The organism is Paenibacillus vietnamensis, assembly GCF_020169515.1.
Classification (GTDB): Bacteria; Bacillota; Bacilli; order Paenibacillales; family Paenibacillaceae; genus Pristimantibacillus; species Pristimantibacillus vietnamensis.
In genome coordinates this window covers 1-57,671 of record NZ_JAHMHW010000010.1, presented here as the reverse complement: position 1 = coordinate 57,671, position 57,671 = coordinate 1, and the positions used below count along the sequence as shown (strand labels likewise).

Annotated in this window: 43 protein-coding genes and 1 pseudogene (1 of these 44 running past the window's edge); 39 read left to right on the top strand and 5 right to left on the bottom strand. The window is 49.7% G+C overall.

Annotation, left to right across the window (positions count from 1 at the left end; genetic code table 11):
- Positions 1–2,299, bottom strand: the 5' portion of a protein-coding gene (locus KP806_RS18285; protein ID WP_224725170.1) for a glycerophosphodiester phosphodiesterase family protein. 1,874 nt of this gene lie to the left of the window's left edge; only the first 2,299 of its 4,173 coding nucleotides appear in the window; the start codon lies at positions 2,297–2,299; the stop codon falls past the left edge of the window.
- 271 nt (positions 2,300–2,570) lie between these two features.
- Positions 2,571–3,116, bottom strand: a complete 546-nt coding sequence (locus KP806_RS18280; RefSeq protein ID WP_224725253.1) for a TetR/AcrR family transcriptional regulator — start codon at positions 3,114–3,116, stop codon at positions 2,571–2,573.
- Between the two features lie 185 nt (positions 3,117–3,301).
- On the opposite strand from KP806_RS18280, the gene KP806_RS18275 reads away from it, so the two are divergent.
- The 22 genes from KP806_RS18275 to KP806_RS18170 all read left to right on the top strand — a co-directional run bounded on the left by KP806_RS18275 (position 3,302) and on the right by KP806_RS18170 (position 36,476).
- A complete protein-coding gene (locus KP806_RS18275) occupies positions 3,302–4,357 on the top strand; it encodes an NAD(P)-dependent alcohol dehydrogenase (RefSeq protein ID WP_224725169.1) in 1,056 nt (351 codons plus the stop codon).
- Positions 4,358–4,376: 19 nt separating this feature from the next.
- Positions 4,377–5,558 carry an MFS transporter gene (locus KP806_RS18270; protein WP_224725168.1) on the top strand — a complete coding sequence of 394 codons (1,182 nt, stop codon included), beginning with the start codon at positions 4,377–4,379 and terminating at the stop codon, positions 5,556–5,558.
- A gap of 188 nt (positions 5,559–5,746) precedes the next feature.
- Positions 5,747–6,139 (top strand): (R)-mandelonitrile lyase, encoded by a 393-nt coding sequence (locus KP806_RS18265; protein WP_224725167.1) that lies wholly within the window; start codon positions 5,747–5,749, stop codon positions 6,137–6,139.
- Positions 6,140–6,326: 187 nt separating this feature from the next.
- The gene (locus tag KP806_RS18260) at positions 6,327–7,058 is read left to right on the top strand and encodes a GDSL-type esterase/lipase family protein (protein WP_224725166.1); all 732 of its coding nucleotides are present in this window, start codon (positions 6,327–6,329) and stop codon (positions 7,056–7,058) included.
- Positions 7,059–7,386: 328 nt separating this feature from the next.
- Positions 7,387–7,848: a MarR family winged helix-turn-helix transcriptional regulator gene (locus tag KP806_RS18255; RefSeq protein ID WP_224725165.1), complete on the top strand. Its 462-nt coding sequence runs from the start codon at positions 7,387–7,389 to the stop codon at positions 7,846–7,848.
- Between the two features lie 50 nt (positions 7,849–7,898).
- Positions 7,899–9,098 (top strand): ArsA family ATPase, encoded by a 1,200-nt coding sequence (locus KP806_RS18250; protein ID WP_224725164.1) that lies wholly within the window; start codon positions 7,899–7,901, stop codon positions 9,096–9,098.
- Position 9,099: 1 nt separating this feature from the next.
- Complete coding sequence (locus KP806_RS18245; protein ID WP_224725163.1) at positions 9,100–9,351, top strand: hypothetical protein; 252 nt, start codon at positions 9,100–9,102, stop codon at positions 9,349–9,351.
- Positions 9,352–9,371: 20 nt separating this feature from the next.
- Positions 9,372–9,749, top strand: a complete 378-nt coding sequence (locus KP806_RS18240) for a DUF6463 family protein (RefSeq protein WP_224725162.1) — start codon at positions 9,372–9,374, stop codon at positions 9,747–9,749.
- Between the two features lie 156 nt (positions 9,750–9,905).
- The gene (locus KP806_RS18235; protein WP_224725252.1) at positions 9,906–10,271 is read left to right on the top strand and encodes a DUF2500 domain-containing protein; all 366 of its coding nucleotides are present in this window, start codon (positions 9,906–9,908) and stop codon (positions 10,269–10,271) included.
- 400 nt (positions 10,272–10,671) lie between these two features.
- Positions 10,672–11,928 carry an ACP S-malonyltransferase gene (gene fabD, locus KP806_RS18230; RefSeq protein ID WP_224725161.1) on the top strand — a complete coding sequence of 419 codons (1,257 nt, stop codon included), beginning with the start codon at positions 10,672–10,674 and terminating at the stop codon, positions 11,926–11,928.
- Positions 11,913–15,323 carry a type I polyketide synthase gene (locus tag KP806_RS18225; protein WP_224725160.1) on the top strand — a complete coding sequence of 1,137 codons (3,411 nt, stop codon included), beginning with the start codon at positions 11,913–11,915 and terminating at the stop codon, positions 15,321–15,323. Before fabD ends, KP806_RS18225 begins: the two co-directional genes overlap by 16 nt.
- 32 nt (positions 15,324–15,355) lie before the next feature.
- Positions 15,356–16,714 carry an FAD-binding oxidoreductase gene (locus KP806_RS18220; protein WP_224725159.1) on the top strand — a complete coding sequence of 453 codons (1,359 nt, stop codon included), beginning with the start codon at positions 15,356–15,358 and terminating at the stop codon, positions 16,712–16,714.
- A gap of 36 nt (positions 16,715–16,750) precedes the next feature.
- Positions 16,751–17,875: a 4-hydroxyphenylpyruvate dioxygenase gene (gene hppD / locus KP806_RS18215; protein ID WP_224725158.1), complete on the top strand. Its 1,125-nt coding sequence runs from the start codon at positions 16,751–16,753 to the stop codon at positions 17,873–17,875.
- Between the two features lie 18 nt (positions 17,876–17,893).
- Positions 17,894–19,075: an aminotransferase-like domain-containing protein gene (locus KP806_RS18210; RefSeq protein ID WP_224725157.1), complete on the top strand. Its 1,182-nt coding sequence runs from the start codon at positions 17,894–17,896 to the stop codon at positions 19,073–19,075.
- Between the two features lie 6 nt (positions 19,076–19,081).
- Positions 19,082–19,810: a thioesterase II family protein gene (locus KP806_RS18205; protein ID WP_224725156.1), complete on the top strand. Its 729-nt coding sequence runs from the start codon at positions 19,082–19,084 to the stop codon at positions 19,808–19,810.
- Complete coding sequence (locus KP806_RS18200) at positions 19,804–22,203, top strand: non-ribosomal peptide synthetase (RefSeq protein WP_224725155.1); 2,400 nt, start codon at positions 19,804–19,806, stop codon at positions 22,201–22,203. Before KP806_RS18205 ends, KP806_RS18200 begins: the two co-directional genes overlap by 7 nt.
- A 14-nt stretch (positions 22,204–22,217) precedes the next feature.
- A complete protein-coding gene (locus KP806_RS18195; RefSeq protein ID WP_224725154.1) occupies positions 22,218–32,303 on the top strand; it encodes a non-ribosomal peptide synthetase in 10,086 nt (3,361 codons plus the stop codon).
- 118 nt (positions 32,304–32,421) lie between these two features.
- The gene (locus KP806_RS18190) at positions 32,422–33,738 is read left to right on the top strand and encodes an MFS transporter (protein WP_224725153.1); all 1,317 of its coding nucleotides are present in this window, start codon (positions 32,422–32,424) and stop codon (positions 33,736–33,738) included.
- On the top strand, positions 33,735–34,490 hold the full coding sequence (locus KP806_RS18185) for a 4'-phosphopantetheinyl transferase family protein (protein WP_224725152.1): 756 nt from the start codon (positions 33,735–33,737) through the stop codon (positions 34,488–34,490). The genes KP806_RS18190 and KP806_RS18185 overlap by 4 nt, the downstream gene beginning before the upstream one ends.
- A gap of 256 nt (positions 34,491–34,746) precedes the next feature.
- Positions 34,747–35,199: a MarR family winged helix-turn-helix transcriptional regulator gene (locus KP806_RS18180; RefSeq protein WP_224725151.1), complete on the top strand. Its 453-nt coding sequence runs from the start codon at positions 34,747–34,749 to the stop codon at positions 35,197–35,199.
- Between the two features lie 23 nt (positions 35,200–35,222).
- Entirely contained in the window at positions 35,223–35,765 is a 543-nt protein-coding gene (locus KP806_RS18175) for a GNAT family N-acetyltransferase (protein WP_224725150.1), read from the top strand.
- Between the two features lie 3 nt (positions 35,766–35,768).
- A complete protein-coding gene (locus KP806_RS18170) occupies positions 35,769–36,476 on the top strand; it encodes a DNA alkylation repair protein (RefSeq protein ID WP_224725149.1) in 708 nt (235 codons plus the stop codon).
- A 348-nt stretch (positions 36,477–36,824) separates the two neighbouring features.
- Here the strand turns inward: KP806_RS18170 and KP806_RS18160 are convergent, their stop codons facing one another.
- Together KP806_RS18160 and KP806_RS18155 are read right to left on the bottom strand one after the other, a co-directional pair.
- The gene (locus KP806_RS18160) at positions 36,825–37,478 is read right to left on the bottom strand and encodes a TetR/AcrR family transcriptional regulator (protein ID WP_224725148.1); all 654 of its coding nucleotides are present in this window, start codon (positions 37,476–37,478) and stop codon (positions 36,825–36,827) included.
- Between the two features lie 110 nt (positions 37,479–37,588).
- A pseudogene (locus tag KP806_RS18155) lies at positions 37,589–38,286 on the bottom strand (IS1/IS1595 family N-terminal zinc-binding domain-containing protein); the annotation flags it as partial.
- Positions 38,287–38,424: 138 nt separating this feature from the next.
- Here KP806_RS18155 and argC point away from each other — a divergent pair.
- Both argC and KP806_RS18145 read left to right on the top strand, forming a co-directional pair.
- Entirely contained in the window at positions 38,425–39,378 is a 954-nt protein-coding gene (argC, locus tag KP806_RS18150; protein WP_224725147.1) for an N-acetyl-gamma-glutamyl-phosphate reductase, read from the top strand.
- 83 nt (positions 39,379–39,461) lie between these two features.
- Positions 39,462–40,697: an MFS transporter gene (locus KP806_RS18145; protein WP_224725146.1), complete on the top strand. Its 1,236-nt coding sequence runs from the start codon at positions 39,462–39,464 to the stop codon at positions 40,695–40,697.
- A gap of 60 nt (positions 40,698–40,757) precedes the next feature.
- Here the strand turns inward: KP806_RS18145 and KP806_RS18140 are convergent, their stop codons facing one another.
- Entirely contained in the window at positions 40,758–41,129 is a 372-nt protein-coding gene (locus tag KP806_RS18140; RefSeq protein WP_224725145.1) for an iron chaperone, read from the bottom strand.
- A 161-nt stretch (positions 41,130–41,290) separates the two neighbouring features.
- Between KP806_RS18140 and KP806_RS18135 the strand changes: the two genes are divergently transcribed.
- From KP806_RS18135 to KP806_RS18065, 15 genes are all read left to right on the top strand, one after another.
- Positions 41,291–41,767, top strand: coding sequence for an SRPBCC family protein (locus KP806_RS18135; protein WP_224725144.1), 477 nt, complete (start codon positions 41,291–41,293; stop codon positions 41,765–41,767).
- Between the two features lie 201 nt (positions 41,768–41,968).
- Positions 41,969–42,823 (top strand): HAD-IIA family hydrolase, encoded by an 855-nt coding sequence (locus tag KP806_RS18130; protein ID WP_318153687.1) that lies wholly within the window; start codon positions 41,969–41,971, stop codon positions 42,821–42,823.
- On the top strand, positions 42,820–44,028 hold the full coding sequence (locus KP806_RS18125) for a sn-glycerol-1-phosphate dehydrogenase (RefSeq protein WP_224725143.1): 1,209 nt from the start codon (positions 42,820–42,822) through the stop codon (positions 44,026–44,028). Before KP806_RS18130 ends, KP806_RS18125 begins: the two co-directional genes overlap by 4 nt.
- 50 nt (positions 44,029–44,078) lie before the next feature.
- Positions 44,079–44,840 carry a DeoR/GlpR family DNA-binding transcription regulator gene (locus KP806_RS18120; protein ID WP_224725142.1) on the top strand — a complete coding sequence of 254 codons (762 nt, stop codon included), beginning with the start codon at positions 44,079–44,081 and terminating at the stop codon, positions 44,838–44,840.
- 35 nt (positions 44,841–44,875) lie between these two features.
- Positions 44,876–45,928: an ABC transporter ATP-binding protein gene (locus tag KP806_RS18115; protein WP_224725141.1), complete on the top strand. Its 1,053-nt coding sequence runs from the start codon at positions 44,876–44,878 to the stop codon at positions 45,926–45,928.
- Positions 45,921–46,799: a carbohydrate ABC transporter permease gene (locus KP806_RS18110; protein WP_224725140.1), complete on the top strand. Its 879-nt coding sequence runs from the start codon at positions 45,921–45,923 to the stop codon at positions 46,797–46,799. The genes KP806_RS18115 and KP806_RS18110 overlap by 8 nt, the downstream gene beginning before the upstream one ends.
- A gap of 10 nt (positions 46,800–46,809) precedes the next feature.
- Positions 46,810–47,640 (top strand): carbohydrate ABC transporter permease, encoded by an 831-nt coding sequence (locus KP806_RS18105; RefSeq protein WP_224725139.1) that lies wholly within the window; start codon positions 46,810–46,812, stop codon positions 47,638–47,640.
- An 80-nt stretch (positions 47,641–47,720) separates the two neighbouring features.
- A complete protein-coding gene (locus KP806_RS18100) occupies positions 47,721–49,040 on the top strand; it encodes an ABC transporter substrate-binding protein (RefSeq protein WP_224725138.1) in 1,320 nt (439 codons plus the stop codon).
- A 113-nt stretch (positions 49,041–49,153) separates the two neighbouring features.
- Entirely contained in the window at positions 49,154–49,912 is a 759-nt protein-coding gene (locus KP806_RS18095) for a glycerophosphodiester phosphodiesterase family protein (RefSeq protein WP_224725137.1), read from the top strand.
- Between the two features lie 416 nt (positions 49,913–50,328).
- Positions 50,329–51,357, top strand: coding sequence for a LacI family DNA-binding transcriptional regulator (locus KP806_RS18090; protein WP_224725136.1), 1,029 nt, complete (start codon positions 50,329–50,331; stop codon positions 51,355–51,357).
- Between the two features lie 282 nt (positions 51,358–51,639).
- On the top strand, positions 51,640–52,965 hold the full coding sequence (locus KP806_RS18085) for an ABC transporter substrate-binding protein (RefSeq protein ID WP_224725135.1): 1,326 nt from the start codon (positions 51,640–51,642) through the stop codon (positions 52,963–52,965).
- 68 nt (positions 52,966–53,033) lie between these two features.
- Positions 53,034–53,948, top strand: coding sequence for a carbohydrate ABC transporter permease (locus KP806_RS18080; protein ID WP_224725134.1), 915 nt, complete (start codon positions 53,034–53,036; stop codon positions 53,946–53,948).
- A 13-nt stretch (positions 53,949–53,961) separates the two neighbouring features.
- Positions 53,962–54,789, top strand: a complete 828-nt coding sequence (locus KP806_RS18075; protein ID WP_224725133.1) for a carbohydrate ABC transporter permease — start codon at positions 53,962–53,964, stop codon at positions 54,787–54,789.
- Between the two features lie 48 nt (positions 54,790–54,837).
- Positions 54,838–56,331 (top strand): arabinosylfuranosidase ArfA, encoded by a 1,494-nt coding sequence (gene arfA, locus KP806_RS18070; protein ID WP_224725132.1) that lies wholly within the window; start codon positions 54,838–54,840, stop codon positions 56,329–56,331.
- A 16-nt stretch (positions 56,332–56,347) separates the two neighbouring features.
- Positions 56,348–57,292: a glycoside hydrolase family 43 protein gene (locus KP806_RS18065; RefSeq protein ID WP_224725131.1), complete on the top strand. Its 945-nt coding sequence runs from the start codon at positions 56,348–56,350 to the stop codon at positions 57,290–57,292.
- Positions 57,293–57,671 lie beyond the last annotated feature (379 nt).

Here is a 57,671-nt window from a genome sequence, read left to right as displayed (position 1 = left end):
TGTAATGGTACATCTTGTCCGGGGCGATGGATTCCGTGAAGGCGCCTTTGTCCGCGACATTCCAGGCGTTCGCCGGCGTTCTCTCCGCGAACTCCACGCCGTTCACTGCGGTCGCGTTCTGCCTTACCGCCATCTGGTAGTAAGGATAGTTACTGTTCTGAATCCGGTACATGATGGAATGCCATCTGGCCGTGTCGTTCGCAGCCAAATGCGTCATGTCCGCTTCAATGGTATAGTTGCCGAACAGGCCTAAATAGTCGGGCAGCAGCACTCGGGACGGATTGTCCGGCGACGTGCGGGCGTCCAGAATGAACGAGCCGGCCGTCACCGACGCAAGCGCGGCGCTTGTTCCTTCAATCCGTTTCCAATCTTGGGGCATGGAGCCTTCCGCGAGCTGATCGAAGTTTTCTTCGTACAGCACATAGTCCGTATCTGCCGGATTTTTGGCTGCGACAAGGAGCTTCACCGATGCGGATCCTCCTTGCGCCGTCACCCAGTGAACGCCTTTATCAAGCACTTTCACCTTGCCGTTCTCGACGGTTACGGACGGGCTTTCCGACGTCCATTGCAGCGCGTCACCTTTTACCGTCCCGCTTGTCAGATCGTTAAACTCCGCTTGGAACGTGAAGCCGGCCGGATCGATTTCCTTGCCGGCGTCAGCCAGCAAATATCCTTCCGTATGCTTCAGAGAGACGATTTGCGCTCCGGTCGTTGACGGCGTTACGGCAATCTGCCGCTGTGCTTCGGCATTCCCGTACAAGGCTGTAATGACCGCTTGTCCGGCTTTTACGGGATAAAGCTTGTTGTTTACAATTTTGGCGATGCTCTCGTCCGAAGAATAAAGCTTCACTTGATCGGCAGAGACAGGCTCGCTGATCCCGTCAGAATATTGAGCGGTATAAGCAATCTCGGCCGGACCGGTCAACGCTTCAAGCGACTCCGGTACAGCGGCTTCCAGGCTGAGCGCATGGATGCGGGTTACTTTCAAGTTATCGAACCGGACTTTGCTCTGATCGGCTTGGAAGCCAACCTTGCCCCGTTCAAGAAGATCGGCGTACAGCGTTTTGTCCGTCAGCAGGGTGTAGGAGGCTTCGTCCGCAGCCTTGATGTACTCCTTCACATTGCGGCCGAACACGCGGACCTTCAATGAATAAGCTTTGTTCAAGTCGAGCGGCTTGCCCCACGTTCCGCTTACAGGGACAGACCAGCTGTTATCAGGCTTCCGGTAAGCTATTTCATAGGCTCCGTTTTGTCTGACAGCCATCTGATTATACGGCTGCTTGCCGCTGGACGCGCCGCGGAACATAAGGGCGGCCCATCTGCCGGAGTTCAGAACGGCTTCGAACGTAACGTCAGCTTCGATCGTGTAATTATCCCATTGGACAGGAGCGGAAATGCGGGCCTGCTTGCCTGCCGCGTTGCCGTCGAACAATAAGCTGCCGCTGCCGTCTTCGGCTTTGGACACCGTGATAGGGGAGCTTCCCGCATTCACGTCGGAAATCCAATTGGCCGGTATTTCTCCGCTCTGGTAACCGTCAAAATTGTCCTCGAGCAGCACGTCGGATATTTGTCCGGAGACCGGACCGCTGTCCTCCAGGATCAGGGAACCGTATCCGGTTGTATCGTTCCAGAAGGAAGTGGAATTGTGAGCGCTCCACATCTGAGTTGGACCCGGCACGGCAGGGTCATCCCTGTCCGTAACGCCGATCTCGAAGCCCAGCTGCTTGGCGGTAACCGGATCGAAATTCAGCATATCCCAAGGCACGGCGATTTCGCCTGACCAGCCTGCATCCGTTTTCTGAATGGCCCGTAATATTTTCTTCTCATCCTTATTGGCATGGTTCGGCGCGGCTCCGAAGTTGAAGGACGGCGTCGTCGTATCCGGCTGGAACCCGATGCCGATCTGCATATCGCTATCGGCGAACGGAGCGGACTGATGGCCGGTCGGATCGAAGAAAATGCCGATGTTGTCCTGCTCGAACCAATATCCGGTTCCATTATGAACGAGCTTGTCGTCTGCCGCGTTCACGGCAATGTATAAGTAAGTGTTATCCCATAGCAAGCCGAATTTGGCTTCGTCCGGGTTACCATCACCTAGCTTGACCGTCATAGGCTCTTGCACGGACCAGATGGACTCATTCGTCGTACCGTCGATCACCGGAGGCGTTACTGTTTTTTGCACGGTCATCGATTTGGCGCTTGATTCCTCCGCATTTACCGTTTTTCCCTGAACGTTGAACATTCCGCCCAGCATGGCTAATGCCAGCATCCAGCACGTCACTTTCCTTGTTGCTTTCATCCTCAATTCACCCTCTTGGCACAATTTATAAAAGCTCGACTTGGCCATGATAACAATCGACATGGTGAACAATGTCAAATGCACGTATAGAAATGGTGAAAAGAGGGTAATATGTCCTGCTTTTCGGAAAAAGGGGAGAAAGGTCCTGGTAGAGGCGAGAGTGTGTGCTACGAAAGTAGTTGTTTGCTTTTATTTACTAAATAAAAAAACAAGGAACCGTTTGCCCTGGGGGCGGCTGTTCCTTGTTTCCTGAAACGAAGATAATGCAGCACTATAGACTTCTCTCTAATAAGGCCCCAACTTGTTTAGCCATGACTTGCGGCGGATCCGGCATTCCATTTTTAATCCACCATTCAATTACTCCTACATAAGCGGTACCGGCATATTGCAGCATAACCTCTTCATTAAAATCCGCATTTCTTCCGCTTTCTCTGTCAATCTCGCCTTTGAATCCTTCCATAACATAATCAAGAAGCCGATTTCTAAAAGAGGGAGCTCCTTTACTGGCTAACATAGTCGAAAAGAATAAATAGTTTTTCTCAAAATACTCGAAAAAAGGGACAAGCCCATTGCTCCAATCCAGCTTACATGCCCATTCATCCATCTCGCCTAGTTCATTCATATGGGATTCGATCAGTTTATCCAACAAATCGTATTTGTCCTGATAATGGAGATAGATCGTTCCGCGGTTCAGGTTTGCCTTATCCGCAATATCCTGAATGGTAATCTCATCGAAGCTTTTTTCGCTCATCAGTTCAATAACGGCTTTTTTCAAGGCTTCTTGTGTTTTAAGAATCCTCCGATCCACTTTTGCCATTAAATTATTCACCCGGCTTTTTGAGTTAATTGACAGTTTTGATTCCTTTGTTGATATATCAACATTTCGCGCACTTTTAACCATTGATTGTCTTCCTCTAAATAATATAATAATGAACATAAGTTGATTAAGCAATGTATTTTGTTTATTCGCTTCCAGTTGAGTTTAATAGAGGAGGACTTTATATGATTCAATCCCATGCACGTGCTGTATTCAATCCGGAAGGCCCGTTCAAATCGACCACGATCGAACGCAGGGACCTTCAGCCGTATGATGTGCTCATCGAAATTAAATATGCGGGTATTTGCCACTCTGATATTCATACCGCTCGCGGTGATTGGGGCCCGGTCCAATATCCTCTCGTTCCAGGGCACGAGATTGCGGGAATCGTCACCCAGGTCGGTCCGGAAGTTACCAAGTATTCCGTCGGCGACCGCGTAGGAGTAGGCTGCATGGTTGACTCCTGCAGAGAGTGCGTAAACTGCCATAAGGGAGAAGAACAGTATTGCCTGAATGGAATGACCGGTACTTATGGGGCTACCGACAGGTACGGGCAGTATACACAGGGCGGCTATTCCACCCATATCGTCGTCACTGAGGACTTTGTAGTTAAAATTCCGGACGGTTTGGAGCTTGATGTCGCCGCTCCGCTCTTGTGCGCCGGCATTACAACGTATTCGCCGCTTCGCCATTGGGGAGCAGGTCCCGGCAAGAAGGTAGCCGTTGTCGGACTTGGCGGACTTGGACACATGGCTGTTAAGCTCGCTCATGCGATGGGGGCGGAGGTTACGGTTTTATCCCAATCCTTGAAGAAGAAAGAAGACGGTTTACAGCTTGGCGCGGACCATTATTATGCAACGAACGATCCTGAGACATTTGAGAAACTGGCCGGTTCGTTCGACCTCATCGTGAATACAGTGAGCGCGGAAATCGATATTAACGCCTACCTTTCGCTGCTGGCACTGGACGGTACATTGGTTAACGTCGGTGCGCCGGCGGAACCGCTGCCGGTTCAAGTATTCTCGCTTATTCCTCATCGCCGGTCGTTTGCAGGCTCGATGATCGGAGGCATTCGCGAAACGCAGGAAATGCTTAACTTTTGCGCGGAACACGGCATCGCTCCCGAGATCGAGGTGATCTCCGCCAGCCGGATCGATGAGGCTTGGGATCGCGTACTGGCCTCGGACGTCCGGTATCGATTTGTGATTGACATAAGCACGATGGAGAGCCTCTTTGCTTAATGGAATGAAGGTGGGTATGATGGAGAAACAAAAGAAATTACTGATTTTTATATTAACCATCGGTATTTTCGGTATCTTGAATACCGAAATGGGGGTTATCGGGTTATTGCCGTCCATTGCCGATCACTTTAATGTCAGCATTTCAACAGCAGGATTGACGGTAAGTCTTTTTGCCATTGCGATTGCAATATCCGGTCCTACGATGCCGTTATTGTTTTCGGGTATAGATCGCAAGAAGGTTATGTTACTGGTATTAGGTGTTTTCGTGTTGGGGAATATTGTATCCATATTTATAACTAATTTTACCATTTTATTAACGGTTCGTATCCTTCTAGGTCTGTTTCATCCCATTTATTGTTCCATGGCATTTACAGCAGCTGCTTCCTCGGTAAGTAAAGAAGAAGCTCCAAAAGCCGTTTCTAAAGTATTTATTGGAGTATCTGCCGGGATCGTCGCCGGTGTGCCGATTGCCAGTTTTATTGATAGTGCCGTTTCGTATGAGATGGCGATGGTATTTTTTGCTATTGTGAACGGTCTTGTATTCATTGGCACATTGATTTTTGTACCCTCTATGCCTGTTGAAGAAAGACTTTCGTATGGCACGCAGCTTGCCGTATTAAAAAAATCGGTTACGTGGCTTTCCATCGTGACTGTCATTTTATTAAACTCAGCTGTATTTGGAGTTTATAGTTATTTTGCCGACTTTCTGAAAACAGTAACGAATATGTCTCCGAATGCCATAAGTTTAACGTTATTCATCTTCGGCGGAGCCAATATGATTGGGAACATAGTCGCGGGAAAATTACTTACCCATAATGCCGTCAAGTCAGTCGTATTTTTTCCTTTGTCATTGGTTGTTGTTTACATCATTTTATTCTTCACAGGACAGTTTCCCGTACCCATGGCAATAATTACTTTCATTTGGGGAATATTAGCTGGAGGAATCATGGCAAATATCAATCAATATTTGATTGCGTCTGCAGCTCCCGAAGCGCCTGATTTTGCCAATGGATTATTTATTTCATCCTGTAATGTAGGAACAACATTGGGCGCGGCGGCAGGCGGGTTATTTATATCCCAAATGGGTACACCATACGTTTTGTTAGTGGGAGTTCTGTCATTAGGATTAAGTTTTATAACTATTTTATTAAGAAACTACATGCCTCAATGGACACTATACAGGTCAAACGGAGGGGTTTAATTGGACAGACCCTATATGATTTGTCACATGCTGACGTCCTTGGATGGAAAAATTGTTGGGGAATTCTTAGACGAGGATCGGGCAGCATATTTTACAAACCAGTACGAGAAAATTCACGATTCTTACGGATGCCAAGCATGGGCTTATACGGCTGCAAATTCCTGATCTCAAATGGAGGTGTTTGGAAAATGGAAATCAAAAGAATCGGATCACAGCCTTCCGGCAAAGGGCCGTCTGATTATTTTACCGGTACGGTTCGTATTGACCCCTTGTTCGAGGCATCCGATCCCGCACGTGTCGTTGGAGCCAGCGTTACGTTCGAGCCGGGTGCAAGGACGGCATGGCATACTCATCCGCTAGGACAAACTCTGATTATAACAGCAGGCAGCGGACGGGTTCAGCGCTGGGGAGGCCAGATGGAGGAAGTTCATCCCGGGGACGTAATCTGGTTTCCTCCAGGGGAGAAACACTGGCATGGAGCCTCTCCGACCACAGCTATGACGCACATTGCCATTCAAGAACGAAAAGACGGCAAGACGGTCGATTGGATGGAAAAGGTTAGTGACGATCAGTACCAGTAAGAGAGATTAGCTAAACATTTCAATAAACAACAATGAAGGGCTGCCGAAATTCGGCAGCCTTTCACACATTAAGCCAGCATTTCCGATGAACACTTCTAGATGGCTTGGAGGGGATAACAAATAGTCTAGAGGAGTTTATTTCTACATAATGTAGAAAAACAGAAATCATAAGGGAGGCATGCCGGTAATGAGAGTACCCATCGTTAAACCCGGTACCTTTTCGTTTGTTGCCGCGGCTGATCGTCTGCGGTCCGCCTACGACGGCTATAATGAGCAGCTGCTCTCCCATCATATCGCCGTTGATTTTGATTTTATCGGCGAATCCATCACGCAGTATTGGGATTTACAAGTTTATTTCCGGTCAGCGGGCAAATATATTATCAACCGCGGGATTTCCGGAGACGTAACGTATACGATGTTAAGGCGGTTTCCGGCAGATGTCATTCAGTTAAAGCCGAAATACGTTCATATTCTAGGAGGGACAAACAATACATGGAGACTGGAAGCCGTTGAAGTGAGCCAGAGAAGAACCCCTGAGCAAATTTATTATGAAATTGTAAATGACACGACGATGATGGTACGGATGGCCAAAAATAACGGTATCATGCCGATCGTCGGTTCGAATCTTCCTACGGGCGGAAATATCCCATGCTTTCATTTTGAGCCTATCATCCATTGCCCCAATTGCAGTACCGAGCTTCGCAACGAATTACTCGCTGCATCGAACCAGGCCCTCAAACAAATGGCGGAATACGAAAAGGCGATTTACATCGATTACCACACCCATTTAGTGGGCCCTGACGGAAAAACCTTGCGGCCCGATCTGGCGGATGATTCCCTGCACCCTAATGTACTTGGCTATAACATCATGGCAGACGTATTGCGAAACACTTTATCGGTATATGGGATTGTCATTTAATGTTTACAAGTTGGAAGATAAAGAAATCAGATATCTTGGTTTGATCGAGGGTTAACTAGAGAGCACATAATAAAAGGAGAATCCGTATGAAAGTCAAATTGCTTGAGTTGCTGGTATGTCTTGTGTTAGGGTTTTTTACTGGAATACTGATGAGCGGTAAAGGGCACCATTTACATGAAAGTGGTGTTCACATTCTGCTTGGCTGCATTCTTTGGATCTTAATATTTACTTATCTTAAAAAGGAATAACGATTGGTTGCATATATTACCATTTCGTGGTAATATTCATACGAATACTACGATATCGTAATAACAGAGGAGCGTCATCCATGCAGCAGTGGTTTGAGTTATTTTTCAAAAATGGTTTGCGTCCGCTGAGCATGCTGCCGGAAGCCTTGCATATCGAACCGCAGTTAACCGGCTCCGATCTCTCGACGCTGCTGCTGCTGCATTTCCACAAACGGCTGACCATGAGCGAGATGGCCGAATATTTGGGTGCTCCGCTCAGCACGGCTACCAGCATTGCTAAACGTCTTGTCCGCAAAGGGTATATTTACCGCGAGAAGTCTACCCACGATCAACGCATTATCATTAACCGGTTGACGGAGGAAGGGGAGTCAGTAGCCCAGGAGGCGGCTGGAACGATGCAGACGATGTTCGAGCGTGTCGAGAACGCCTTATCGCCCGAGGAGCTTCAGCAATTCATCCGATTGTCTTTAAAGGTCGCGTCAGCGCTTCAGCAGAAACCGGCTTCTTCCAAACCGGCCGGCCGAACGATCGAGATCGAATGATAATAAACCCGCATCAAATACTACGATATCGTACTAATGGAGGTGCTTTTATGCGTATATTGATTTATACCGGTAAAGGCGGCGTCGGTAAAACGAGCGTTGCAGCGGCAACCGCCTACCGGCTGGCTGCGGAAGGAAAACGAACGCTTGTCGTCAGCACGGATGCGGCGCACAGCCTGTCGGATTCACTCCATTTGCCCCTTGATTTTGAGCCTGTGCAAATCGATGACCGGCTGTGGGCGCAAGAAATCGACAGCCTCAAGGAAACGGAGAGACACTGGGGGAGCGTCATGAGCTGGTTTTCCGGCTTTATGCAGTGGGCGAAGCTTGACGATATCGGCTCGGAGGAGATGATGATTTTTCCGGGGTTCGAGGAAATGTTCAGCCTGTTGCGGCTTAAAGAACATGCTGCCGGAGGCCGGTACGACGCGATTGTCGTGGATTGTGCACCTACAGGTGAAACGCTGCGGCTCCTCAGTTACCCGCATCTGTTGAAGTGGTGGGTGCGGCATATGTTTCCGTACGAACGCAAGCTGGTGAAGCTGGCTCGTCCGATTGTGAAGGCGACGAAGGGACTCGAGCTTCCGAACGACGAAGTGATGGATAGCTTGGCTCAAGTCGTAGCCGAGCTCGAGCAGCTTCAAACGGTTATCATGGATCCGGCCGTCACCAGCGTCCGACTGGTTGTCAATCCGGAGAAGATGGTCATCGCCGAAGCGCGCAGAGCGTTCACGAATTTGAATATGTACGGATTCCATACGGATGCGGTTATCTTGAACAGGGTGCTGCCGGACAAAGCATCCGAGGGGTACTGGGCGGATTGGCGGCAAATTCACCGGAGATACGAAGAGGAGATTTCCGAATGTTTTTCGCCGCTTCCGATACTAAAAGTTCCGCTAATGAACAAGGAAGTGTTCGGGAAGGAGATGCTTTTGAAAATGGCTTCCGCCGCATTCGCCGAGCGGGACTGCGGTTCGGTTCTTTATGAGGGGAAAGCCGAAGAAATCCGCCGCACCGAACAAGGATATGAGCTGAGAATTGCGGTCCCGTTCACCGACAAAGATCAAATCCGGCTCAGGCAAAACGGCGACGAGCTTACGCTTCAAGTCGGAAGTTATAAACGGTTATTAACGCTTCCCCGGGTACTGATGAATCGGAATGTTGAATCCGCCCGGCTGGAAGAGGGATGCCTGTCGGTCCGTTTTGGCGAACGTACGGGGGAACAAATTGAAAAAGAAGGGAAGGTGTAAAATGAGCAAACGTGTCTCTTTAGCATCCGATCTGGAGAAGCTCTTGCAGCATGCGGATGGCATCCGTACGATTCTGTTCGAAAGGTTAATCCCGCCCGAGGCTGCCGCTCATTTCCGCATGGCGGAGAAGGAGGTCCTCCTCGGCTTGCAGTCCCATCTTGAAGCTGCGGTAAAGCGACTTGATGAAAAGGAGCGGCAGCCGCACTCCAGGGAAACACAAGGAAAATCCGTCGATATTACCATCGACGAATAATTAGGGGGAGGAGAAGCTCAATGCATTCGCAAAAACACAGCGGGTGGATGCTGGAATGGACTTCCTATATCCATATTGCAATCGGGATCCTTGTTTTCTGGCAGCCGCTTGCTGACATCTTCAAGAACGGGGGATGGAATGCGGTCGCGTTTCATTACGATCGTGCTGCCGTTTTCTGGTTTATCTTCTTCGGTATCCTCATGTGGGTGCTCGGCAGGCTCATGCGGTGGCTCATCGCAGACAAAAAGCTCGTCCTACCGAAGGCTCTCGGTTGGCATCTCACGATTGTCGCGACGGCAGGAGCGTTTTGCTTGCCCGTATCCGGCTTTTGGCTCGTCATCCTGCAGGGTATTTACCTGATCCGGGGAGCCTCAAACAGAACGAACCCAAGGACATGAACCTAATTCCTTTTGAATGAACTGGAAATGAAGTGCAACCTTCCAAATACCGGAAACGTTAAGATTAAGTAACATATAGATAAAAAGGTAATTAAGATGGGGGGAGAACGTCTTATGTTTTACTTTGGATCGCCCATGGGCGGTGGCTTTGACATGATGTTTACCATTGTTCCTATTTTGGTAGTGATCGTATTCATAATCGTCATTGTCGGCATCATCACAAACAGCGCACGTTATTTTAAAAATGCAAGGTCGCCGCGCGAATCCGTGTTTGCCAGGGTGGTCGCCAAGCGGATGGAGGTTCGCAACCATTCGAGCCATCACAGCAACGGCAATGGAGGGGTTCACCCCGTGAACTCTTCCAGGACGTATTACTATATCACTCTGGAGTCTGACAACAACGAGCGGAAAGAATACCTCGATGTGAAGAACTTGTACGGTCTTGTTGTTGAAGGAGACGAGGGATATGCAGCCATTCAAGGGGATTGGATCGTCGCGTTTGAGCGAGAAGTAGCTCGATAAGCAGAAAGCATTTGTAAAAAGGTTCCATGGGAAAACATACCCGGGACTAAGGGAATTCCTCAACGATAATGGCTGGAACGGGGCGGCAATTACTATTTAAATAGTCCGCAAGATGCCTTCTTCTCTTCGGAACTTAGTGTTATTATTTGGATGCACATACTTGAGACCACATTTTTGTAAGAATTTCGTAGATGATGATCGAGCCAATCATAGCCCTCAACTTGCAAACAAGGTGGGGGCTGTTTTACGCCTATGATGCGGCGCTAAGCGGCAGAGTGTGCCCGAAAAAGTCAGAAAATTTTGTGATTTAAACGTCGTTTGAGCTTCATTCAATAACTTTGAGGGGGTGGTTCTCCGCAGAAATCGCACTTAAAAAAATGAATGTAAGGAGGACGCGTTATTGATTGCTCTTTTATTTCCGGGTCAAGGTTCCCAATACATAGGGATGGGGAAGAGTCTTGCCGACAAATTTCCTATAGCTAAAAGAACCTTTGAAGAGGCGGATGACGTACTGAAGATCCGTCTGTCTTCATTATGTTTTGAAGGCGAGCTGTTCCAATTAACAAGAACGGAGTATACGCAGCCTGCCGTATTGACAGCAAGTGTAGCCGCATATCGTGTCTATATGGATGAGATAGGGCTTAAACCGGACTTTGCTGCCGGGCATAGCTTGGGGGAATTTTCCGCATTAACCTGCAGCGGAGCGGTTTCGTTCGCTGATACTCTGCAAATTGTGCGTCATCGCGGTCAATTGATGCAAGAAGCGGTTACGAATGGTTTGGGCGTCATGACAGCAATCGGTCAAGCGGATCGTAAGCGAGTCGAGGAGTTATGTGCGCAAATCTCAACAAAGGAGAAGCCGGTTGTCATTGGCTGTTACAATGCTCCGGAACAGCTCGTGTTATCCGGGCATCAAGAGGCCGTTAACGAGGTCGCTTCTGAACTGTTAAAGATTGAGGGAGTAACGGTGAATCCCTTGAATGTGAGCTCGTCTTTCCATAGTCCAATGATGGAGCCTGCTGCCGGCCAGTTTAAAGAAATACTTGCCCAATATCGCTTCGGTTCAGGAGACTACCCTGTGATCTCTAATGTGACTGCGCTTCCACATGAACCGGAGCATCTGATAGATCTGTTGACCCGGCAAATGACTGAACCGGTCCGATGGCAGGAGTCGGTTGAGTATTTACGGCTTCAACATGTGAAGACGGCCATTGAACTAGGGCCTAAGCAAGTGCTGCAAAGCTTAATGAAAAAAAATGCAAGTTCCATCCTGACCGTGTCTTTAGGAGAGACGGAGGATCTTCCAAAGGTAAAGGGAGCGTTCAACCGTGAGGATACCGAGCCTTCTTTCATCGGGAAGTGCTTGGCGATCGCAGCAGCGACAAAAAATCGCAATTGGGATAACGAGGCTTATGTACAAGGTGTAATTGAACCTTATCAAAAGGTGAAGCAGCTCTCCATGCAATTGGATCAAACCAAGCAAGAGCCTACCAGAGAGCAGATGGCAGAAGCGCTATTGATGCTGCGTTCCGTCTTTGAAACCAAAAAAGTGCCGCACAGCGAGCAACAAAAACGGCTGAAGCCATTACTCCGTATGCCTGTCGTCAATGAGTTTGCGCGAATCGAACGGGGGGAATTCACATGGCCAAGCTTTTAAATTTTGATCTAAAAAGCAGTAAAAACAAAACGGAAGCTTCCGGAGCGATCATTCATGAAGTATCGACAAAAGAAATAGCGATCATTGGGATGGCCATGCATTATCCTAAAGCGGCGGACCGGCATGAATTTTGGAGTAATTTGATTCATGAAATAGACTGCTCGGGTGAATTTCCGGAAGAGCGCAGAAGAAACATCGAAGCCTACCTGCGCTTTAAACACGCTAATGATAAGATCAAGTATTTTCGAGGATGTTATCTGGAAGAAATCGATGAATTCGATTTTTCCTTTTTTGGGATCACACCGAAAGAAGCCGAGCTGATGGATCCTAACCAGCGCTTGTTCCTGCAGACGGTTTGGCAGGCGATAGAAGACGCCGGTTATGGCGGTAAAAAGCTGGCCGGATCAAATACTGGCGTGTTTGTGAGCAGTGAAGGCGCCAAGCCGTTAAGCTACCAGACGATCGTCCAGGATGTAGAACCGGAATCGACTTATCTGGCTTACCCGGGGAATTCGGGGCCAATGACGGCAAGCCGCATTTCTTATTTATTAGATTTGCATGGTCCTACGATGCTGATTGATACGTCTTGTTCCTCTTCCCTTAGTGCGATCAATGTTGCGGTTCAAATGCTGCGCAACGGCCAGATGGATCAGGCGATTGTAGGCGCGATTAAGCTCAATTTGCTTCCGGCGGATATCGGATCGCGCGTGGGCATGGAATCATCCGATGGCCGGACGCGAACCTTTGCGGATAACTCGGAGGGAACCACACTCGGCGAAGGCTCTGCCGCTTTGATCTTAAAGCCGTTAAGTAAAGCGATGCGCGATCATGATCATATTTATGCGGTAATTAAAGGCAGCGCATCCAATAACGATGGACGTGCGATCAGCATAACCGCTCCTAATCCGATCACGCAGGAAGCCGTTATTGTAGATGCGTGGAAAGATGCCGGTATTAATCCGGAACACCTCTCTTATATTGAAGCGCATGGGACGGCAACCCAGTTGGGAGACCGGATTGAGATTTCGGCCATTACGAATGCCTTTCGGCGGTACACGGATAAGAAACAATTTTGTGCAATCGGATCAGTCAAAACAAACTATGCCCATACGTATTCGTTGTCCGGCATTACAGGGGTCATTAAAGCGGCGTTAAGCTTACAGCATAAGAAGATTCCCGCCAGCTTGCACTTCCATAAACCTAATCCAAATATTTCGTTTGAAGAATCGCCTGTTTATATCAATGATCAATTGACGGATTGGGAAACGGATGGAATGCCTCGTCTTTGCGGAGTTAGTTCTTTCGGGATGAGCGGAACGAACTGTCACCTTGTGCTGGAAGAGGCTCCACCCAAGAGGGAGGTCGCCGAACGGCAAGGCCCTCGTTTGTTTATGCTCTCTGCCAAGACCGAAACGGCATTACGCGAGCTGCTGACCGGCTATGTGCGTGATCTGACCCGGAAACAGAGTGAACAGGCAAGTCTAAGGGATATTTGTTATACGGCGAGTACGGGAAGAGACCATTATCCGTATCGTATAGCTATGGTTGTCAATGATGTAAGGGACCTTCAAGGCAAGCTTTTGAAATTAGCGAAGAATGGCTGGGAAGAAACGGAGAAAAATGTTTTTTACCGGCATACAACCGAATCTTTTGAAAGCGAACAAGCGAGCCGCTATGTGGAACAAGCTCTTGAAACCGGCAGCGGACAAGAGAGCTTGCTTCTAAGGCTGGCGGACTTCTATGTAAAAGGAGCCTCTATCGATTGGGACAAGCTGTACAGGAAGGAATCCGCATACAAGGTGTCGCTTCCGGCTTATCCCTTTGATCGCGTTCCATGCTGGATTGATATTCCTGATCTGTCGGAAGCCCCATCCAAAACCGTCGAGCTGTCGGGTAGAGAAGATAACAACTACAGCAAAAAAGAGCAGGATGTCGCAGTTGTCTGGCAAAAGATTCTGGGATTAAAAGTGGTGAATATCCATGAAGATTTTTTTGATCTGGGAGGAGACTCCTTTATTGCGATTCAATTTGTGTCGAAGCTCCATGAAAAATATCAAGTGGCTCTAAACGATCTGTTCACCTGCCGGACGATCTATCAGCTTGCTAAACACATCAAAGAGCAATCAGACAGCCCTGAAGTGAAGCTGGAGAAATTAAAGAAGAGCTCACAGCCGCCATCTGCGGTTTCTAAAGAAATGCAGCCATTTATTCAAGAAGAAACCAATAAATATGAGGCGCGATTTAAGGAACTGGAAACGGCAGATCTTACCCGGGTGAAAACCTATTCCGATATTTTCTTGACAGGTGCAACCGGCTATTTAGGCATTCATTTGTTACACGATTTGTTAAAAGAGACAAGCAGTCATCTCCATGTCCTAGTCCGAGGCAAGACGCAAGCAGAAGCTGAGGCGCGGTTAGCGGAGAAATGGAAGTATTATTTCGGATTCACTCCATTTGACCGAAATCGAGTAACCGTGGTAAATGGAGATCTGGTAGAGGACAGGTTCGGGCTGGAAGAGGAACATTATCATTCTCTCGCTGAAACGATCGATTGTATCATCCATTCGGCGGCGATCGTGAAGCATTTTGGCCCTTACTCCGAATTTGAAGAGCTGAATGTAAACGGCACAAAGCGGATCATCCGGTTTGCTCAGGAACATAAACCAAAGGATATCAACTTTATTTCGACTACAGCGGTTTCCAAAGGAAATATGCAGGACCGCAAATGTGTGGTGTTCACGGAATACGACCATGATATCGGTCAAGAAGTAGGCCATCCGTACGGCGAAAGTAAATTAGAAGCGGAAAAGCTGATGGTGGAAGCAAGGAACAAGGGATTCATCTGCAATATTTACAGGGTCGGCAATATTATGGGTCATTCCGAAACGGGCAGATTCCAGGAAAACATAGAGGACAACGGTTTGTATACCATTATTCAGTCTATGGCCAAGATGGGGATTTTCCCTGACAGCAGGCAAGGCGAGATTGATTTTACCTACATCGACTATGTCAGCCGCAGCATCTGTCTGCTGTTTAATCGGGAGCAGTTAAAGAACGAAACTTATCATCTGATGAACATGGATAAAACCAGCTTCTATGAGCTGGGAGAAGCGGCAAAGGCATCCGGTTTATCTGTGAAAACGGCGCCTTATGAGCAATTTATCGATTTTATGAGCGATAACTATACAGATGAACGTTTAGGTCCTTATATTCATAAACTATTGCTTCATTTCGGTTTCTTTGAGGAGCGGGTAGAGGAAGCGCATGCACACGTTGTTATGCTTTCGGACAAGACCGAATGGCTGCTGAAACAATTTGGACTCGTTTGGAGAAGACCGAACCGGGAGCAATTGAAAAAAGTGCTGGAGCATTGTATTGAGGTTCAATTTATCTGATCTGATCGTAACGGGAGGAGAATAGGTAAGCGTTGTTAGAGGATCTGGAGAGAATTGTGCGCGACCCGAAACGAATAAGTACCAGTGCGGCTGTACGTCAGCGGCACAGCCAGGATCTTACTTCTTACCATGCCGAACATTTGCCTGATGTCGTTATCTACCCTAAGGATAAGGAAGAATTAAGAGAAATTATCACTTATGCCAATCAGACAGGGTGCCCCATCGTGCCTTTTGGACTGGGAACAAGCGTAGAAGGACAAGTTGTACCCGTCCAGGGAGGGATCAGCCTGGATTTCACCCATATGAACCGGATTTTAGAGATTAGAGCAGATGATTTTGCCGTGCGGGTGGAACCGGGTGTGACGCGAATGCAGCTTAATCAAGAGCTGAAGAAATACGGACTCTTCTTTCCGATTGATCCGGGAGTAGATGCAACCTTGGGAGGTATGGCGGCGACCAATGCCAGCGGCTGCAGTGCAGTCCGTTACGGCATGACAAGAGATCAAATTTTAGGGATGGAAGCCGTCTTGGCGGACGGTTCATGGATTCGGACCGGGAGCTTGGCCAAAAAGTCTTCGGCAGGTTATCACTTAACCCATCTGCTGGCGGGATCGGAAGGAACGCTCGCCATATTCACTGAGCTTACTTTGCGCGTATACGGGCTTCCGGACACGTTTCTATACGCGACGGCGGTTTTTCCTGATTTGCAAAAAGCTTGCAAGGCTGCGAATCAAATGTTATACCGTTCGATTCAACCCGGTAAGCTCGAGCTGGTGGATGAATATACGCTCCAGGCGATCAATGCCTACAAACAGACGAAATATGAGGAAAAACCGACCTTGTTTTTGGAGCTAAGCGGATGGAAAAGCTCTGTTACGGCGGAATGGGAACGAGTCAAAGAAATTATCCGGGATGAGGGAGCCTGTGGATGGAGCCATACGTTTGATGAAACCATCGGGGATCAATTGTGGGATGCCAGACGGCATGCGGCTCTTGCCATTGCGGCATCTGCACCGGATAAGAAATTAATGACGACGGACGTTTGTGTTCCCTTATCCGTTTTACCGGAAGCCGTAAGCTTTGCCAGGGAAGTCATGCAAGCGGAGAACCTGCAAGGCGCTATTCTTGGACATATTGGCGACGGTAATTATCATGCGGTTTTTCCGATTGATAGGTCTCTTCCCGAGGAAGTGGCGAAAGCGGAAAAAGTAAATAAGCGGATCGTTCGTTTCGCGCTGGAGCGCGGGGGAACCTGTACGGGAGAACACGGCATTGGACTTGGAAAAAAGCAGTATTTAACCGAAGAGCATGGTGATGCCGTGCTGTGGATGAAAAAAATAAAAGAAGTTTTTGATCCGAACCATATTTTGAATCCAGGGAAAATCTTTTGACCGGTAAAGATCAATAGGACAGAGGAGGAGAAAGGGATGAACAATACGAAAGTAGAGCTGAAATCGGAGCAATTCGTGAGCGATGTGTTTCCGATCGAGGATATCGATTATGTGGAAATTTTAGTAGGGAATGCAAGACAAGCGGTCTTCTATTACAGCAAGCTGTTCGGTTTTCGAATTGCCGGCTATAAAGGTCTGGAAACGGGTCATCGTGACGTTTGTTCCTATTTATTGCAGCAAGGCGAGATCAATCTTGTCCTTACTTCCGCCTATGAACCGGAGCATGAAATCGCGAAGTTTGTTCATACGCATGGGGATGGGGTGAAGGATATTGCTTTCCGCGTCAAACAGATCGAGAAGCTCTATCAAACGGCGATTGAAAATGGCGGAATTCCAATCCAGCCGCCTCAGGTCCTGGAAGATGAGTATGGGAAATTGAAACTGGCACGGATCGGCGCTTATGGAGAAATGGTTCATACGTTAGTTGAACGTACGGAATATACGGGATTCTTTTTACCTGACTTTAAGGAGGTCAATCAAAGCGTTTCTTCCTATGACACTTGCTTAACCCGCATTGATCATCTTGCCATTAACGTAGAGAACATGGACAAATGGGCGAAATATTATGCCAAAGTATTCGGTTTCCATTTGTTGAACTCTTTTAATAAAGACGATATAAGCTCCGATACTTCTTCCTTGATGACAAAGGCGATGCAAAATGATACGGAACGGGTGAAATTTCCGATCGTAGAGCCTGCACCAGGTAAAAAGAAATCGCAAGTGCGGGAGTTTCTTGATTATAACCGGGGGGATGGGATCGGTCATATCGCGGTTGAAACGGACGACATTATCAAGTCTGTAGAGAACCTGGAGAAAAACGGGCTTAAATTTCTCTATACTCCGGACGCTTATTATAAGCTGCTGCCTGAACGCGTAGGCGAGATTGATGAATCGGTCGATAGCTTGAACCGGCTTAATATTCTGGTCGACCGGGATGAGGAAGGTTATCTGTTGCAGATCTTTGCTCAACCGATGGAGGATCGTCCGACTCTCTTCTTTGAAGTGATTCAGCGAAAAGGCTCGCGCGGCTTCGGTAACGGGAATATTAAAGCTTTATTTGAAGCGGTGGAGCGTGAGCAATTAAAAAGAGGAAATTTATAGAAGCAGGGAGAGATTCGTATGGCTCAGCGGTTAGCGGCCTGGACGCAGGTGACGAAGCGTTCTGCATTACAAGATATGCTTGAGTTAACTAGCGGTCCGGAATATATCTCTTTTGGCTTGGGTTTGCCGAGTACAGAGTGTTTTCCGGCGGAGCAGCTGGCACGATCAGCGGGTGAAGTGTTACAGCAATCGGATCATCTGCAGTATGGTCCTCCGACGGAACGGCTGAAGCAGCAAATTCAGCGGTTGATGAGTCAACGCGGTGTTCAGTGCAGCACCTCGCAAATCTTCCTCACGGCAGGGGCGCAGCAAGGAATTAACTTGTTGGCACGGCTTTTGCTGGATCCCGGCAGGACGATCTTGGCTGAAGAAGTGACCTATACGGGATTTCTGCAAGTAGTAGAACCTTTTCAACCGCGGATTTTAACGGTACCGACCGATCCGGTCATGGGAATTGATGTGGAACAGGTGGAAATGGTATTGCAGGCGGGGGAGCGTCCGGCTTGTATGTATGTGATTCCCAGCGGTCACAATCCGCTTAGTTATACATTGAGCAGAGAAAAGCGGCAAAAGCTGGCTCAATTGGCGGCGGATTATGAAGTGCCGATTATCGAGGACGATCCCTATGGCTTCTTAGCCTATGAAGATAGTGAGATTCCAGCGGTCAAGTCCTTTCAACCCGATTGGGTCTATTATGTCGGATCCTTTTCCAAAATTCTTGCGCCCGGCTTGAGATTGGGATGGATCGTTGCGGGCGGAGAGATCGTCGAGAAGCTGTCTATCGTTAAGGAAGCGGCTGATATTAATACCGGAACGCTAACGCAGCAGATTACCGCTAACTTCCTTCAAAAAGACGAGTTTACCGATCATCTTCAGCATTTGCGTCGGGAATACCGTTCACGGAGAAATTGTATGATCGATCATTTGTGTACTCAGATGGGGGACTATGCGTCGTGGACCATCCCTTCGAGCGGGTTGTTTATTTGGGTTCGTTTTCCTGAGTCGGTCAATACGATGGAGCTGTTCAGGGAATCGGTCACGACAGAGAAGGTCACCTTTTTCCCGGGCAATGTTTTTGCCGCCACTCAAAGCCAAATGGCTGCTTCGTCGGCCCGTTTGAATTTTTCGTTTAACAACCATGACAAGATTGAAGAAGGAATCGCCCGGTTGTCCCGATTGGTGAAAAGACATAGGAAGTGAATGAGCATGGAACGGAAAATAAGACTATATTGCTTACCCTCCGCCGGGGGAACGGCACAAATCTATCACAGCTGGTTCAAGTATGCGGATCAAGCGATCGAGCTCGTTCCGATTGAGTTTTCGGGACGGGGGAGGCGGCTTCCTCAGCCTTTATTAACGAATATAGCGGATATAGTAGAAGATGTATGCTCCTTGATCCAGCCTGATATCGGGCAGAAGCCTTATATGTTTTTTGGTCATAGTATGGGGAGTTTAATAGCCTACGAGCTTTCAAAAAAGTTCATGCAGAGCGGAAAGCAAGGTCCTTTGCATGTTTTTTTCTCAGGGAGATCCGTTCCGCATCAGCCGGCGAACAAAATACGGCATCATTTACCGGATGAGGAGCTGAAGAAAGAGGTTTTCCAATTTGGAGGGACTCCTAAGGAGCTGCTGGAGGATCCGGATTTTATCCGTATGTTTCTTCCGATCATCCGGGCCGATATGAAAGCGGTAGAAACCTATCGGGCGGAAGAGGAGATGACTCCGTTACCTTGCAACATCTCCATTTTTAATGGAAAAAAGGATCATTTGATTACCGATCTGGAGGAATGGAGGAAATATACCACAAAAGAAATCGAATACCGTTTTTTTGAAGGGGGTCACTTTTATCTTCTCGACCATGCCAAAGAAGTTGTGGATCTCGTCAATCAAAGAGCGCTTGAATGCGTAAGGCAGATGAGGAGGGAATTATGTTAACGACGAAATGCCGGCGCCACACCTTTCGTTTTTCAAGCGAGCTTGTTGAAAAGGTTATTTCGTTTTGCCGGAAAGAACAAATAGAGCTTCAAGTTCCTTTGCTGACAGCCTGGGCCGGTTTATTTTACCGCTATACGGGACTGGAACGGATCGTTGTTGGAATCATGAGGGAAGGAGAGCAGGACAAGGCGGTTCCGTTAGCTATCGATTTTTCAGAGATAAATTTCTTTCGCATCCAAGTAAAAGCGGTTCAGAGTCTATTAAAAAACGGTTTTTTTGATCGGGATGAAACGACCTCTGCATTTACATGTTCCGCTCTTCCTTCTCTTGGGGGTCTGCAGGTAAAAAGTACGGTTACGCTGGAAATAAAGCGAGCGGGGACAGAATGGACGGGGGCGCTGCTCTATTCTGAACATGATTGTGAAGAAGCTGCGATTACACGGATGTCAGGACATTTGCGGCAGTTATTCGCGGGTTATCTGAATCAACCGGAAATCCCGATCGACCGGATTCCACTGCTTACCAAGCAAGAATCTGCGCAGATGCTGCTTGAATGGAATAGCGCCAGAACGAAGCCGGCGGAAAATCCATGTATTCCGCATTGGTTCGAGGCACAAGTCAGGCGGACTCCATATGCAGAGGCTATCGTCCATGGCAAAGATAGGCTCACTTATGCAGAACTGGATCAACGCGCGAACCGGGTAGCCAATTATTTATTGCAAAAAGGGATGGGTCCGGAAACCTTGATTGGCGTTCATATGGAACGGTCGATGGACATGGCGGCCGCCATTCTGGGGATTTTGAAAGCCGGAGGGGCGTATGTCCCAATGGACCCTGCGTATGCGTCGGAGCGGCTCTCCGTGATCCTGGAGGATGCGAAAGCTCCCCTATTATTAACCCAAGAGTTATTGGCGCAATCCTTTGCCGGGCGTGATATAGAAGTGGTTTGCCTGGACCGGGACCGGGATGCCATTCGGGAGGCAGGAAGCCAGGCTCCCCGTCTTGCGGCACCGATTCAAGGGAATCGTTTGGCGTATGTCATTTATACCTCCGGCTCTACCGGGAAACCGAAAGGCGTTGCCGTAGAGCACAGCAGCGTCATTGCTTTAATGCAATGGGCTCAAGAAGTCTATACGGCGGAGGAGATGGCCGGTGTATTGGGCTCTACTTCGATTAATTTTGATTTGTCCGTTTTTGAAATGTTTGTCACCTGGAGTATGGGCGGAAAATTGATTTTAGCCGAAAATGCTTTACAGCTCCCTCATCTGCCGGCCGCCGGCGAAGTCACCTTAATCAATACCGTGCCGTCGGCGATCAGAGAATTGGTAAGAATGAAGGCGATTCCTGCTGCCGTGCGGACGGTGAATTTGGCAGGTGAACCGTTAAAGCGCGCACTTGTGGAACAAATCTATGAAGCAGCAACGGTGGAGAAGATAATCAATCTGTATGGACCTTCAGAAGACACAACCTATTCTACTTATAGCTTTGTAGATCGCGGGCCGGAGCTGCCCGTTTTTATCGGCCGCCCCATTCACAATACACAAGCTTACGTACTGGATAAACACCTGCAGCCTGTTCCGGTCGGAGTGCCGGGAGAGCTGTATTTGGGCGGAGCCGGTTTGGCGCGCGGGTATTGGAAGCGGGAAGAGCTTACGAAAGAAAAATTTATTCCGAATAGTTGGAGCAGCCGGCCGAATGAACGATTATATCGCACAGGCGACCTGGTCCGGTATATGGCAGACGGCAATCTGGAGTACTTGGGCCGGATGGATCACCAAATTAAAATACGAGGATTCCGGATTGAGTTAGGAGATATTGAAGCGGCCTGCATGAAACATCCTGATGTGCAGGAAGCGGTGGTCGCTGCTAAGGAATTTAACTCGGCCGATGATCTGCGGTTAGTCGCCTATTTTACGGCTAAGAAGGAACATTCACAATTGGAAAGAGATTTAAGAATTTATTTGCAGCAAAAATTACCTGACTATATGATTCCGTCTTATTTTGTAATGCTGGAACAAATCCCATTAACGGCTAATGGAAAAATAGATCGCGGGGCTCTGCCTCAGCCTAAGATTATTCAACCATCTTATGTTGCTCCACGGAATGAGATAGAAGAGAAATTGGCTGCGATTTGGCGTGACGTTTTACAGCTGGAATCGGTGGGGGTAGAGGATCCATTTTTAGCCGTAGGCGGCCAATCGATATTGGCGGCACAAATCCTTGTAAGGATGCGTTCGGAGTTTCAAATCGAATTGACTCAGCGGACGGTATTTGAAGCCTCAACGATTGCCGAGCAGGCGCAAGTCATAGCGGAAGCGCGGAAGCAAGGGATAAAAGCGACCTCCAATGTCATCGTCTCCCGAAGCCGGGTGGCACGTCATCTTCAAGGATAAGGAGCAGCAAAAAAATGAACGAACAACATCAGCAATATTATGTATTTCCAGCGTCGGATGTGCAGCAAAGCCAATGGTTTTTCCGTGAAATGGCTCCCGATAGCCCCTTATACAATCTGCCTTATTTGATCCGTATGCAAGGTGCGTTAGATAGAAACGCCTTGGAAAAAAGCTTGCAGGCCGTTGTGGACCGGCATGAAGCGCTTAGAACTTCATTCCGTATGGAGCAGGATCAACTGGTTCAGGTCATTGCTCTCGAACGATCGATCTCCCTCCCGGTCTCCCGCATCGATCCTTCAACCCGCATGGATCAAGAAAGCTGGATTCAAGCTTGGGCTTTGGCGGAATCCAGCCGGTTGTTTGATTTGCAAAACGGTCCTTTGCTTCGAGTACACCTCCTGGAAGTATCGCAGGATGAGCATTTTCTAGCCATTACGATGCACCATAGTATTACGGACGGCTGGTCCATGGCTGTCCTTATTAAAGAATGGCAGGCATTTTATCGCCATCTTGTGGAAGACCAGCCGCTCGGCCTGGCTGAACTATCGCTTCAATATGCTGATTTTACGGAGTGGCAAAGAGAAAGATACGAATCAGGCAAATGGGCGGAACAGCTCGCATACTGGAAGCGGCAATTGCAAGGCAGCCCGGCAACCTTGTCCTTGCCCACAGATAAACCCCGCCCGCCCGTGCAAGCCTATCAAGGAGCTTCGTATTCCTTTTCTATTAGCCCGGAACTGAAAGAGGCCGCGGCAGGCTTCAGCAGAGAGGAAGGCGTCACGTTATTTATGACTTTATTCGCGGCGTACCAAACGCTGCTGTATCGATATTCAGGACAGGACGATCTTGTGGTAGGGACCCCGATCGCGGGCCGAAATCAAGCTGGAATGGAAAATTTGATTGGTTTCGTGGCAAATACGTTAGCGCTGCGGAGCCGAATTGGAGAAGGCTGGTCATTCAGGCAATTGGTCGAGCACATTCGTCAGGTGACGTTAGACGCCTATGATCGTCAAGAAGTTCCGTTCGACAAAGTGGTCGATGAATTGCAGCTTGAGCGGAGTGCTGCCCATTCGCCTCTATTTCAAGTGATGTTTGTTTTGCAAAATATTCCGGTTACGGCATGGGAGCTGCCAGGCGTCACCTGTACCCCGGTTTCGCTTCATAACCGGACGGCAAAGTTTGATTTGACATTGACTATAGCGGAAGAGGCGGACGGATTAACAGGCTTTTTTGAATATAATACGGATCTCTATCGGGAAGAGACGATTCGGCGCATGGCCGGTCATTTCGAACGATTGCTTCAGCATGGAATAGAAGCACCGGATCAACTGCTGACTCGTTTACAGATGGTCACAATAGAGGAAACAGCGCAAGAAGCCGCACAAATGAAGCAAAATAAACGTGATTTTGATACGGAACATGCGATTCACCAATTATTTGAGAAACGGGCCGCCCGTACGCCTCATGCCGCTGCCGTTGTCTTTGAGGAGAAATCCTATACCTACCAGGAACTGAATGAAAGAGCCAATCAATTGGCTCATGAGCTGGTACAACGAGGGATCGGTGCAAATTCGCTTGTGGGGATTTGTATGGAGCGTTCTTTGGAGCTGATTGTTGCGATTATAGGCGTCTTAAAAGCAGGAGGGGCTTACGTTCCGCTGGACCCGAAGATTCCGTCCGACCGGTTGCAATTTATTCTGGAGGATTCACAGGTTAAGGCCTTATTGACTCAGAGCGAAGTGAGCCAAAGCTGGCCGTCGCTGACAGTAACACCGATTCATCTGGATACGGATTGGGAACCTGTCAGCCGGCAAAGCAAGGATAATCTGGAGCTGCCGGCGTCCGCCCTTCAACTCGCTTATGTCATTTATACTTCAGGGACAACAGGCAAGCCTAAAGGCGTATTGGTAAACCATGGCAATGTGACGCGTTTGTTTGCCGCTACGGAAGCATGGTATCGGTTTACGGGTCGCGATGTGTGGACGCTTTATCATTCGTATGCCTTTGATTTTTCGGTGTGGGAAATTTGGGGGGCTCTGTTATACGGCGGAAAATTAGTGATTGTTCCGTTCTGGATCAGCCGTTCTCCGGAGGATTATTACCGATTGCTTGAGCAGGAGCAAGTGACCGTGTTAAACCAGACGCCGTCTGCTTTCCGGCAATTGATTGCCATGGTCGGCACAGCTCCGGCCGGCCGGAAGTTAACCTCATTGCGCTATGTCATCTTCGGCGGAGAAGCGCTGGATCTTCAAGGCTTGCGCCCTTGGTTTGAGCGGTATGGAGATCAAACGCCGCAGCTGGTCAATATGTACGGCATCACGGAAACGACGGTTCATGTGACCTATCGCCCGATTGCCTCGGCGGATCTGGAAGAAGGGAAAGGAAATGTTATCGGCATCCCGATTCCCGATTTGCAAGTTTACGTATTGGATCGGCATCTGCAGCCTGTACCTAAGGGAGTAGTAGGCGAAATGTATGTAGGCGGAGCAGGTGTCGCTCCCGGGTACTTGCGGCGGCCCGAATTAACGTCCGAACGCTTTATAACCAATGAAGCCGGAGAACGGCTCTATAAGACAGGCGACTTGGCCCGTTATTTGCCAAGCGGCGAGCTGGAATACCATGGACGAATGGATCATCAAGTGAAAATCCGCGGTTTCCGTATCGAGCTGGGAGAAATTGAGTCGGTCTTGGGCCAATATCCGGGCATTCGCGAAGCAGCTGCAGCCGTGAAGGAAGACCGGCAGGCTGGAAACCGGATTATCGCTTATGTGGTAGGGGAAAAGGCCGGATTATCCGGTGGTAAGGATGATCTGCGCCGTTATTTACAGGAGCGGCTGCCTGATTATATGATACCTGCGGCATTCGTTGAAGTAAGCGCCATTCCGCTCAACCATAATGGAAAAGTGGATTATTCTGCTTTGCCGGCGCCTGATTTTACAAATGTCCCAGGAAATTATGCGGCTCCCCGCACGGAGCTGGAAAAGAAATTAGCCGCAATCTGGGAGCAGGTGCTGCAGGTACAGCCGATTGGAGCGGACGATAATTTCTTTGAAGCAGGCGGAGACTCCATTTTAAGCATTCGGATTTTAGGTGAAGTGAGAAAGCTGGGTTATTCCCTGACGGTGCAGGATCTATTTCGTTTCCAGACTATTCGCGAATTAGCTCCTGTAATTGAAAGTTCTAAAAGGATGGAAGATCGCTTGTCTGTAACCGCACCGTTCCAGCTGATCACGGAGGAGGACCGTACCCGTTTGCCTTCGGGAGTTATCGATGCTTATCCATTGACCAAGCTCCAGGAGGGGATGTTGTTTCACAGCAGCTATCAGCAGGATTCGATGACTTATCTCAATGTTTCTTCGTACCATCTGAAGGCTCCTTTTCATCGGCAAGCATGGGAACAAGCGATTGCCAGCTTAATGAACGATCATTCCGTATTACGTACTTCGTTTGATTTAACCGGTTATACCGGGCCTCTACAGCTGGTACATGAAGAGGTGGAGCTGCCTTTTGAAGTAACGGATTTACGCCATCTGTCATCATCGCAGCAAGAGCAATGGCTGGCAGACTGGAAGGAAAAGAAAGAAACGGCTTCCTTCGACTGGACAAAAGCTCCGTTGTTTAAAATCGTGATTCATCTTCGCTCGGAGGAGACCTTTCAGTTCACATGCATAGAACACCATGCGATATTGGACGGCTGGAGCGTGGCATCCTTATTTGACGAGGTATTCCGTCTTTATGTCACCTTCATTAATCACAAAGTGAAAACGGGACAGGCGCCGCAAGCTGAATTTCGTGATTATGTGGCGATGGAAGAAGAGGCACTACGGTGTGAGGAGCATCGGCGTTTTTGGAAAGAGCAAGTATCAGCTCACCCGTTCCATGAGCTGCCCCGTTGGCACAAAGCTAAAACGGAGCAGCGGCACCAAATCCGTGAACAGGGAGTCGAGATTCCGCTAGCTATATCTGATTCGGTGAAGCAGCTTGCCAACCGGTTGAAAGTGCCATTAAAGAGTATTTTGCTCGCAGCCCATTTCCGAGTGCTGCAGATGGCGAGCGGACAGCCAGAGGTTATTTCAGGCGTACCGTTTAACGGACGAACGGAAGGCCATGACGGCGAACGAACGCTGGGGCTTTTCCTCAATGCCTTGCCGTTTGGGGTTGCCATGTCCGGTGGAACCTGGACGGAGCTCATTCATCAAATTTTTGAACAAGAACAATCCTATTTGCGTTATCGTCGTTATCCTTTGGCGCAAATTCAACAGGATTCGGGCGGAAGCCCTTTATATGAAGTGATCTTTAACTATACAAATTTTCATATTCTTGATTCCTTGCAGGATTTGGACGATTTCCATGTGCTGGAGTTTTCCGAGAGAACCTATAATAACTTTGCAATGTCGGTGGAGTTCAGATTAGACCGGTCGGATCATCTGCAATTATTATTGCAGTGGGATGAAGCCCAGTTTTGTGAAGAACAAATGGCTTTGATATCCGGTTATTACCGGAAGGCATTGGAGTCCGTTGTTCAAGCTCCTATGGCACGTTATGAAGATCAGGACTTATTGACGGAAGTGGAAAAAAGTCGGATTTTAACGGTATTTAACCCGCCGGAGTCCGAGGACGAGTCGGCTGTTTTGCGGTCCAGGACCATCCATCAATGGTTTGATGAGCAAGCGGCAAAAACGCCCGATCAAATCGCCGTCGTTTATGAAGGAAAGCAGCTGACTTACCGGGAGTTAAATGAAGAAGCGAATCGATTGGCTCACAGGTTACGCGCAAAAGGGGTTGGGCGAGAATCCATTGTAGGCATTATGGTGGAACGCTCCATCGAGATGGCTGTTGGAACGCTGGCTATTTTAAAGGCTGGGGGGACTTACTTGCCTATCGATCCCGGGTATCCTGCCGAGCGAATTGAATATGTACTTGAGGACAGCCGGGCATCCTTGCTATTAACCAAACAAGAATGGATCGGGCGTTTCCATTATTCAGGCGAAGTGATTGATTTGTGCGATCCGTCAGGGGAGACAAACGATCCGCAGAGTTTACCGCATGTGAACGATCCGTCGGATTTGGCTTATATCATTTATACATCGGGTTCAACAGGAAAACCAAAAGGGGTGATGGTCGAGCACCGCAACGTGCTTCGTCTAGTCATCCATCAGGATTTTATTGATTTTAATCCAGGTTACCGCCTGCTGATGACAGGTAACTTTGCCTTTGATATTTCCACCCTGGAAATTTGGGGACCGTTATTAAACGGGTTAACTCTCTATTTGCTAAGTAAAGAGAAGCTGCTTGATCCCGAACAAATCGAGCGTGAATTAGCAGACCATCAAATTGATATCGTCCATCTGGTATCTCCTTTGTTCAGTCAATTATCGCAAGGGAATCCGGAAATGTTCTCCACGGTACGGACGTTATTGGTGGGTGGGGACGTCGTATCGGCAAGCCATGTCAATTTGGTGAGAAAGCATTGTCCGAAGCTGAAGGTGATCCATTCGTACGGGCCGACGGAAAATACGACGTTTTCGACAACCTATCTTGTCAATCGCGATTTTGATTCCACTCTTCCTATCGGTAAACCGCTGCGGCACTCCACCGCTTATGTCGTTGATCCAAAGACAGAGCTGCTCCGTCCGGTCGGCGTACCTGGCGAACTATGGGTTGGAGGAGAGGGCGTTGCCAGAGGATATTTCAATCAGCCTGAGATGACAAAAGAGAAGTTTATCGAGAGCCCGTTCCAGACAGGGGAAAAAATATATAAAACAGGCGATCAAGCCAGGTGGCTTTTTGACGGTACGCTTGAGTTTCTTGGACGGATCGATCAGCAGGTCAAAATCCGGGGTTACCGGGTGGAGCTTAGCGAGATCGAGTACTGTTTATTACAGCTGGACAAAGTAAAAGAAGCGGTAGTCATCGCTAGAGAAGATCAGCAGGATAAATATTTGTGTGCTTATGTGATTGGATCGGAGCCATTATCCGTGTCCGATCTGCGTGAGCATGCCGCCGAGTCCTTGCCTGATTTTATGATCCCAAGTTATTTTATACAGCTGGAACAAATTCCGCTGACGGCGCATGGCAAAGTCGACCGCAAGCAGCTGCCGGCACCGCAAGCCGGAGGTTATCTTGAACAAGAGCCGACCGCGCCGCGCAATGAATGGGAGACCAAGCTGGCCGCCGTATGGCAAGAAGTATTGGGGCTGGAGCGTATTAGCGTCCGGGAATCGTTTTTTGCGCTGGGCGGTCATTCCTTGAAAGCTACCATTCTTGTCAGTAAATTGCGCAAGGAATTACAAGTGGAAATAGAGATCAAACATATTTTTACGTATCAGACGGTAGAAAAACTGGCTCAGTTTCTGATGCAAGCGGAGGTACGGCAGCACCGGTCCATTCCGGCCGTTGAGCCGCAAGAGTACTATCCGGCATCCTCGGCACAGAGACGAATGTTCACCCTGGATAAGATTGTAGAAAACAAACGGCTGTATAACATTCCTATTGCCGTTCGGATCACGGGGCAATTAGACCGGCAGCGTTTCCGGGAAAGCTGGCAAACGCTGGTCGGTCGGCACGAAGCATTACGAACAGGCTTCGGGCTGGTTAACGGAGAAGTTATGCAAAAGGTACATCCGGCCGTTCCGTTCACCGTCGATTTCATTCCGGTTTCATCTGAAGCCGATGAAAATTTTTGGCTGCATCAGCTGGTCAATAAAACGTTTAGCCTGGAACAAGCGCCGCTCTTTCAAGCAACCGTTCTGGAACGTACGGCAATGGACTTCGTTCTTGTCATGAATATGCATCATATTATTTCGGATGAAACCTCGATTGGAGTTATCCTTCGTGAGCTCATGGCGGTCTATGAAGGACGTCCGTTACCGGAGCCAAACATCCAATACAAAGATTATGCAGCCTGGCATAATCGGCTGCTGCAATCAGAAGCCATGAAGCAGCAGGAATCCTATTGGGTGAGCCAATTTACAGATGAGGTTCCCGTTCTGCAGTTGCCGACAGACTTCGTGCGTCCTGCCGTTCAACAATTCGACGGAGATTCCGTATCGTTCGCTGCAGATCCTTCTGTCATGACCGACTTAAGGAAGCTGACACAATATACGGGCACGACAAACTATATGGTTCTGCTGGCAGCCTTTAATGTACTGGTGGCAAAATACAGCCGTCAAGAGGATGTGATCGTAGGTACTCCCATCGCCGGCCGAACGCACGCAGATGTAGAGAATATGGTCGGAATGCTTGTCAATACATTGGCTATTCGTACGAAACCGTGCAGCGACAAAACCTTTTTGCAGTACGTAGGCGAGGTAAAATCAAAAGCATTAGAGGCGTACAGCCATCAAGATTATCCGTTCGATTATTTGGTCGATCACTTAAAAGTAAAACGGGATCTCAGCAGAAATCCGTTATTCGACGTCATGTTTTCGATGGAGTATCCGGATATTCCACAAAGCGGCAGCGAGGAAATCCGGTTTGAGCCTTATGAGACACCTTATCCGTTAGCCAAGTTTGACCTAAGTTTATATGCGCAAGAAACCGATGAACAGCTCCGGTTTACTTTCCAATATGCAGCAGGGTTGTTTACAAAAGAAACGATAGAGCTCATGGCCGTACACTATCTGCGAATTCTTCAATCGGTCATCGCTCAGCCAGAGAAGAGTTTGGCGAGTATCCCGATGGTAACCGATAGGGAGAAACAACAGATTCTCTTCGAACTCAATGAGACGGAGGCCGCGGCTCCGGCCGACCGGACCATTCATCAGTTATTCGAAGAACAGGTGCGCCGAACACCCAATCAGATAGCTGTTGTTCATCGTGAAACCAGCTTAACCTATCATCAAGTAAATGAACGGGCCAATCAGTTGGCTTGGCAGCTTCGTCACGAGGGAGTAACGGCCAATACGATCGTGGGATTGATGGTAGAGAGATCGGTTGAAGTGATTGTCGGCATTCTGGGAATTTTAAAAGCAGGCGGAGCTTACGTCCCGGTCGATCCGGAGCTCCCGCCGAAACGAGTCAGCTATTTATTGAACAACAGCGGCGCACATGTGTTGGTTACACAAAGCGGCTTGCCGGATCAAATCGATTACAAGGGGAAGAGGATCGATATTCATGATTCTGCGCTTTCTAAACAGCCAACCACGAATCCGGAGAGCGGGAATCAGCCGGACGATTTGATGTATGTCATCTATACATCCGGCAGTACGGGTAATCCAAAAGGCGTGATGATCGAGCATCGGAGTATGGTCAACTATGTCACTTGGTTTACGGAGATGGCGAAGCTAACCGCTGACGATCGTACGATCCTGCTTTCCTCCTATGCCTTTGACCTGGGCTATACCAGCTTATATTCCTCTTTATTAAACGGATGTGTGCTTCATATCGCCGATAAAGATTTGGTGCGGGTTCCAGAGGCTTTATTAGCCTACTTGGGCGACTATCAAATTAGTTTTATCAAAGGGACACCTTCGCTGTTTCGCATGATGCGGCATGCCTCTCCCGATCAATGGCGTAAAGCATGTGAAACCCTGCGGTTAGTGGTGCTTGGCGGCGAATCCATGAATGCGGAGGAAATGAGAAGCTTCCTTCAAACGTATCCCCATGTTCAAGTCATGAATCATTATGGACCGACGGAAACCTGCGTCGGCGCAATGGCAGGGTTTGTAGATCCGGAGCAATTAGCCGATCGAATCAACGTACCGGTCGGAACACCTATTCATAATAATAAAATATACATTTTGGATTCGGAATTTCAGGTTGTACCCGCAGGGGTGACTGGCGAATTATTTATCTCGGGAGCAGGGCTCGCGAGAGGTTATCTCTATCGTCCGGAGCTGACGGAAGAGAGATTTTTAACTAATCCTTTTGTGGAAGGGGAGCGACTCTACCGTACCGGGGATATCGTCCGGTTACTGCCGGATCGAAGAGTCGAATTCCTTGGCCGTGCCGATCATCAGGTGAAAATCCGGGGTTATCGGGTTGAGCTTGAAGAAATCGAAAGTCATTTGCTTCTTCACCCGTCGATTCATCAAGCGGCGGTCATCTGCAAAGACAATCAATCGCTTATCGCCTATATCGTCACGGCGGAAGAGCTTACCCTAACTGCGCTGCGGGATTATTTGGCGGATAAGGTACCGGATTATATGATTCCGGCACAATTTGCGGTATTGGATCGGATCCCGCTTACGCCAAATGGGAAAGTCGACCGGCGAGCTTTACCTGAAGCAGAAGGATTAGCATGGGAAGCCCGGCATACAACGCCGCTCGATCAAATCGAACAAGATCTCGTACGAATCTGGGAGCAGGTGCTCGGGATTAAAGGTGTAGGAACGCAGGATAACTTCTTTGATATCGGCGGAAACTCGTTGTCATTGATCCGGCTGCATAGTCTCATTGAACCCCTGTATGCCGGTGTAACGGTGATCAACTTGTTTGCTTACCCGTCGATTTCAAAATTGGCAGCGTATATTCGTCAAACCATCTACCAAGATCAAAAATCTGAAGTACGAGCCATTCCATATCCTGAAGACTTCTTCGCGGCGGACAAAGGATTAAAAGGTGTCTTGCATTTCACCATTGAAGATGAATGGTTCGCGTCCATTGGAGATGCTGCCGAAAGCATGCAGCTTCATCTATCGGAGTTCATGCTGGCTTTGTTTCTCTATCTGCAAGCCGAGCTTACGGAGCAAGAGCAAATCACGATTCCGGCTATTACAGACTGGAACGGCAAGATCCATTTCGTAACGATTGATTTACGCAAGATTGAGAAGCTTCCGGACCTGTTCCGAATCGTACAAGATCAGGTGAAAGAAGCGGCGTCACCGAATGATCCGTTAATCGATCCGGCGTCAATGCAAATCGTGAAGGATGAACATGAATTGCTCCCTGGATTTATGCGTAAAAGCGCTTCTGCTTCAGAAATGACATTCGCTGAGAAGTGTGACCTGCTTCTTGTGCTTCACGAGCATCCAACCCATCTGTATGTGGAGTGTATGTACAATGCTCGTTTGAACAAAGCAAAAATACTGGAAATGATGCAGCAATATGTGCAAATCATTCAATCCTTAGCGGAGCAGCTTGAACCGAGTAAAGGATAAATGCCGAGGCAATAAGGACGAAGACAGCTCTTCATGGATTGCCCGGTCAGCAGGATGGGCAGGAAGTGAAGAGCTCGTCTAGTCAGCTTGTTTTTATAGAAGGCGGGAGATAAAAAAGATGAATTTCTCATTATTTAAACAACGCAGCTTTGCCTTATTAATCATTTCGGAAGCGACATCTTTATTCGGTACCTTCTTTTTGAATGCAGCATTCGCCCTGTATGTTTTGAACCTGACAGGATCAGCGGGAAAATTTGCGACCGTCTTGGCACTAGGGATGGTTCCCTATCTCATCGCCGGGCCAGTCGCCGGAGTATTGGCGGACCGGTTTGACAAAAAAAAGTGGATGATTTTACTGGATGGATTGCGGGGGATGCTTTGTATTAGTTTGTTTGTCTTTAGTTTATTTGAGACGATCACGATGCCTTTGATCTATTTCGCTGTCTTATTTATGTCCGCTTGCGAAATCTTTTATGGGCCTGTATTTATCTCTCTGCTCCCTAGCGTAGTAAAAGAAGAGCATCTCGTTTCCGCCAATTCATTTGAAAAATCGATTAATGAAACCATGAAAATCCTTGCCCCTTTTCTTGGAACCCTGCTGTACAGCTTGGCAGGAATAGGACCTGTTTTATTGGTGAACGGATTTACTTTTTTGATCTCCGCACTAGCCATCTTCTATATGGTCATCCCAAAAGCGGAGAATGTGATCGCCAGACAGCTCCATTTGTTTAGAGATATGTGGGACGGATTTAAAGTTTTTTTTATAGACAAACGATTAACTTCGATCGTTTCTAATGCTTTTTTGACTCACTTTTTTATGTATCCGTTTATCTTATTGGGCTTTCCTTATATCATTGTAACGGTACTTGGCGGCAAGGAAACCGATTACGGTATCGTTGAAAGTATTTCTACGCTTGGAGCGATCCTTGCGATCTTCACTGTGCCTCCCATGAAAAAATTTGGAGTAGCCAACAATATCGGAATCGGGATCCTGGGCATGTGTGTGCCCGTCATTCCGTTATTATTTTTAGGCAATCCGGATTTCCTGCAGCTATTAAAAGAAAACGATTATTATCCTGTGTTATTTTTTGGCCTGATCAGTTTCCTGCTTTTCCTGGCATTCAGTTTTTATCTGGTCTTTTTTGCGACCTTTTACCAAACGGTGGTTCCAAAAGAATTGTTTGGCCGATATGGGGCGGGAATGATGCTGTTAAACGGGATCGCACGATTGATTGGATTTCTGATTTTCGGTTATTTATTTAGCTTGGATTCCTTATTGTATGCGGTTATTTTCTTTGGGATCGGTATGCTGCTGAAAATTGTCGTACATATCCCGTTTATGATCATTACAAAAGAGCTGGAACAACAACAGAAGCAAGCGGTACAAGGGAAAGAAATATGCGGGACTCCATTGGGCGTGGAAGTGAATAAATGAAAGTGAAGTCAACGCTGAACGTATACTGGGTACAAATTCCCGAGGAGATCTGCTTATCGGAATGGATAAATGATTTAGATCTGTTAGATAAAGAAGAAAGAACGACCTATGAACGGTATCTGGTTGACCAGAAGAAAATTGAGTTTTACACCGGAAGGTTGTTATTAAAAAAGCTATTAGGGCAAAGGCTGGGAATTCAACCGGAGAGAGTAACCTTCGAGAAAAATCCGTTCGGGAAATTATATTTACATTCGAAGCTCGTCCAAGAAATGGGCATAGATCCGATATTTTTTAACTTATCCCACTCCAAAAGAGTTGTTGCCTGTGTGGTTTCATCATTTGACGAGGCAGGCATTGATGTTGAAGGGATAACCCAAAATCCTCTGGATATTATGCCGGTCGTTTTTGTGCCTCAGGAGCAAATGCTTATTGAAGCGGAGAACACTTTTGCAGAGAAGGTCGAGGCTTTTTACAGAGTTTGGACACGCAAGGAAGCCGTGATGAAAGCGGTTGGAAAAGGATTTTCACATCCGCCTTTGTCTTTTGCCGTACCTGTTCACGGTGAAAGAGTAATGGATGAGGATTATCATTACTATACCTTCCGTCCGATCAATGGCGAAATCATTTCTGTTGCTGTACGCAGGGAAGATGGGATCGAGATTGATTTTGAATGTAGGGAAGCTTCATTTTTGAAGGTGATTCATCCGGCTCTCGCCATTTGGAAGGATCATACAAAAATATGTTTTCCCTGATGTTGTCGAGTCGTATGAATCAGTAGATCATCTGCAGCAGCAAGTTAGTTTTGGAGTTCATTCGGGCCCGATGTGGTTGGTTGAAATACCGGCATTCATGTTACTTGGAATAGCCGTTTATTATGTCGCAAGGAAACTAAGAAAGAAGCAAAAGAACCACGTCTTACATGGTTCTTTTTGTTGCAATTACAACAAAAACGAGGTACTATTTTTTTACCGCAGTTTAAAAAATTCATGAGGTAGTGGAGATGCAAAGATGAAGGAAGTTTTGCGTGAAGTTGGAATGATTGCCAGGGCATTGGATTCCATAAGCAATATAGAATTCAAAAAATATGACCTTACCAAAGGGCAGTACCTGTACCTCGTTCGAATATGTGAAAATCCGGGAATCATTCAAGAAAAGTTAGCTGAGATGATAAAAGTAGATCGAACGACAGCCGCCCGCGCGATACAGAAGCTTGAGAGTAATGGATTTATCGAAAAAAATGATGATCCCTATAACAAAAAAATTAAAAAACTGTTTCCTACAGAGAAAGGGAAGACGGTTTACCCTTTTATAAAAGGAGAAAACGATTATTCCAATAGCGCAGCATTATCCGGATTCTCCGAAAGTGAAGTAGAAACCATTTTTAATCTGCTGCAAAGAGTCAGAAAAAATGTAGAGAAAGACTGGGAGCTTGTAAAAAAGGGGAACACTAGAAACTATTAACGATGGAAAGGAGGACAACTAGAATGACGATAACTATTAAAAAGTGCACGGTGGAGAATCTGAGCCTCCTTCAAGAAATTAGTGTTGAAACATTTAAGGAGACATTTAACAAGCAAAATTCACCTGAAAACATGAAAGCCTATTTGGAACGAGCCTTTCACTTAAAACAATTAGAAAAAGAGTTATTAAATATGTCCTCGGAATTTTATTTTATTTATGCTAATCAGGAGCTTGCCGGGTATTTAAAGGTGAACATCGATGAGGCTCAATCTGAAAAAATGGGCAATAACTCGCTTGAAATCGAGAGAATTTATATAAAGAAAAACTACCATAAACAGGGGCTCGGTAAATATCTAATTAATAAAGCGATAGAAATCGCAAAAGAACGGAATAAAGAAAAAATCTGGCTAGGGGTTTGGGAAAAAAATGAGGGCGCAATTACCTTTTATAACAAATTGGATTTTGTGCAAACAGGAGCGCACTCCTTCTATATGGGTGATGAAGAACAAACCGATTTTATCATGACGAAAACATTGAACCTAAAAAATAACTTTAAGGAGTGTTAAACCATGAATTTCGATACGGTTATGCAGGAGCTTGAAGCTCTCGGCAAGGAACGTACGAAAAAAATTTACGTATCGAACGGCGCGCATGAGCCGCTGTTTGGGGTGGCAACAGGCGCCATGAAGCCCATAGCCAAGAAGATCAAAAACAATCAAGCTTTGGCCGATCAGCTTTTTGACACGGGCAATTATGACGCGATGTATTTTGCCGGCGTCATTGCAGACCCGAAAGCCATGACGGAAGCGGATTTTGAGCGCTGGATCGATGCGGCTTATTTTTATATGATTTCCGATTATGTAGTGGCCGTAACCTTGGCGGAGACGGACATTGCACAACAAGTTTCTGATAAATGGATCGCAAGCGGAGAAGAGCTCAGAATGTCGGCGGGCTGGAGTTGTTACTGCTGGCTGCTCGGTAATCGGCCGGACAGCGAATTTTCCGAAAGCAAGCTTGCCAATATGCTGGATTTGGTGGAAAAAACGATTCACGATTCTCCGGAACGAACGAAATACGCGATGAATATGTTTATTTACACCGTAGGGGTATCCTATTTGCCTCTCCATGCTAAGGCGGTCGAGACCGCAAAGGCGGTAGGGCTGGTCGAAGTTAATCGGGACAAGGCAAAAAGCAAGTTTTTGAACGCTTCCGAAACGATTCAAAAGGCAGTAGATAAAGCGCAGCTTGGCTTCAAACGGAAATATGTAAGGTGTTAACGGGTAGGGATAGCGATAATGATATTACGGCGGCCGGTCAGTGATCGGTTGCTTTTTTTTATTGGCTATTTTAAATTGTAATGCTGATATTTGACCATAAGAAAACCACCTTGGTGAAAAGGCGGTTTAAAAAGCTATCGTTACCCGATAATCGTTGAGAAAATCAAAAATTACGATTTATCCTGTTCATAAAACTCAATATAGCTTCAATGCGTATTTTATCAGCGCACTCTTCGCAACAAAAATACTTATCCTTTCTTTCCTTTGCTTGCTTATATTTTAGCGAACCTTCGTATGCTCTGAATGTTTTTTTACAACTAAAACAACGTACATCATAGTAAAACATTGTTATCCCTCCAAAGTGACAACACCTTGCTTTCTAGTTGATATATCGAAGATTGTAACCAGTTCTCTCATATATTCCTGAACATCTAAATGAGGCTTTCTCATTAATTCCATGGTGAACCCATCAATGGCATTTCTTATTGTTAACGCCATCACCCTTGCCGATGGTTTGGTAAATTCCCGGAAAACTCCTTCTTGCATCCCAAGGACGAGAATATTTTCAATTGGAAGTAAAATAGCTTTATCATGGTCTGCTGCAAACTGAAGTTTCCCATCAGCAGTTATCGTTTTAGAAACCAATTCTATAACAGCGAAAACATGCTGCCGATTTTCAGCTACAAATGCAAGATTGGATTCAATATACACTCGAAGCATCTCTTTAGGAGATTTTTGAGCTTCTATTCGTGGAGCAATGTATAATTGCCAAGCTATATAGTATTCGATCGTTATTTGCTCCAATAATTCCTCTTTATTTGCAAAGTGATAAGAGATAACCCCCTTACTGATTTTTGCGCGTTTTGCAATTTGTCCTAAAGAGGCTTGAGAGTAACCTACTTCTGCGATTGTTTCAATCGCACATTCCACGATTTGAGCTCTACGGGCTTTTTCAATGAATGACATCTCTTTTTGGTTAGTTGGTTTATTTTTTTTATTCATGTTCTTATTTTAGTACGGTCGTACAAAAAAATCAAACAAAAAAACCATTTAGTTGAATATTATCTAAATGGTTATTGAACGCCTTTATACAACTAGCCTGCTTTGTTAGTTCAGCAAGAAGGAGCCATTAGTCGAAGATTATTGTTTGTCTCATTTACAGTAAACAAGCACGAGGCGACCAACATTATTTTCTTATTCGACGTAGTGTTCTCATATTCCTTGCTGTCTAAGTAGCGAAACCATGCAAGATAATGTTGGAGATACTTCGTTGCAACGCCATTAAAACGGTAGCTGTTCACGTTCTGAATGTGGTAAACACCTTTTACACGCTGTTTCCCGTCGGACTTGAAGCGGTAATGGTCTAAACCTTTTGAACTAGCATAGGAACTGAATGCCCGCCATGAATCAGTACAAAGCACGTTTGAATCAGATAAATGACCGCCAATCGCTTCATCCAGTTGTACAAGAAATAGGTCTCGTCCATTTCAACGATACCTTGGAACGATTCGGTAGGGATTTGCTTCAGAGCCGAAAGAATCTTATGCCGCCAGTAAAACAAGGTTACATAAGTCACTTCTTCACCCAATTGTTCGGCACATTTTCGTAGTGAAAAACTCTCAATCATACATTCGATGAATCGAACCCAAAGATGAGGTCTTCTGGTGCGTTGAAGAGGCGTATTAGTGAGGTCGTTGAAGGTTTGATGGCAGGCTTTGCAGCGGTAACGCTGCCGTTTCACCTCTCCAGCACGCGATTTAATAACATATTTTCCAAATCGTACAACAAAATGGCTTTCGCAATGTGGACAGACTATTATGCCAATATTAGTTCGGAACATTCAATTATCAACATTAGGAAATAACAGAGCCTTTTTATTAGAAGAATATATTGCATAAAAATACCTAAATACGTATAATTATTCATTATGCATACGGAGGTAAATGCTATGAAAGTATTTGTAGACGGCCAGTACGGGACGACGGGACTCAAAATACATGAAAGACTTAAGCAGCGAAACGATGTGGAGCTTCTATCCATTTCGGAGGAGCATAAGAAGGACCCCGAGCTCCGAATACAGGTCATGAATGAAGCGGATATCGTATTTTTGTGTCTGCCCGACCAGGCAGCCCGAGAAGCTCTAACGCTCATCACGAATCCTGACACCCGGGTAATTGACAGCAGTACGGCTTTTCGTACCGATGATGCTTGGACCTACGGCTTGCCGGAATTATCGCCTTTGCAAAGGGAGGAGATAGCGGGTGCTGCTCGTGTGTCAGTGCCAGGCTGTCATGCTACTGCATTTGTACTTGCGATTCATCCGCTTGTCCAAAGGGGAATTCTTCCGCAGGATTATCCGGTTTGCTGCCACTCGTTAACGGGTTATAGCGGCGGAGGCAAGGCATTAATCGAACAATATGAAACAGGCAGTGTCAGCGATAAAAAAGACAGCCTAACGTCCCCGCGGCACTATAGTCTAAATCTGGATCATAAGCATTTGCCTGAGATGAAGAAATTTACGGAGCTCGAGTTCCAGCCTGTATTCCTGCCGGCTGTTTGCCATTTTTACAATGGTATGGTTGTGACGGTTCCTTTGGTTACTCGCCTGCTTAATCAACAGCCTGGTCTTCAGGATATTCATGCTGCCCTCACCGATTATTACAAAAATGAAGCGTTCGTAAGAGTCATCCCGCTTGATGCTTCCAAAGGAATCTCCCAATCTGATCTCGATCCGACTCTATGCAACGGAACCAATGATGCGGAGATTTTCGTCCTAGGGAATGACGATCAAGTGATTGTCGCATGCAGACTGGACAACCTCGGGAAGGGTTCCTCGGGAGCAGTCATACAATGTATGAACATCATGCTGGGACTGGATGAGGGATTGGGGCTTATTTTGTAAAAAATTTCCGTTATACACGCCTGGATTCAAATGGACTATACTTGGCGGAGTAGGTATATCAATATTTATCGCGGAGGATAAAAATGTTTGGCTTATCCAGGCTTCCCAAAAATGCGCGCGGCTGCCTTCTGTACGAGCCTCTGTTTCTAATCCCGTACAGCATGTTCAGCACGTATGCCACGATTTATATGTTTGAAATGGGGATGAGCGAGACGGCCATCGGCTGGGTTACCACGCTGACTCTGCTTGTGCAGGTATTCTCATCCTTCATCAGCGGCTATCTGACCGACAGGCTCGGAAGGAAATGGGCGCTGCTTTATTTTGACTTGCTCAGCTGGACGGTCGGCACTCTGCTCTGGGCAGTATCACAAAATATTTGGTTTTTTATCGTTGCGGCCGTCGTGAACGGTTTTCAGCGGGTTCCGCATACCGCCTTCTACTGTTTGCTTGTGGAGGATACCGAACCAAAGGACCGGACCTTCGTCTTCTCGGTTCTTCAGTTCGTCGCCATGCTCGGCGGCTTATTCGCTCCGCTCGGCGGACTGCTCGTCGCACACTACGGCCTGATACCCGGCATGCGGATCATGTATGTGCTCGCCTGCGTATGTATGACGATTCAATTTGTCGGAAGGCATTTTGCCACCCGCGAGACGGAGATCGGACTTCGCAAAATGGCGGAAACCAGCAGTACAGGTTTGATGTCCGGGCTGCGGGAATATAAAGGGGTTTTCCGCGGTAGGGGGGAGAACAAGCCGCTGCTGATGATTTTCGGCGTCTACATTCTGTTCCAGTTCCAGCTTACGATGAAAGGCACCTACTTGTCGCTTTTTCTCGTGGAGGACCTTAAGCTGGACAGCGGTCTAGTATCTATATTTCCGGCTGTAACTTCTATTATTATGCTTCTTTCGATGTGGCTGCTGCTGCCCCGGCTAGGCGATAACAGACTTCACGCGGTCATGCTGTGGGGCTTCTTCATCTCGCTGGTGTCCAATCTGCTGCTGATTCTTCCGCTCCCCGGCATGATGTTCTGGCTGATCGTCAGCACCGTTCTCGCCGCGGCAGGCACGATGATGACGTATCCGTATTTGGAAGCCGCAGTCGCCAACGCCATTGACGACGAGAACCGCGCAAGCATTTTTGCCATGCTGTCCGTACTGATTCTGCTCGTTGTATCGCCGTCCGGCATTATCGGGGGATGGGCCTACCGCCTAGATCCTTCTCTGCCGTTCTTATTGATCGTTCTGTCGTTCGCGGCAAGTATGGTGCTGCTGGTGCTGTATAAGAGAAGCTCAGGGCGTGAAGAGAAGAAGGTTGCCTGATTGAAAAATGGACCTGAAAGGCCTCAAACCGAAAGTTTGAGCCTCAAAGGTCCATCTTTTTTATTTCCGCCAAAAAGTTGTACAGTCCGCTTTATCCATTATATTGAACTCAATCATTTTTTCGAGTAAGGAGAAATCAACCGGACCATCCCACCGGATTCGAACCAGCTCCTTGGTGTGATCATATCCGGATTGTGCAATTTCATCGGCTAAATGAATCATTCCTGCCCTTTCAGGGGCGACAGCCATGTGATGATTGGATACGCTAAAGCCAATAATAAAGGTGCCATGATCGGTAAACATAGGCTGTTTCCATGCAATTTTGGGTTCTAAATTCGGATATTTCTTTGTCACCCATTCCAAAACTTCTTCCGTTCGGGCCCGATGCTGCGGGTTATTAATACCGGCTAAATATTCTTCAAAAGCTTCCATGTTATTCCCTCCTGAAATATAAATGATGTTTTTATGATAGCAGGAGGGAGGCCCCGACTCAAACGGCCTGGCCTCGCTCAAGTGAGCAATCTGAAAGAAATCCATGTTTGATATATTTGGTATGATGGGGTCAAAGTCAAACTCATTTTGGAGGGATGGACATGAACCGGAACGATGCAACGAACAAAAGCGCAGCGCAAGCAGGCGATCGCGAAATTGTGATTACCCGCTTACTTGATGCTCCGCGCCAGCTTGTGTTTGAGGCTTGGACGAACGAGGAGCACCTGTCGAAGTGGTGGGGACCTCAAGGCTTTACGTCGACGTTTCAGAAGTTTGAGATGAAGCCGGGCGGCACATGGGAGTTTATTATGCACGGTCCAGATGGCGTTGATTTTCCCAACACCAACGTCTTTGTCGAGATCGTGAAGCCCGAGCGAATCGTCTTCAAGCATGCCGTGTTTCCCCATTTTCTGGCGACAGCGATCTTTGAGGCTGCTCCGGAGGGTAAGACCAAGCTCACGTATAGCTCCGTTTTTGAAGAAACTGCCGCAGTATTCGATAAGGTGAAAGAATATGCCGTACCAGGTGCCGAACAGACGATGGATCGTCTGGAGGAGCTTTTGGCAAGTATATCGTAAAAGGAAGAGGCCAGGTGAGAAGAGGGGAACGCTCCTGATTTTCACCCGGTCTTTTTTGTGCCGTAACCTGACGATTTAATCGCCGGGTTATTTGTGCTGCCTTCACATAATCTCAAGATAACGATGACATTCGGATGACAGTGCCTCTTTATAGTGAAAACGAACAGAAATGAGCAAGAACGAACAAGGGTGAGCCTGTAGGTGTCTGTTTTTGCTCAAGTCGAAAGGGTTGTGACGAACGTGACGTTATCGAGCATAGAAGGCTTCATTATTGATTTGGACGGAACGGTGTACAGGGGAAAGCGGCCGATCGCCGGAGCGGTCGAGGCTATCGCCGAGCTGAAGCGGCAGGGGAAGAAGACCGCGTTCCTGAGCAACAGGGGAAACATATCTCGCAAAATGTGCAAGGACAAGCTGAGCGCCATGGGACTGGACGTGCTGGAGGAGGAGATTTTGCTCAGCTCGACCGTAACCGCAAATTATTTGCGCACTTTCTATAAACACTCGCAGGTGTGGACGCTCGGCGACGCCGGGCTGTTGGAGGAGCTGGCCGCGGCGGGACTTACGCTGGCGGACAAGCCGGAGTCCGCGGATTGGCTCGTGATTACGCTGCACGAGACGCTGACCTATAAGGAGCTGAACGAAGCGTTCCGCGCCGTGAGAAGCGGCGCCCGAATCATCGCCACGAATGCGGACAAGACGTTCCCCGGCGACGAGGGAGACTCGATCGACGTGGCAGGCATGATCGGCGCGATCGTGGCTTCGACGGGCAAGGAGGTCGAGGTGGTCATCGGAAAACCTTCCGCCGTCATGGCGGAGGCCGCGCTGAACGTTTTGGGACTTCCGCCTTCAAGCTGTCTCGTCATCGGCGACAGCCTGGCGTCGGATATTCAGCTGGGCAAGCAGGCCGGCATGCGGACGGCGCTTGTCTTAACGGGCTCCGCGAAGCGGGAGGAGGCGAAGGCCAGCGAGTGGCAGCCGGACTGGATATGGGAGTCGCTGGCCGATGTCACGCAGGCGGCCGCGTTCGCGGCAGAAACGGAGGCGGCGAAATGACGACGGTGGAAGAGCGTATCCGGCAAGCCGCCGGAGAGCTGGATGAGCAGGCACTGAAACGTATCGCGGTGGATCTTATCGCCATCCGGGCCGGGGCGCTCGATGAAATTCCATCCTATCTCGAGAGGAAGGGATACCGCGGCGTCGTGATTGCGTTGGACGCTCGTACGTACGAGGCGGCCGGAAAGAGGCTGCATGCCTCTCTGGAGCATTGCGGCATCGTCTCCTCGTTATCGAAGATTAAGCCGAATGCTGCCGGCGACGTCATCGCCGATGAAGCTTCGATCATCCAGCTCATCCTGGATATCCAGAGAAGCTCCGCGCAGGCCGTAATCGCGGTGGGCGGGGGAACGATCCATGACATTGCGCGGTATGCCGCTTATACGGCAGGCCTTCCGTTCCTGTCGGTCCCGACGGCGCCTTCGGTCGACGGCTTTAATTCGAAAGGCGCGCCGATCATTGTCCGCGGGGAGAAAAAGACGATCCTCTCGATCGGGCCGGATGCGATTTTCGCGGACCTCGACGTGCTGGTCAAAGCTCCTCCGGAGCTGACTGCCGCCGGATTCGGCGACATGCTCGGCAAATATACGTCGCTGTTCGACTGGCGATTCGGCGCCTTGACGGCCGGCGAGCCTTACCTGAAGGCCGCAGAGGACGTGACGAGAGCGGCGCTTGCACAATGCGTGAAGCATGCGGGGCTTATTGCGAAGAAACAGGAGGAAGGCATCCATACGCTAATCTGCTCGCTGATCGAATCGGGCCTTGCGATGCTGCTGTTCGGACAGTCGCATCCGGCGTCCGGCGCGGAGCATCATCTGTCGCATTACTGGGAAATGGAGTATATCCGCCTCGGTCGCAGACAGCTGCTCCACGGTGCCAAGGTCGGTGCCGCGTGCATCGAGATCAGCAGGCTGTATCACAGGCTCGTGTCGGAGGATTTCGGCCTGCAGAGCGGAGTGAGGCCGGCTGTCACGACGCATTGGGATGAAATTAAGCAGGCCATTCTGCATGTTCCGCGGGAAAACGAGCTGCGGGAGCTGCTCCGTACGGTAGGCGGTCCTGTGTCGACTGAGGAGCTCGGCGTTCAGCCGGAGCTGCTCGCGCGAAGCTTGCGGGAGGCGCATCTCGTAAGGCCGGAGCGGTATACGCTGCTCCATGCGCGGAATGCTGCAGCTGCGAATCCGAGCGGAAACGAGCAGGATTAGTATGAATAAGCAAAAGGCTGCGCGTTTTTGCGCGAAAGGGGGAGCTGCCATTGCTACCGGCTGAAAGAAAACGGCGAATTCTGGATTACGTCAGGCAGCATAATACGGCGTCGATCCATACGCTGGCCAAGGAATTTGGCGTGCATGAGGCGACGATCCGCCGGGACCTGTCCGAATTCGAGCAGGAGGGGAGCCTGAAACGAACGCACGGCGGCGTCATCGTCGAGACATGGACGAATGAAGAGCCTCCGTTCAACGAACGGTCGGATCAGAACCTGGATCAGAAAATGCGGATCGGCAGGAAGGCAGCCAGTCTGGTGGAGGACGGGGACCATATTATTATCGACTCCGGAACGACTACGCTCCATATCGCCAAAAATCTCGTGCACCGCTCCAATATTACGGTTGTGACTAACGACATCAACGTGGCGGCGGAGCTGCGCGACGCGCCGAAGGTGAGGGTCATCCTGACGGGAGGTGAGCTGTATCCGTCGAGCTATATGCTGAACGGCATGCTGACGGATCATGCGCTGAAATCGCTCCATGTCATCAAAGCGTTCATCGGCACGACCGCCCTGCATCCCCAGCACGGGCTCATGCAGCCCGAAGCGCAGCTGGTGCCGGCGAAGCAGGGTATGATCAGGGCGGCGAGGGAAATTATCGTCGTCACGGACGACCGGAAAATCGGCAAGCTGTCGCTGCACACGGTAGCGCCGAACAGCGCGATCCATACGCTGATCACCGGAACGGAGGCGGCCGAGGAGGATTTGCTGCCCTTCCGAAGCGCCGGCATAACGGTGCATACGGTGTAGCGGCCCGCCAAACAGCAATGAAGGAGGAGAAATCCATGGCATCCATTGAATTCGTGCGCGTGTCGAAGGCTTTCGATAAGCAAGAGGTTATCAAGGATCTGAATTTAACGATCGAGGACGGCAAATTCACGGTTCTCGTCGGCCCGTCCGGCTGCGGCAAAACGACGCTGCTCCGCATGATCGCGGGACTCGATCCCCAGACGTCGGGCTCGGTGCTCATAGACGGCAAGGACGTCACGCGGATCGCGCCCGGCAAGCGCGGCGTGGCTATGGTGTTCCAAAATTACGCCATCTATCCGACGATGTCGGTCAGGGAAAACATCGAGTTCGGGCTCGTCAACAACAAGGTCGGAAAAGCCGAGCGGGAGGAGCTCGTGGAGAGCATCGGCAAGGCGGTGGGGCTCTCCGATTATTTGGACCGCAAGCCGTCGACGCTGTCCGGCGGGCAAAGGCAGCGCGTTGCATTGGCGAGGGCGATGGTGAAGAAGCCGTCCGTCTTCCTGATGGACGAGCCTCTGTCCAATCTGGACGCCAAGCTCCGGGTGCAGATGCGCATCGAATTGATCGAGCTGCACAAGAAGCTTGGCACCACCTTCGTGTATGTTACGCACGACCAGGTGGAGGCGATGTCGATGGCCGATAAAATCGTGCTCATGAACAAGGGCGTTATCCAGCAGGAGGCCCCGCCGGACACGATGTACCGCCGGCCGAGTAACCGGTTCACGGCGCAGTTCATCGGCACGCCTCCGATGAACATCGGCGAGCTTGGCGCGGGCGGAATCAAATACGGCTTCCGCCCGGAAAGCGCCGTATTGTCCGAAGTGCAGGGCGACGAGCCCTTCTCCGTTCGAGGCGTGATCGCCACGCGCGAGATGCTGGGCTCGGAGACGATCTACCAGGTAAGGAGCGACAGCGGCAATTTCATGGTCAAGCGCAGCGAGGACCTGTTCGCCGCCGGCCAAGAGGTATTCGTCGGCGTGGCTGCGGAGAAGCTGCACTTTTTCGGGGAGGACGAACGCAGAATCGAGGAGAAGCAGGGCGCTTACCGGGATTACCTAGAGGCGCTGAGGGGACGAAGCCATGGATAAGCAGAGACTGGGCGAGACGCTGCGGCCCTACCTGATGATTGCGCCCGCGATGGCCGGCATCTTTCTTTTTGTCCTCTATCCGGTCGTGTTTTTAGGCTATTTGAGCTTATACGATTACAACCTGATGAACAAAGCGAAAAGCAAATTTATCGGCTTCGATAATTTCGCCGAAATTTTCTCGCGGGAAGATTTCTATAAGTCGCTTTCGAATACGGTCATCTATACCGCCGGAGTCGTCGTGCTGACGCTGCTTCTGTCGCTGCTTCTCGCGGTATGGCTGAGCAAAAAAAGCAAGTTCAACGTGTTCGTGCAAGCCGGCATCTTCACCCCGCACGTCGTGTCGATCGTATCGATCGCGCTCGTATGGCTGTGGATGATGGAGCCGAACCTGGGCTTTCTCAACTACGTGCTGAAGGCGCTTGGCCTGCCGACATCCGAATGGCTGCAAAGCTCGAGGTCGGCGCTCATGTCGGTCATTCTCGTATCGGTCTGGCAGGGCATCGGCTACTACGTGCTGATCATCGTGGCGGCGCTTCAAAGCATATCGCCAAGCATTTATGAAGCGGCGGCGCTGGACAACGCGAACAAGCTGCGGACGTTCTGGAAAATTACGCTGCCGATGATATCGCCCCAGCTCTTCTTCATCCTCGTCATCATGACGATCGGCTCGTTCAAAGTGTTCGATACGGTGAAGGTGATGACGGGAGGCGGCCCGAACAACGCGACCAACACGCTGGTTTACTACATTTACGAGAACAGGACGACGAATATCGGCTACGCGTCGGCGACGGGCGTCGTGCTGATGGCGATCATCGCGCTGCTCACCTTCGTCTACTTCCGGCTGCTGTCGAGAAGGGTTCACTATCAATAAGGAGGCCGATATGACCAAGGCATTTCACTACACGGGGCTGACATTAGGCTATCTATTGAAGACGGCCATTCTCATCGTATTCGTATTTCCATTTCTGTGGATGATCTCGACCTCGCTCCAGACGTACCGCGAGACGCTCTCTTATCCGCCTACGCTCATGCCGGCGGTGCCGCAGTGGATCAACTTCGCCCAAGCGATGAGCGCGGGGCCGTTCCTGACCTATTTCAAAAACTCGGCCGTCGTGACGCTCGCGATCATCGCGATCCAGCTGCTCGTCATGATTCCGGCAGCGTACGCCTTCGCCAAATACAGGTTTCCGGGCAAAAACCTCCTGTTCGGCCTGGTGCTGCTGGCGTTCATGATTCCGGGCCAGGTGACGTTCATTCCCGTCTATCTGATGATGGCCGATTGGGGCATCGCGAAGACGCTGCTGCCGCAGATTATTCCGTTTATGTCGAACGCTTTCGGCATCTTCCTCCTTCGCCAATATTTCATGCAGATTCCGGAGGAAATCGTCGAGGCGGCCCGGCTGGACAATGCCGGCGAGTTCAGAATCATGCGGAAGATCATGGTGCCGATGTCCATGCCGGCGCTCGCGACGATCGCGCTGTTCAGCTTCGTGAGCCACTGGAACGACTATTTCTGGCCGCTTATCATGACGGATGCCGAGTCGATCCGCCCGCTGACGCTGGGCATAGCGATGCTGCGGGAGACGGAAGGCATCAGCAATTGGCATATCATCATGGCGGGCAACGTCGTGCTGGTCATTCCGATTCTGCTTGTATACCTGTTCTGCTCAAAGCAGATCGTGAAGGCATTTGTCTATTCGGGCATTAAGTAAATGGGGCAACGGCTGATACCGTCCTTTGACGGCAGAAGCTGTTTCAAATAAATCATATGAATTTACGGAGGGTTTTGGAGATGAAAAAGAAGCTTTCGATGTTTGTGACAATGACGCTGATGACCGGGCTGCTCGCGGCCTGCAGCAGTGCGAACGGAGACAATGCCGGCGCGGAGAACGCGGTGAATTCGGATGCGTCCTCTAACGCGCCGGCCGAGAAGGTTACGCTGCAATTTTGGCACTCGATGGGCGGGGAGAACGGCAAGCGGATCGACGCGCTGCTCCAGCGCTTCAACGAGTCGCACGACAATATCGAGGTCGTCGGCACGTTCCAAGGCGGCTACGACGAGACGGTAACGAAGCTGCAGCAGGCTGTCGCCTCGGGCTCGGCGCCGGATGTGAGCATGCTGGAGCGGGCCTACGTCGAGATGTTCGCGGACTCCGAGGTGCTGGAGGATTTGACGCCGTATCTGGAGAAATCAGGCATTAGCGAGGACGAATTTACGCCGGGTCTGATGGGTCACTCGTATTTTAACGATCAATTGGTTTCCCTGCCGCTGAACCGCTCGACACCGATTCTGCATGTAAACAAAACGCTGCTTGATGAGAAGGGGCTTGCCGTTCCGACGACTTGGGAAGAGCTGGAGAAAGCCGCAAATGCGCTCGTCGTGAAGGAAAACGGCGAATATACGCGCTACGGCTTCTCGATGCCGTATGACACCTGGTATCCGATCGCGATGATCAGCCAGGCGGAAGGCACCTTCTTCAACGAAGACAAGACGTCGATCGGCTTCTACGACAACGGTGTCGGCCAGAAAGTATTCAGCCAGTTGAAAAAGCTCCAGGGAACAGGCGCGCTTTATTACCCGCCGTCCACCGACTCCGGCAATATCGTCAATGGCATGTTCAAGGAAGGCAAGGTTGCGATGGTGTACCAATCGACCGGTTCGATCGGCGGGTTGGCGGAAGCGGTCGACTTCGATTACGTGACGGCGTTCCTTCCGAAGGATAAAGTATTCGCGAATCCGACGGGCGGCGCGAACGTATCCATGCTCGCAGCGTCCAAAAACAAGGAAGCGGCATGGGAATTCATCCGCTGGATGGAGACGGACCCGCAGGGCGCGCTGCCGTTCATTCTGGAATCCGGCTACCTGCCGTTCACGAAGTCGATGGTGGGATCTCAGGAGATAAAGGATTTATGGGCAAAGGAGCCGAATCGCAAGGTAGCGTACGATCAGCTTCAATACGCCGTGGACACGAATATGGACGTCGCTTGGCCGGAGGTTATGCATGAGTTTTTCTCCGCGATCGAAGCGATCATGTACGACAGCAAGGATATTCAGGCTACGCTGGACACGTTCAAGAAGGAAGCGGAACGTATTCTGAAAGATAAGAATTAATAAGCTAGAGCGTATTAATGTCCTATCTTTCATCGCGAAACGAGCTTTTGCCGCCATAGGACGGCGACAGCCGTTTACGCTTGGCCGACTAGGACAAGGAGGGGAACGGGAATATGATTGAACGGCTGCAGGACAATCCGTCCGTTATCGTGGCGGGACACCGGGGCTATAAGTCGGATTATCCGGAGAACACGCTGCTTTCCATCCGGGAAGCGCTCAAGGCCGGCGTGGATATGATTGAATTCGACCTGCGCTTGTCGAAGGACGGGGTGTTGATGGTCATTCATGACGAGACGGTTGACCGCACGACGAACGGTTCCGGCAAGGTCGGCGATCTGACGCTGGACGAACTGAAGACGCTGGACGCGGGAGGCTGGTTCGGACCCGAATTCGAGGGTTTGAAAATTCCGGCCTTCGCCGAGCTGTGCGCGCTGCTCGAGGACTATCCGCATGTGCTGCTGAACGTGGAAGTGAAGCGAAGCGAGGATGCGAAGGAAGCGGCGGATCAAGCCGTCCGCATCCTTGCGGAGCGCGGCTTCCTGCCCCGCTGCGTGTTCACCTGCTTCGACGCGGCTATTATCGCTCATTTGCATGATGTTCACGGCGTCAAGACACAGGGCTTCAAGGAAGAAGTCATGTCGAACTTCGAGCATGGGGATGGCGGCACCTATTCGAAAATGTGGGCGATCGGCATCGAGATGTCGCTGCTCACACCGCAGACGGTGAAGCGCTACCGGGATATGGGGCTGCAGGTATGGTCCTACTGCCCCGACGACCGGCAGCAGGTTCTTTATTCACTTGGCTGCGGGGCGACGCTTATGACCTGTAACGATCCGGCGCCCGCGATGGAAGTCCGGCGGCAATTGCAATAACGAGTCACTGCGGCAAGGCGATATATCCATGCTAAAGAACGCCACAGTCACTATATGGATGAATGTGGTCAGCTTTGCAATCTTAACGAACCCTATTCTCGTTATTACAGGATTGATCTCAGAAAATCCACTGATTTTCGAGCTTTAAGATCTTCTCAGTTCGTAAGAAATCAAAATCTTTCGATTGCGAACAAATAACGGTTTTTGGGTTCGTTAGCCCATGACCGCTCCAAAGTATGTACAAGGAACAAGCATAGTGCCGTGTATTAAGCATTTGCTGTTGTTTTGCAGCCCAGCCATCAATCCAATGATGGCTGTTTATTTTTTACAATAGGCTCCGTACTTGACGAATAAATGAAAGCGTATTATATTATGAATTAAATCGATTTAAAAACGCAGCAAGAAGGGATTCCGATTTGAAAAAAGAAAACATCACACTCAAAGATATCGCCAAAGTCGCCGGAGTTTCCACAGCTACCGCTTCGCTGGCGCTCGCCGGAGATCCGCGCGTGAACTTCAAAACCAAAAAGCTGGTCGAAGAGGTCGCACAGCGCCTTCAATACGTGCCGAACGAGATCGGCCGCAGCCTGCGCGCGAAGAAAGCGGAGACGGTGGCGCTTATTTTTCCGAACACGCCGCATAATGCCTTTACTCACCCCTATTTCGTGCAATTGCTTGAAGGCATTTCGGAGGTGCTCGTTCAGAACAGCTTCCAACTGCTGCTGTCGACAACGCCATCGGAGGCCGATGAGGCCGCGGCGTACGACAAAATATTGCGCAACCGCAGAGCGGACGGCATTATTCTATGGCCGGCATCCATTAAAGACAGCAACATTCCGAAGATTATCGAGTCCGGTTTTCCTGTCGTCTACCTTGGCAAATGGCATCACGACGATATCGTGACCATTCAACGCGACGACTTCGGAGGGGCGTACGAAGCAACGGAGCAGCTGATTCGTAACGGCAGAACAAGAATCGTCCACCTCACCGGACCGCTAGATTACCAGGTCAGCATCGACCGTGTTGAGGGTTATAAACAGGCTTTGCAGGATAACAAAATTTTATTCGACCCGGCGCTGCTCGTCGAGGCGGATTTCAGCAGAGAGATGGCAGACGCTGCGGTGCAGAAGCTTCACGAGGAATCGGTCCGCTACGATGCGATATTTGCGGCGAACGACCGGATGGCGATCGGCGCCATGAGAGGCCTGCGGGCGCTCGGATTATCCGTTCCGCAAGACGTAGCCGTTATCGGCTGCGACAATATCGAGACGGGCGAGCTGATCGAGCCTGCGCTGACGAGCATCCATCAGCCGATGAGGGAAATCGGGAGGCTTGCCGCCGAGCGGATCGTAGCGATGCTGACCGGACAAGACATTACAGATAAACAGACGATGGTGTCGTCCTCGTTGGTCGTTCGAGAGTCCTGCGGAACGCTAAAAAATTAAAATTCATTTTTTTAAACAAAATTTAAATCGATTTAAATTAAGGGGGTGGTGCCGCAATCGTGATGGTTCAAGCAGCAAACGTGCATACTTCAATAAGAACATCCAATTTTTGAAGATATAGGGAAGTATAAATATTACTCCTATACTGACGCCTATATCTCACCGCGAAACGTAAGCTATTGCCGCCAAGGACGGCACAGAACCGAGCTGCGTAAAGATGCAGCTAACGGTTCGTGCGTAGCGATAGCCGTTTACACTTGAATCCTAAGGGGGATTTGTTCGATGAGCACTGCAAAATGGGGGAAACAACAGCCGCGCGTCCTTTTATCCGTACTCCTAACCTTTATTCTGATTCTGATGTCCGCTTGCGGCAGCAGCAATGGCGATAACGGCTCCAATGGAAATAACGCAGACGGCGCAGAAGGAGCGGCGGGGAAAGTGACGCTTACGTTCTGGAACGGCTTCACCGGTCCGGACGGCGAGCTGCTCAAAACGATCGTGAACGATTACAACAAAGCGAACGCAGACAAGGTCGAGATCAAAATGGACGTCATGCCGTGGGACCAGCTTAACCAGAAGCTCCCCCCGGCGATCGCGACGGATACCGCGCCGGGCCTTGTGGCCATCATCGGCGGCTCGGCGACTCCTTTCATCCGGAACGATACGTTCCAGGATTTGAGCGGCTTCTTCGAAGCGACGGGCGCGAGCAAGGATGATTTTAAGAACGGCGCGCTTGAGCTGGGAGTAAAGGAAGACAAGCCGTATTTGCTTCCGATGCAGATGAACGGCCTCTACCTGTTCTGGAATAAAACACTGTTCAAAAATGCGGGCCTCGACCCGGAGAAGGCGCCTGCAACGCTGGAAGAGCTGACGGCCTACGCGGAGAAGCTGACCGACCCGGCGAAAAACCAGTACGGCTTCGGAGTCCCGGTAGCCGGCGCGGCGCCCTACTACGCTTCGTTTATTATCGGCAACGGCGGCAATGTCGTCGATTTGGATACCAAGAAATCGGTGTTCGACTCTCCCGAGAATACGGCGACCTTCGGGTGGCTGCAGGATCTGGTCGTGAACAAGAAGGTCAGCCCGAAAGGCGCCGCCGGCGCGGATCTCGAGAAAATGATGATGAGCGGACAGCTCGGCATGTACATTAACGGTCCGTGGATGGCGTCCGGCCTGAAGACGGGTTCGGTCGACTTCGGCGTAGCGCTCCCTCCGAAAGGATCGGCAGCGCAGTTTACGGAGCTCGGCGGCATCGGCTTTGCGGTTCCAAGCGGCGCTTCCGATGCAGAGAAGCAGGCGGCATACGATTTCATTAACTACTGGAACTCTCCTGAAATCGTTAAGAAGTGGTCCTTGGCAAACGGGTTTCCTCCGTACATCAAGTCGGTCGTGGAGGATCCGGAGGTGCAGAAGGATCCGCTCATCTCCGCGATGGCGAACATGGGAGATGCGGCGAAGCCGTTTCTGCCGGGTCTGACCACTGCGGACCGGATCAACAACGAAGTGATTTTTACGGCGATTGAAGCGGTTCAGAACGGGCAGGACGTATCCGAGGTGCTGAAGCAGGCATCCGGCGATATCGATGAATTGTTAATGTCCGAGAAGTAATCCTACGGCAAGCGGGGCTGCGCCAACGGTAGGCGCAGCCCGGCTCGCCGGCGAGACAGGTGGTTAACATGACAAACCGAATTAGAGCTTTCACCAAGTTTATCAACAAGCCGGAGCGTGCCGCTTACTTGTTCATCCTGCCGGCGATGCTGATCATTACGTTTTTTACGCTTATTCCGCTGGCGGCGACGCTCGGGATCAGCCTGCTCAAGATGGACGTGTTCCTGAAGGACGCGGACTTTAACGGCTTAAGGCATTTCGTCAGATTGTTCAAGGACGGGAAGTTTTGGAATGCGCTGTACAATACAGGTTTTTTCGCCATTATCGAAGTACCGCTGCAGATCGGCTTTTCTCTTATTGCGGCCGTATTCGTATCCCGGAACACGAGGTTCCGCAAGTTTATCCGCTCCACCTTATTTCTGCCTTCCGTCTGCTCGCTAACGGCGATCGGCATTATGTGGTCGTTTCTGCTTGATCCGCAGACGGGGCTGTATCCGCAGTTTCTTACGGAAATTGGCCTGCCAAGGCTCGAGTTTCTGCGCGATCCGAACCTTGCCATGCCTTCGATCATTCTGATGACGGTCTGGCGCAGCTTCGGCTATACGATGATCATTCTGGTCGCGGCGATCCAGAACATCCCGGAGTCATATTACGAAGCGGCTCAGCTGGACGGCGCGGGCAAGGTCAGCCAATTTTTCCGGATTACGATTCCGAGCATTATTCCAGCCTTGAGCTTCTGCGTCATCACAGCGACGATCGCCGCCCTCCAGGTGTTCGATCAGATTTTTGTGACGACGAAGGGCGGGCCGCTCGACAAAACCGAAACGATGGTGACCTATATTTACAGCACAGGCTTCGGGACGGCTCCATACGATCTGGGTTATGCCTCGGCGATATCCGTTGCGCTGCTGCTTGTCATCATGGTCGTGACGCTGTCGATGAACCGTTACTTCTTGTCCAAAGAGTCGACGGACGCTCATTAGGAGGTGGATTGAATTGATAAAAAGGACAATAGGGGGAAAAGCGCTCGGTTTCGCCGTTACGCTGCTGCTGCTAATCGCGGTGCTGCACCCTTTTCTATGGATATTGATATCATCGTTTAAGTTCGAGCAGGATCTGATCAAGTTTCCGCCGACTTTTTTCTCCGAGCAGTATACGTTCTCTTCTTTCACCCTGGTTTGGGAGCGCATTCCGCTGCTTGAGTTTTTCCGCAATACGATCATCTTCGCCGGAGGCGTGATGGTGCTGTCCGTGTTCTTCGATTCCATGGCAGGCTACGCCTTCGCGAGAATCCGCTTCAAAGGGAAAAAGACGCTGTTCACCTTGATTCTGATCACGATGATGGTCCCTTTCCAGGTGCTGATGATTCCGCTCTTCGTGGAAGTGTACAAGCTCGGCATGCTCGATACGTATTGGGGGCTCATTATTCCGCGGGCGGCGAGCGCATTCGGTATTTTTATGATGCGGTCCTTCTTCGTCGCTTTGCCGAAAGACTTGGAGGAATCGGGCCGGGTTGACGGCTTAAACGAATTCCGCATTTATTGGAGCATTATTTTGCCCTTATGCAAGCCGGCTATGATTACGCTCGGCATATTCCTTCTCATGAACAACTGGAACGACCTGATCTACCCGCTCATGCTGACCAGCTCAACCGAAATGCGGACGTTATCCGCGGGCCTCGCGATGTTCGTCGGACAACGGTCGATCGAATACGGCGCTACACTGGCCGCTGCGACACTGTCGCTGGCTCCGCTCGTGGTCATTTACATTATGGCGCAAAAATATTTTGTCCAAGGCGTCGCAACGTCAGGCTTAAAAGGTTAAGCAGCACTCATCGTACGGCAACGAACATTTTCAGGAGGCATGGCATTTATGAAAAAAGCATCGATCTTAGTCAGCAAGGATTTTAAAATCGGAAAAGTAAGCGACCGGATGTTCGGCTCGTTCGTTGAGCATATGGGCAGCGTTGTCTACAACGGCATCTACGAGCCCGGTCATCCGACCGCGGATGAGATGGGCTTCCGGCATGACGTTCTGGAGCTGGTCAAGGAGCTGCAGCTCTCCGTCGTCCGTTACCCGGGGGGGAATTTCACGTCCGGCTACAATTGGGAGGACGGCATCGGCCCGAAGGAGCAGCGGCCGGTGCGGATCGATCCGGCATGGCGCCAGATCGAACCGAACTCGTTCGGCTTGGACGAATTTATGAAGTGGACCGGCGTCGTCGGCGCGGATCCGATCATGACGATCAATCTGGGCACGCGGGGAATTGAAGAGGCGAAGGATATTTTGGAATACTGCAACTTCAAGAGCGGTACAAAATGGAGCGAGCTGCGCAAGTCGCACGGCATCAAGGATCCGTATAACATCAAAACCTGGTGCCTCGGCAACGAGCTGGACGGGGAATGGCAAATCGCCCGCAAAACGGCGGCCCAGTACGGCCAATTGGCGCTCGAAACCGCCAAGGTTATGAAATGGGTCGATCCGAGCATAGAGCTCGTCGCTGTCGGCAGCTCGGCAAGGCATATGTCCACGTTCCCGGAATGGGACCGCACGGTGCTGGAGTACACCTACGATCACGCCGATCTGCTTTCCCTGCACCATTATATCGGCAAGCGGGAGAACGACACGCAGACGTACCTGGCGATGCCGATGGAGATGGAGCGCCAGATCGAGGAAGTGATCGCGGCTTGCGATTATGTGCGCGGCGTGAAGCGCAGCAATAAAATTATGAACTTGTCCTTTGACGAGTGGAACGTCTGGCGGGAGCCGGACGTGGAGTACACGCCTTGGCAGATCGGCTGCCCGTACGACTGGGTGAAGTTCCATATGGAAGACGCGCTTGTGTTCGGCTCGGCGATGCTGACGCTGCTGCGTCATGCGGACCGGATCCAAATCGCTTGCCAGTCCTTGCTTGTGAACACAATTCCGATGATTCTGACCGAAAAAGGCGGTAAAGCATGGCGCAATCCGACCTTCTATCCGTTCATGCACGTGTCCAAATACGGCCGGGGTGAAGTGCTGCAAAGCATCGTCAATACGCCGAAATACGATACGGCCAAATATACCGACGTGCCGGTCGTCGATCCGGTTACCGTCTATAACGAGGAAGCGGGCGAGCTGACGTTTTTTGCCGTCAACCGCGGAGATGAGGCGGCGCTGCTGGAGCTGGACATCCGCGATTTCCCGGGCTTTTCGTTCAAGGAGCATATCGAGATGAAGCACGACCGGCTGAACGCGGTCAACACGTCGGACAATCCGTTCGAGGTGAAGCCGCAGGCCGGCGCAGGGGCGAAGGTCGACGGGGGACGGGCCGAAGCCGTATTGGCTCCTTTTTCGTGGAACGTGATCCGGTTCAGTATCAAATAATGGGGGAATAGAGGATATGGAAACGACGAAGCTGGATCAAAAGCCGCTGGTGCTGAACCGCGCCGACCCTTGGATTCACCGCCATACGGACGGATATTATTACTTTATCGCGACGGTGCCGAACTATGATGCGATCGAGCTGAGGAAATCGGCTGCTTTGGATGGGATATCGTCTGCGGAGCCGGTTACGGTGTGGAGGAAGCACGCGGAAGGGAAGTTAAGCGAGCTGATCTGGGCGCCGGAGCTCCATTTTGCGGACGGCAAATGGTACATCTACTTCGCGGCGGCATGGACGAACCAGCCGATTAACGGAGTGTTCGACCATCGGATGTTCGTCCTCGAGAATGCCTCGGCGGACCCGCTGGAAGGAACGTGGACAGAGAAGGGGCAGATCGTGACGAGCTGGGAGTCCTTCTCGCTTGACGCGACGACGTTCGAGCACCGGGGAATCCGTTACCTCGTCTGGGCTCAGAAGGACTGGGACGTTCCGGGTAACTCCAATTTGTACATCGCCAAGATGGACACCCCTTGGAGCATCGAAGGAACGCAGGTATGCCTGAGCAAGCCGGAATACGACTGGGAGTGCATCGGCTTCCTCGTTAACGAAGGTCCGGCGGTTCTTGTTCGGAATGGGCGCATCTTCCTGACCTACTCGGCCAGTGCGACCGACCATAACTACTGTATGGGCATGCTGACGGCGGACGAGGACGCCGACCTGCTTGATCCGGCATCGTGGGTGAAGTCGCCCGTGCCGGTATTCGCCAGCAGCGACGCGGCGTCCCGCTACGGCCCGGGGCATAACGGCTTTACCGTGTCGGAGGACGGCAAGCAAGACATTCTCGTGTTCCACGCGCGCAATTTCAAGGAGACGGAAGGGGATCCGCTGAACGACCCGAACCGCCATACGCATGTGAAGGCGTTTGGCTGGCGGGACGACGGAACTCCGGATTTTGAGGGTTAGTTATAGTGGGGCGGGTGCTTTCGGGCACTCGCTTTTTGGTTTGGCTCGACACGTAATTCCCTCGCCAGACTGCAGCACAAACGGAGGGGAGCCGAGTTCATCGTTCGTTCTGCTGCAGAAACTGCATCAGAAACCTGACATGAACGGCGGGCGGCCGAGCTGTGCTGCACTTATGCATCAGAAGCGGCCTCCCACCTCCCAAACTAGCTAGTTTGTACCCATTCTGCTGCATAAACCGCATCAGAATCGCAAGCTGTCTCGAGTTTTCGCCGTTCTGCTGTGCAAATTGCAGCAGAAACGTAAGCGGCTTCAACCTCAAGCTCTGCTGAGGCTTCGCCGTTCTGCTGTACAAACTGCATCAGAAACCTGACATGAACGG

Bases quoted from the DNA above. Each gene is read 5' to 3' on its own strand.
- KP806_RS18115 (WP_224725141.1), top strand. From the start codon at position 44,876: ATGGCATCCATTGAATTCGTGCGCGTGTCGAAGGCTTTCGATAAGCAA.
- KP806_RS18210 (WP_224725157.1), top strand. From the start codon at position 17,894: ATGGCTCAGCGGTTAGCGGCCTGGACGCAGGTGACGAAGCGTTCTGCA.
- KP806_RS18175 (WP_224725150.1), top strand. From the start codon at position 35,223: ATGACGATAACTATTAAAAAGTGCACGGTGGAGAATCTGAGCCTCCTT.
- KP806_RS18205 (WP_224725156.1), top strand. From the start codon at position 19,082: ATGGAACGGAAAATAAGACTATATTGCTTACCCTCCGCCGGGGGAACG.
- KP806_RS18250 (WP_224725164.1), top strand. From the start codon at position 7,899: ATGCGTATATTGATTTATACCGGTAAAGGCGGCGTCGGTAAAACGAGC.
- KP806_RS18195 (WP_224725154.1), top strand. From the start codon at position 22,218: ATGAACGAACAACATCAGCAATATTATGTATTTCCAGCGTCGGATGTG.
- KP806_RS18190 (WP_224725153.1), top strand. From the start codon at position 32,422: ATGAATTTCTCATTATTTAAACAACGCAGCTTTGCCTTATTAATCATT.
- KP806_RS18225 (WP_224725160.1), top strand. From the start codon at position 11,913: ATGGCCAAGCTTTTAAATTTTGATCTAAAAAGCAGTAAAAACAAAACG.
- KP806_RS18280 (WP_224725253.1), bottom strand. From the start codon at position 3,116: ATGGCAAAAGTGGATCGGAGGATTCTTAAAACACAAGAAGCCTTGAAA.
- KP806_RS18145 (WP_224725146.1), top strand. From the start codon at position 39,462: ATGTTTGGCTTATCCAGGCTTCCCAAAAATGCGCGCGGCTGCCTTCTG.
- KP806_RS18245 (WP_224725163.1), top strand. From the start codon at position 9,100: ATGAGCAAACGTGTCTCTTTAGCATCCGATCTGGAGAAGCTCTTGCAG.
- KP806_RS18100 (WP_224725138.1), top strand. From the start codon at position 47,721: ATGAAAAAGAAGCTTTCGATGTTTGTGACAATGACGCTGATGACCGGG.
- KP806_RS18265 (WP_224725167.1), top strand. From the start codon at position 5,747: ATGGAAATCAAAAGAATCGGATCACAGCCTTCCGGCAAAGGGCCGTCT.
- KP806_RS18105 (WP_224725139.1), top strand. From the start codon at position 46,810: ATGACCAAGGCATTTCACTACACGGGGCTGACATTAGGCTATCTATTG.
- KP806_RS18260 (WP_224725166.1), top strand. From the start codon at position 6,327: ATGAGAGTACCCATCGTTAAACCCGGTACCTTTTCGTTTGTTGCCGCG.
- KP806_RS18140 (WP_224725145.1), bottom strand. From the start codon at position 41,129: ATGGAAGCTTTTGAAGAATATTTAGCCGGTATTAATAACCCGCAGCAT.
- KP806_RS18200 (WP_224725155.1), top strand. From the start codon at position 19,804: ATGTTAACGACGAAATGCCGGCGCCACACCTTTCGTTTTTCAAGCGAG.
- KP806_RS18170 (WP_224725149.1), top strand. From the start codon at position 35,769: ATGAATTTCGATACGGTTATGCAGGAGCTTGAAGCTCTCGGCAAGGAA.
- KP806_RS18270 (WP_224725168.1), top strand. From the start codon at position 4,377: ATGGAGAAACAAAAGAAATTACTGATTTTTATATTAACCATCGGTATT.
- KP806_RS18275 (WP_224725169.1), top strand. From the start codon at position 3,302: ATGATTCAATCCCATGCACGTGCTGTATTCAATCCGGAAGGCCCGTTC.
- KP806_RS18240 (WP_224725162.1), top strand. From the start codon at position 9,372: ATGCATTCGCAAAAACACAGCGGGTGGATGCTGGAATGGACTTCCTAT.
- KP806_RS18110 (WP_224725140.1), top strand. From the start codon at position 45,921: ATGGATAAGCAGAGACTGGGCGAGACGCTGCGGCCCTACCTGATGATT.
- arfA (WP_224725132.1), top strand. From the start codon at position 54,838: ATGAAAAAAGCATCGATCTTAGTCAGCAAGGATTTTAAAATCGGAAAA.
- argC (WP_224725147.1), top strand. From the start codon at position 38,425: ATGAAAGTATTTGTAGACGGCCAGTACGGGACGACGGGACTCAAAATA.
- hppD (WP_224725158.1), top strand. From the start codon at position 16,751: ATGAACAATACGAAAGTAGAGCTGAAATCGGAGCAATTCGTGAGCGAT.
- KP806_RS18255 (WP_224725165.1), top strand. From the start codon at position 7,387: ATGCAGCAGTGGTTTGAGTTATTTTTCAAAAATGGTTTGCGTCCGCTG.
- KP806_RS18085 (WP_224725135.1), top strand. From the start codon at position 51,640: ATGAGCACTGCAAAATGGGGGAAACAACAGCCGCGCGTCCTTTTATCC.
- KP806_RS18080 (WP_224725134.1), top strand. From the start codon at position 53,034: ATGACAAACCGAATTAGAGCTTTCACCAAGTTTATCAACAAGCCGGAG.
- KP806_RS18125 (WP_224725143.1), top strand. From the start codon at position 42,820: ATGACGACGGTGGAAGAGCGTATCCGGCAAGCCGCCGGAGAGCTGGAT.
- KP806_RS18135 (WP_224725144.1), top strand. From the start codon at position 41,291: ATGAACCGGAACGATGCAACGAACAAAAGCGCAGCGCAAGCAGGCGAT.
- KP806_RS18235 (WP_224725252.1), top strand. From the start codon at position 9,906: ATGTTTACCATTGTTCCTATTTTGGTAGTGATCGTATTCATAATCGTC.
- KP806_RS18160 (WP_224725148.1), bottom strand. From the start codon at position 37,478: ATGAATAAAAAAAATAAACCAACTAACCAAAAAGAGATGTCATTCATT.
- KP806_RS18180 (WP_224725151.1), top strand. From the start codon at position 34,747: ATGAAGGAAGTTTTGCGTGAAGTTGGAATGATTGCCAGGGCATTGGAT.
- KP806_RS18185 (WP_224725152.1), top strand. From the start codon at position 33,735: ATGAAAGTGAAGTCAACGCTGAACGTATACTGGGTACAAATTCCCGAG.
- KP806_RS18095 (WP_224725137.1), top strand. From the start codon at position 49,154: ATGATTGAACGGCTGCAGGACAATCCGTCCGTTATCGTGGCGGGACAC.
- KP806_RS18065 (WP_224725131.1), top strand. From the start codon at position 56,348: ATGGAAACGACGAAGCTGGATCAAAAGCCGCTGGTGCTGAACCGCGCC.